The organism is Streptomyces sp. NPDC006326, assembly GCF_040612915.1.
Classification (GTDB): Bacteria; Actinomycetota; Actinomycetes; order Streptomycetales; family Streptomycetaceae; genus Streptomyces.
Map to the genome: position 1 here is coordinate 1 of NZ_JBEXRC010000001.1, position 57,671 is coordinate 57,671.

Annotated in this window: 48 protein-coding genes (1 of these 48 running past the window's edge); 28 read left to right on the forward strand and 20 right to left on the reverse strand. The window is 72.5% G+C overall.

The annotated features are described in order from the left end of the window. Positions 1-233 precede the first annotated feature (233 nt). The gene (locus ABZ128_RS00005) at positions 234-1,640 is read right to left on the reverse strand and encodes an FtsW/RodA/SpoVE family cell cycle protein (protein WP_356845013.1); all 1,407 of its coding nucleotides are present in this window, start codon (positions 1,638-1,640) and stop codon (positions 234-236) included. A gap of 396 nt (positions 1,641-2,036) precedes the next feature. Between ABZ128_RS00005 and groES the strand changes: the two genes are divergently transcribed. After that, positions 2,037-2,345, forward strand: coding sequence for a co-chaperone GroES (gene groES / locus ABZ128_RS00010; RefSeq protein ID WP_007265952.1), 309 nt, complete (start codon positions 2,037-2,039; stop codon positions 2,343-2,345). Positions 2,346-2,475: 130 nt separating this feature from the next. Further along, entirely contained in the window at positions 2,476-4,104 is a 1,629-nt protein-coding gene (groL, locus tag ABZ128_RS00015) for a chaperonin GroEL (RefSeq protein ID WP_356845015.1), read from the forward strand. 121 nt (positions 4,105-4,225) lie between these two features. Here the strand turns inward: groL and ABZ128_RS00020 are convergent, their stop codons facing one another. The 3 genes from ABZ128_RS00020 to ABZ128_RS00030 are packed head-to-tail and all read right to left on the reverse strand — an operon-like array spanning position 4,226 to position 6,554. Further along, entirely contained in the window at positions 4,226-4,921 is a 696-nt protein-coding gene (locus ABZ128_RS00020) for an ester cyclase (protein WP_356845017.1), read from the reverse strand. Between the two features lie 58 nt (positions 4,922-4,979). After that, positions 4,980-5,753, reverse strand: coding sequence for an SDR family oxidoreductase (locus tag ABZ128_RS00025; protein WP_356845019.1), 774 nt, complete (start codon positions 5,751-5,753; stop codon positions 4,980-4,982). Positions 5,754-5,762: 9 nt separating this feature from the next. Further along, on the reverse strand, positions 5,763-6,554 hold the full coding sequence (locus tag ABZ128_RS00030) for an MOSC domain-containing protein (protein ID WP_356845021.1): 792 nt from the start codon (positions 6,552-6,554) through the stop codon (positions 5,763-5,765). Between the two features lie 81 nt (positions 6,555-6,635). Between ABZ128_RS00030 and ABZ128_RS00035 the strand changes: the two genes are divergently transcribed. Beyond that, positions 6,636-7,535: a LysR family transcriptional regulator gene (locus ABZ128_RS00035; RefSeq protein ID WP_356845023.1), complete on the forward strand. Its 900-nt coding sequence runs from the start codon at positions 6,636-6,638 to the stop codon at positions 7,533-7,535. Positions 7,536-7,638: 103 nt separating this feature from the next. Here the strand turns inward: ABZ128_RS00035 and ABZ128_RS00040 are convergent, their stop codons facing one another. Continuing rightward, entirely contained in the window at positions 7,639-7,965 is a 327-nt protein-coding gene (locus ABZ128_RS00040) for a WhiB family transcriptional regulator (protein ID WP_356845024.1), read from the reverse strand. A 380-nt stretch (positions 7,966-8,345) separates the two neighbouring features. Between ABZ128_RS00040 and ABZ128_RS00045 the strand changes: the two genes are divergently transcribed. The 4 genes from ABZ128_RS00045 to ABZ128_RS00060 all read left to right on the forward strand — a co-directional run bounded on the left by ABZ128_RS00045 (position 8,346) and on the right by ABZ128_RS00060 (position 12,814). Then, positions 8,346-8,957 carry a response regulator transcription factor gene (locus ABZ128_RS00045; RefSeq protein WP_003948568.1) on the forward strand — a complete coding sequence of 204 codons (612 nt, stop codon included), beginning with the start codon at positions 8,346-8,348 and terminating at the stop codon, positions 8,955-8,957. A gap of 340 nt (positions 8,958-9,297) precedes the next feature. After that, complete coding sequence (locus ABZ128_RS00050) at positions 9,298-9,927, forward strand: sigma-70 family RNA polymerase sigma factor (RefSeq protein WP_266574431.1); 630 nt, start codon at positions 9,298-9,300, stop codon at positions 9,925-9,927. A gap of 113 nt (positions 9,928-10,040) precedes the next feature. Beyond that, positions 10,041-11,546: an IMP dehydrogenase gene (gene guaB, locus ABZ128_RS00055; RefSeq protein WP_356845026.1), complete on the forward strand. Its 1,506-nt coding sequence runs from the start codon at positions 10,041-10,043 to the stop codon at positions 11,544-11,546. A 143-nt stretch (positions 11,547-11,689) separates the two neighbouring features. Then, the gene (locus tag ABZ128_RS00060; RefSeq protein ID WP_356845028.1) at positions 11,690-12,814 is read left to right on the forward strand and encodes a GuaB3 family IMP dehydrogenase-related protein; all 1,125 of its coding nucleotides are present in this window, start codon (positions 11,690-11,692) and stop codon (positions 12,812-12,814) included. A gap of 84 nt (positions 12,815-12,898) precedes the next feature. Here ABZ128_RS00060 and ABZ128_RS00065 read toward each other — a convergent pair whose 3' ends face one another. The 4 genes from ABZ128_RS00065 to ABZ128_RS00080 form a co-directional block, all read right to left on the reverse strand. Further along, a complete protein-coding gene (locus ABZ128_RS00065) occupies positions 12,899-14,632 on the reverse strand; it encodes an insulinase family protein (protein ID WP_356845030.1) in 1,734 nt (577 codons plus the stop codon). Between the two features lie 11 nt (positions 14,633-14,643). Next, positions 14,644-15,609, reverse strand: coding sequence for a hypothetical protein (locus ABZ128_RS00070; RefSeq protein WP_356845032.1), 966 nt, complete (start codon positions 15,607-15,609; stop codon positions 14,644-14,646). A 75-nt stretch (positions 15,610-15,684) separates the two neighbouring features. Then, positions 15,685-16,155, reverse strand: a complete 471-nt coding sequence (locus ABZ128_RS00075) for a hypothetical protein (protein ID WP_356845034.1) — start codon at positions 16,153-16,155, stop codon at positions 15,685-15,687. Positions 16,156-16,266: 111 nt separating this feature from the next. Continuing rightward, positions 16,267-17,496 carry a nucleotide sugar dehydrogenase gene (locus ABZ128_RS00080; protein ID WP_356845035.1) on the reverse strand — a complete coding sequence of 410 codons (1,230 nt, stop codon included), beginning with the start codon at positions 17,494-17,496 and terminating at the stop codon, positions 16,267-16,269. A gap of 281 nt (positions 17,497-17,777) precedes the next feature. Between ABZ128_RS00080 and ABZ128_RS00085 the strand changes: the two genes are divergently transcribed. The 6 genes from ABZ128_RS00085 (at position 17,778) to ABZ128_RS00110 (ending at position 30,206) form a co-directional block, all read left to right on the forward strand. Next, positions 17,778-19,496 carry a glycerol-3-phosphate dehydrogenase/oxidase gene (locus ABZ128_RS00085; protein ID WP_356845037.1) on the forward strand — a complete coding sequence of 573 codons (1,719 nt, stop codon included), beginning with the start codon at positions 17,778-17,780 and terminating at the stop codon, positions 19,494-19,496. A 176-nt stretch (positions 19,497-19,672) separates the two neighbouring features. After that, positions 19,673-22,201 carry a protein kinase gene (locus tag ABZ128_RS00090; protein WP_356845039.1) on the forward strand — a complete coding sequence of 843 codons (2,529 nt, stop codon included), beginning with the start codon at positions 19,673-19,675 and terminating at the stop codon, positions 22,199-22,201. 97 nt (positions 22,202-22,298) lie between these two features. Next, positions 22,299-24,875: a serine/threonine protein kinase gene (locus ABZ128_RS00095; protein WP_356845040.1), complete on the forward strand. Its 2,577-nt coding sequence runs from the start codon at positions 22,299-22,301 to the stop codon at positions 24,873-24,875. 115 nt (positions 24,876-24,990) lie between these two features. Further along, positions 24,991-26,619 carry a protein kinase gene (locus ABZ128_RS00100; RefSeq protein ID WP_356845041.1) on the forward strand — a complete coding sequence of 543 codons (1,629 nt, stop codon included), beginning with the start codon at positions 24,991-24,993 and terminating at the stop codon, positions 26,617-26,619. A gap of 112 nt (positions 26,620-26,731) precedes the next feature. Beyond that, entirely contained in the window at positions 26,732-28,360 is a 1,629-nt protein-coding gene (locus ABZ128_RS00105; protein WP_356845043.1) for a succinic semialdehyde dehydrogenase, read from the forward strand. A gap of 25 nt (positions 28,361-28,385) precedes the next feature. Next, positions 28,386-30,206 carry a GMC family oxidoreductase gene (locus ABZ128_RS00110; protein ID WP_356845045.1) on the forward strand — a complete coding sequence of 607 codons (1,821 nt, stop codon included), beginning with the start codon at positions 28,386-28,388 and terminating at the stop codon, positions 30,204-30,206. A 328-nt stretch (positions 30,207-30,534) separates the two neighbouring features. Here ABZ128_RS00110 and ABZ128_RS00115 read toward each other — a convergent pair whose 3' ends face one another. The 3 genes from ABZ128_RS00115 to ABZ128_RS00125 all read right to left on the reverse strand — a co-directional run bounded on the left by ABZ128_RS00115 (position 30,535) and on the right by ABZ128_RS00125 (position 31,412). Next, positions 30,535-30,798, reverse strand: a complete 264-nt coding sequence (locus tag ABZ128_RS00115) for a chorismate mutase (RefSeq protein ID WP_356845047.1) — start codon at positions 30,796-30,798, stop codon at positions 30,535-30,537. A gap of 177 nt (positions 30,799-30,975) precedes the next feature. Continuing rightward, positions 30,976-31,224, reverse strand: a complete 249-nt coding sequence (locus tag ABZ128_RS00120; RefSeq protein ID WP_356845048.1) for a hypothetical protein — start codon at positions 31,222-31,224, stop codon at positions 30,976-30,978. After that, complete coding sequence (locus ABZ128_RS00125; RefSeq protein WP_356845049.1) at positions 31,218-31,412, reverse strand: hypothetical protein; 195 nt, start codon at positions 31,410-31,412, stop codon at positions 31,218-31,220. The genes ABZ128_RS00120 and ABZ128_RS00125 overlap by 7 nt, the downstream gene beginning before the upstream one ends. A gap of 172 nt (positions 31,413-31,584) precedes the next feature. Between ABZ128_RS00125 and ABZ128_RS00130 the strand changes: the two genes are divergently transcribed. The 6 genes from ABZ128_RS00130 to ABZ128_RS00155 all read left to right on the forward strand — a co-directional run bounded on the left by ABZ128_RS00130 (position 31,585) and on the right by ABZ128_RS00155 (position 37,745). Beyond that, positions 31,585-32,331, forward strand: a complete 747-nt coding sequence (locus ABZ128_RS00130; RefSeq protein WP_356845050.1) for a DUF6879 family protein — start codon at positions 31,585-31,587, stop codon at positions 32,329-32,331. Between the two features lie 25 nt (positions 32,332-32,356). Next, on the forward strand, positions 32,357-33,199 hold the full coding sequence (locus tag ABZ128_RS00135; RefSeq protein ID WP_356845052.1) for a helix-turn-helix transcriptional regulator: 843 nt from the start codon (positions 32,357-32,359) through the stop codon (positions 33,197-33,199). A 118-nt stretch (positions 33,200-33,317) separates the two neighbouring features. Next, complete coding sequence (gene guaA, locus ABZ128_RS00140) at positions 33,318-34,913, forward strand: glutamine-hydrolyzing GMP synthase (protein ID WP_356845053.1); 1,596 nt, start codon at positions 33,318-33,320, stop codon at positions 34,911-34,913. A gap of 119 nt (positions 34,914-35,032) precedes the next feature. Then, a complete protein-coding gene (locus ABZ128_RS00145; RefSeq protein WP_356845055.1) occupies positions 35,033-35,803 on the forward strand; it encodes a class II aldolase/adducin family protein in 771 nt (256 codons plus the stop codon). A gap of 102 nt (positions 35,804-35,905) precedes the next feature. Further along, the gene (locus ABZ128_RS00150) at positions 35,906-37,171 is read left to right on the forward strand and encodes a hypothetical protein (protein WP_356845056.1); all 1,266 of its coding nucleotides are present in this window, start codon (positions 35,906-35,908) and stop codon (positions 37,169-37,171) included. 73 nt (positions 37,172-37,244) lie between these two features. Continuing rightward, positions 37,245-37,745 carry a DoxX family protein gene (locus ABZ128_RS00155; RefSeq protein ID WP_356845446.1) on the forward strand — a complete coding sequence of 167 codons (501 nt, stop codon included), beginning with the start codon at positions 37,245-37,247 and terminating at the stop codon, positions 37,743-37,745. On the opposite strand, the gene ABZ128_RS00160 is transcribed toward ABZ128_RS00155, so the two are convergent. Both ABZ128_RS00160 and ABZ128_RS00165 read right to left on the reverse strand, forming a co-directional pair. Continuing rightward, the gene (locus ABZ128_RS00160; RefSeq protein ID WP_356845058.1) at positions 37,691-37,915 is read right to left on the reverse strand and encodes a hypothetical protein; all 225 of its coding nucleotides are present in this window, start codon (positions 37,913-37,915) and stop codon (positions 37,691-37,693) included. The genes ABZ128_RS00155 and ABZ128_RS00160 overlap by 55 nt on opposite strands. Further along, a complete protein-coding gene (locus ABZ128_RS00165) occupies positions 37,902-39,233 on the reverse strand; it encodes a PspC domain-containing protein (protein WP_356845059.1) in 1,332 nt (443 codons plus the stop codon). The genes ABZ128_RS00160 and ABZ128_RS00165 overlap by 14 nt, the downstream gene beginning before the upstream one ends. Positions 39,234-39,364: 131 nt before the next feature. Between ABZ128_RS00165 and ABZ128_RS00170 the strand changes: the two genes are divergently transcribed. From ABZ128_RS00170 to ABZ128_RS00190, 5 genes are all read left to right on the forward strand, one after another. After that, a complete protein-coding gene (locus ABZ128_RS00170; RefSeq protein WP_356845060.1) occupies positions 39,365-40,660 on the forward strand; it encodes a PspC domain-containing protein in 1,296 nt (431 codons plus the stop codon). After that, positions 40,657-41,346: a response regulator transcription factor gene (locus tag ABZ128_RS00175; RefSeq protein ID WP_356845061.1), complete on the forward strand. Its 690-nt coding sequence runs from the start codon at positions 40,657-40,659 to the stop codon at positions 41,344-41,346. The genes ABZ128_RS00170 and ABZ128_RS00175 overlap by 4 nt, the downstream gene beginning before the upstream one ends. Before the next feature lie 115 nt (positions 41,347-41,461). Beyond that, positions 41,462-42,574, forward strand: a complete 1,113-nt coding sequence (locus tag ABZ128_RS00180; RefSeq protein ID WP_356845063.1) for an alpha/beta hydrolase-fold protein — start codon at positions 41,462-41,464, stop codon at positions 42,572-42,574. Positions 42,575-42,689: 115 nt separating this feature from the next. Beyond that, entirely contained in the window at positions 42,690-43,958 is a 1,269-nt protein-coding gene (locus ABZ128_RS00185) for a hypothetical protein (RefSeq protein ID WP_356845065.1), read from the forward strand. Between the two features lies 1 nt (position 43,959). Further along, complete coding sequence (locus tag ABZ128_RS00190) at positions 43,960-44,736, forward strand: hypothetical protein (protein ID WP_356845066.1); 777 nt, start codon at positions 43,960-43,962, stop codon at positions 44,734-44,736. A 6-nt stretch (positions 44,737-44,742) separates the two neighbouring features. On the opposite strand, the gene ABZ128_RS00195 is transcribed toward ABZ128_RS00190, so the two are convergent. After that, positions 44,743-45,795, reverse strand: a complete 1,053-nt coding sequence (locus ABZ128_RS00195) for an NlpC/P60 family protein (protein ID WP_356845067.1) — start codon at positions 45,793-45,795, stop codon at positions 44,743-44,745. 136 nt (positions 45,796-45,931) lie between these two features. Then, positions 45,932-46,285 carry a hypothetical protein gene (locus ABZ128_RS00200; protein ID WP_356845068.1) on the reverse strand — a complete coding sequence of 118 codons (354 nt, stop codon included), beginning with the start codon at positions 46,283-46,285 and terminating at the stop codon, positions 45,932-45,934. A 74-nt stretch (positions 46,286-46,359) separates the two neighbouring features. Between ABZ128_RS00200 and pcrA the strand changes: the two genes are divergently transcribed. Next, positions 46,360-48,891 carry a DNA helicase PcrA gene (pcrA, locus tag ABZ128_RS00205; protein ID WP_356845069.1) on the forward strand — a complete coding sequence of 844 codons (2,532 nt, stop codon included), beginning with the start codon at positions 46,360-46,362 and terminating at the stop codon, positions 48,889-48,891. A 291-nt stretch (positions 48,892-49,182) separates the two neighbouring features. On the opposite strand, the gene ABZ128_RS00210 is transcribed toward pcrA, so the two are convergent. Together ABZ128_RS00210 and ABZ128_RS00215 are read right to left on the reverse strand one after the other, a co-directional pair. Beyond that, positions 49,183-50,727: a M23 family metallopeptidase gene (locus tag ABZ128_RS00210; RefSeq protein ID WP_356845071.1), complete on the reverse strand. Its 1,545-nt coding sequence runs from the start codon at positions 50,725-50,727 to the stop codon at positions 49,183-49,185. A gap of 220 nt (positions 50,728-50,947) precedes the next feature. Continuing rightward, positions 50,948-51,742, reverse strand: a complete 795-nt coding sequence (locus ABZ128_RS00215) for an alpha/beta fold hydrolase (protein WP_356845072.1) — start codon at positions 51,740-51,742, stop codon at positions 50,948-50,950. Between the two features lie 220 nt (positions 51,743-51,962). On the opposite strand from ABZ128_RS00215, the gene ABZ128_RS00220 reads away from it, so the two are divergent. Further along, positions 51,963-52,367: a cobalamin B12-binding domain-containing protein gene (locus ABZ128_RS00220; RefSeq protein WP_356845073.1), complete on the forward strand. Its 405-nt coding sequence runs from the start codon at positions 51,963-51,965 to the stop codon at positions 52,365-52,367. A gap of 137 nt (positions 52,368-52,504) precedes the next feature. Here ABZ128_RS00220 and ABZ128_RS00225 read toward each other — a convergent pair whose 3' ends face one another. After that, positions 52,505-54,094 carry a DUF5691 domain-containing protein gene (locus ABZ128_RS00225; protein WP_356845075.1) on the reverse strand — a complete coding sequence of 530 codons (1,590 nt, stop codon included), beginning with the start codon at positions 54,092-54,094 and terminating at the stop codon, positions 52,505-52,507. Between the two features lie 220 nt (positions 54,095-54,314). After that, positions 54,315-55,655 (reverse strand): SWIM zinc finger family protein, encoded by a 1,341-nt coding sequence (locus tag ABZ128_RS00230; RefSeq protein ID WP_356845077.1) that lies wholly within the window; start codon positions 55,653-55,655, stop codon positions 54,315-54,317. Positions 55,656-55,789: 134 nt separating this feature from the next. Between ABZ128_RS00230 and ABZ128_RS00235 the strand changes: the two genes are divergently transcribed. Then, positions 55,790-56,896, forward strand: a complete 1,107-nt coding sequence (locus ABZ128_RS00235; protein WP_356845078.1) for an AAA family ATPase — start codon at positions 55,790-55,792, stop codon at positions 56,894-56,896. Beyond that, positions 56,893-57,671, forward strand: the 5' end (the start) of a protein-coding gene (locus tag ABZ128_RS00240) for a DUF5682 family protein (protein ID WP_356845079.1). 1,507 nt of this gene lie beyond the right edge of the window; only the first 779 of its 2,286 coding nucleotides appear in the window; its start codon is at positions 56,893-56,895; its stop codon lies off the right edge, out of view. The genes ABZ128_RS00235 and ABZ128_RS00240 overlap by 4 nt, the downstream gene beginning before the upstream one ends.

A 57,671-nucleotide genomic window follows, 5' to 3' on the forward strand; every position in this document is an offset into this window, starting at 1 on the left:
AGTCTGTTGTCTTTCCGGGGCGGGCCGGGCGGTCAAGGGTGGCCGAAGGCCATCGCGAAGCGACGCGAACGAAGAGAGCGCCCTTGACGGCCCGGACCGACACGGAAGGACAGTGGACTGACGGGACGCCCCCGGAACTTCTCCGATGCCGGGTGCGGGAATCCCGCCCCCCGAAGCCACCGCCCCGCGCCTCCCACCCCCGCCCCCCGGGCCCCCCGCCCCCCGGAGCCCCCTCACCGCCCCGCCACCGCCGCCGCCGTCGGCGTGATCGTCGTTTCTGCCGGGCCGCGGCTGTCCGCCTCCCGTTGCCTCTCCGCGCTGTCGCTGATGCGCAGCAGCAGGGCGACCATCACCCAGTTGGCCAGGAGGGAGGAGCCGCCCTTCGCCAGGAAGGGCAGCGCCTTGCCCGTCAGGGGGATCAGGCCGGTCACGCCGCCGGCCACCACGAAGACCTGGAGAGCCAGCGCCGCCGACAGGCCCACCGCCAGCAGCTTGCCGAAGGGGTCGCGGGCGCCGAGGGCCATGCGCAGCCCCCGCTGCACCAGGAGCGCGTACAGGAGCAGCACCGCCATGACCCCCGCCAGGCCGAGTTCCTCGCCGACCGTGGTCAGGATGAAGTCGCTGCGGCCCGCGAACTTGATCAGCTCCGGGTGGCCCAGGCCGAGCCCCGTCCCCGACATCCCTCCGGTGCCGAAGCTGAACAGTGCCTGCGCGGACTGGTCCGAGGTCACCCCCGGCGGCCGGTCCTTCCAGTAGTACGACAGCGGGTTCAGCCAGGCGGCCACGCGCGCCTTCACGTGCGGCTCCGTCGAGCCCACCACGAACGCTCCGCCCGCGGCCATCAGCAGGCCGCACACGATCCAGCTGGTGCGCTCGGTGGCCACGTAGAGCATCACCACGAACACACCGAAGAAGATCAGCGACGTGCCGAGGTCGCGCTCGAAGACCAGTACCAGCAGCGAGACGATCCACACCGTGACGATGGGTCCGAGCTGGCGCATCGGGGGCAGCCGCATGCCGAGGAACCTGCGGCCCGTCAGGGCCAGCGAGTCGCGGTGGACCACGAGGTACCCGGCGAAGAAGACCGCGATCATGATCTTCACGAACTCGCCGGGCTGGAGCGAGAAGCCCCCGATGACGATCCAGCGCTTCGCGCCGTACGTGTCCGCGGGCGAGAAGGCCGGTGCGATCAGCAGCACCAGCGCGGCGGCCATGGTGAGGTAGATGAAGCGCTGCAGCAGCCGGTGGTCGCGCAGCAGGGCGACCACCGCGATGCAGGCGGCGACGCCGATGACCGTCCACACCAGCTGTCCCGGCGCGTTGGCGTCCGCGCCGTACTTCTCGATGTACGACTGGTCCAGCCGGTGCAGCAGCACCAGCCCCAGCCCCGTGAGCAGCATCGCGAGCGGGAGGACCAGCGGGTCCGCGTAGGCCGCGAAACGGCGTACGCCGAGGTGCCCGACCAGCGCGAGGAGGCTCATGCTGATGGTGAAGCCGGTGAGGTTGGCGGGGAGCACCCCGTTCATCGCCAGGCCCGCGCTCGCGTGCCCGGCGACGGCGATGGCGACGACGAAGACCAGCAGCAGCGCCTCGGTGCGGCGGCGCGCGCCGGCGGTCGTCAGCGGCCTCAGTCCGCGCACGGGGCGCCGCCGTCGTCGATGGACGCCGCGGTAGCGGAGGCCCTCGGTCCGATCTGCTCGGCAATGCGGCGCTTTATCTTCATATCGACTATGACGTCGGAGCCCCCGCCGTGGTTGCCTCGCGGGCGTTCGTACCCCCGCCCGGCACCCCCGCCCGGTACCCGCCCGCGGCCCCCGCCCACCCCGCCCCGACGCCCGGACTGACGCCACGCGGTGGACCGTATTGGCACTCCGCTTGACCGAGTGCTAATCGCCGGAATAGTCTCGCACCTGGCACTCGCCCCCGGTGAGTGCCAACACAGCGACGGGCAGGTCCGGCACCCGCGACGACGGATCCACCTGGTCGCCACCTCAGACAGTTAACCCCGTGAGATCTCCGAAGGGGGAGGTCGGATCGTGACGACCGCCAGCTCCAAGGTTGCCATCAAGCCGCTTGAGGACCGCATCGTGGTCCAGCCGCTCGACGCCGAGCAGACCACGGCCTCCGGCCTGGTCATCCCGGACACCGCGAAGGAGAAGCCCCAGGAGGGCGTCGTCCTTGCCGTGGGCCCGGGCCGCTTCGAGGACGGCCAGCGTCTCCCGCTGGACGTCAACGTCGGCGACATCGTGCTGTACAGCAAGTACGGCGGCACCGAAGTGAAGTACAGCGGCGAGGAGTACCTCGTCCTCTCGGCTCGCGACGTCCTCGCGATCGTCGAGAAGTAATCACTGAAGTCACCACTTCTGCACTTCAGCAGAATGCTTTGAGCTGCGCCCCTGGCCACCCCGCTGATCGCCGGGCGGCGAGGGGCGCAGTTCGTTAAACCCGAGTTTTCGAGAGGGCTGAACCGCTCCCATGGCGAAGATCCTGAAGTTCGACGAGGACGCCCGTCGCGCCCTCGAGCGCGGCGTCAACAAGCTTGCCGACACGGTCAAGGTGACGATCGGCCCCAAGGGCCGCAACGTCGTCATCGACAAGAAGTTCGGCGCCCCCACCATCACCAACGACGGTGTCACCATCGCCCGCGAGGTCGAGCTGGACGACCCGTACGAGAACCTGGGCGCCCAGCTCGTGAAGGAGGTGGCGACCAAGACCAACGACATCGCGGGTGACGGCACCACCACCGCCACCGTGCTGGCCCAGGCGCTGGTCCGCGAGGGCCTGCGCAACGTCGCCGCCGGCGCTTCCCCGGCCGCCCTGAAGAAGGGCATCGACGCCGCGGTCAAGGCCGTGTCCGAGGAGCTCCTCGCGACCGCCCGCCCGATCGACGACAAGTCCGACATCGCCGCCGTGGCTGCGCTCTCCGCGCAGGACCAGCAGGTCGGCGAGCTCATCGCCGAGGCGATGGACAAGGTCGGCAAGGACGGTGTCATCACCGTCGAGGAGTCCAACACCTTCGGCCTGGAGCTGGAGTTCACCGAGGGCATGGCCTTCGACAAGGGCTACCTCTCGCCGTACATGGTGACCGACCAGGAGCGTATGGAGGCCGTCCTCGACGACCCGTACATCCTGATCAACCAGGGCAAGATCTCGTCCATCCAGGACCTGCTGCCGCTCCTGGAGAAGGTCATCCAGGCGGGTGGCTCCAAGCCGCTGCTGATCATCGCCGAGGACGTCGAGGGCGAGGCCCTCTCCACCCTCGTCGTCAACAAGATCCGCGGCACCTTCAACGCGGTCGCCGTCAAGGCGCCCGGCTTCGGTGACCGCCGCAAGGCGATGCTCCAGGACATGGCCACCCTCACCGGTGCCACCGTCATCGCCGAGGAGGTCGGCCTCAAGCTCGACCAGGCCGGTCTCGACGTGCTGGGCTCCGCGCGCCGCGTGACCATCTCCAAGGACGACACCACCATCGTGGACGGCGGCGGCAACGCCGAGGACGTCCTGGGCCGTGTCAACCAGATCAAGGCCGAGATCGAGTCCACCGACTCGGACTGGGACCGCGAGAAGCTGCAGGAGCGCCTGGCGAAGCTCGCCGGCGGCGTCTGCGTCATCAAGGTCGGCGCCGCCACCGAGGTGGAGCTCAAGGAGAAGAAGCACCGCCTTGAGGACGCCATCTCGGCGACCCGCGCCGCGGTCGAGGAGGGCATCGTCTCCGGCGGTGGCTCCGCGCTCGTCCACGCCGTGAAGGTGCTGGAGGGGAACCTGGGCCTGTCCGGCGACGAGGGCACGGGTGTCGCGGTCGTCCGCCGCGCCGCCGTCGAGCCGCTGCGCTGGATCGCCGAGAACGCCGGCCTTGAGGGCTACGTCATCACCTCGAAGGTCGCCGAGCTCGACAAGGGCCAGGGCTTCAACGCCGCCACCGGTGAGTACGGCGACCTGGTCAAGGCCGGCGTCATCGACCCGGTCAAGGTCACCCGCTCCGCGCTGGAGAACGCCGCTTCCATCGCCTCCCTGCTGCTGACGACCGAGACCCTGGTCGTCGAGAAGCCGGCTGAGGAAGAGGCCGAGGCCGGCCACGGCCACGGTCACGGCCACAGCCACTGACGCAGGCCGAGCCGGGCTGAGCCGGGCTGAGCCGAGCTGAACCGGGAAGGGCCCCGGTCACCGCTTCCGAGCGGTGACCGGGGCCCTTCCCCGTGTCCGGCGCGGTCCTGCCGGTGCCCGGTCAGGTGTCCATCATCCCGAGCTGCCGCATCAGGCCCATGGCGTCGTAGTGCCACCAGCCTTCCTTGATCATTCCGTCCTCGCAGCGGAAGACCGTCGTGCCGGTCATTGTGCAGCTCTTGCCGGTCGGGGCGACTCCCATGAACTCGCCCTTGTGGGTGCCGGTCCAGGTCCACAACGTGGTGACGTAGTCGTCCTGGGCCATCTGTGCGTCGATCGTGAAGTTGAAATCGAAGCCATCGCGCCACATCCGGACGTCTTCGCGCATCCCCTCCGGGCCGATCTTGTCCTCGGGGTTGCCGATGTCGTGGTCACGGAAGTCCGCGGCGAAGATCTCGTCCGCCGCGGACATGTCGCCCTTCATCGCGAGGTCGTTGAACATTCGGTTCGCGAGCATGGTGTTGAGGTGCTCGTCGCGTACGACGTCCAGGTTGGTGAACCTGGGCATCCCGTCGCAGAGGGCCACCATCTCCTGGAACATCTGGTCCGTCTCCGGGAGATGAGAGTTCTTCATGGCCTCTTCGTACGACGGGAATTCGACGACGTCGACGTAGTGGGTGTCGGACTCGCGGTCCTTCGCGATGACGCTGTGGGTCACCGTGCGCTTGCCGTTCGTCTTCGCCAGGTACCGGTCGAGGACCTCGTTCAGGTCCTCGGGCCTGCTCGTCTCATAATCGACAATTTGTACGAATGTCATGGCGTCTCCCGGGCTGGATGAGGTATGTCCATTTTAGGGAGAATTCGCCCATAAGGGTCTACTGGGGGCCGTACTTGCGGCCCGTGCGCGAGCTCACCCCGCCCAGCAGCCCGCGCGGCGCCAGCTTCACCACGCCCATCAGCGCCTTGTACCGCGGATCGGGGATCGAGACCGTCTTGCCGCGCGCCAGGTCGGCCAGCGCCGAGGCCACCAACTTGTCGGCGTCGAGCCACATCCAGCCCGGGATGTTGTCCGTGCCCATGCCGGCGCGCTGGTGGAACTCGGTCCGTACAAAGCCGGGGCACAGCGCCATCAGCCGCACCCCGGAGCCCGCCAGGTCCTTCGCCGCGCCCTGGGTGAACTGGACGACCCAGGCCTTGCTCGCCCCGTACGTGCCGCGCGGTACGAAGGCCGCCACCGACGCCACGTTGACCACTCCGCCCCGGCCCCGCGAGCGCATCGACGCGGTGGCAGCCGAGGTGAGCCGCAGGACGGCCTCGACGTGCACCTTGAGCATGGCCAGCTCGTCGGCCATGGAGACTTCGAGGTAGCGGCCCTTGTTGCCGAAGCCGGCGTTGTTGACCAGCAGGTCCACCGGGTGCGTGCGGTCGTCGAGGCGCTGCTCCACCGCCGCGATGCCCTCGTCGGTGGCGAGGTCGGCGGTCAGCACCTCGGCCTCGATCCCGTGCCGGTCGTGCAGCTCGGTGGCCTGTTCGGCGAGCCGCTTGGTGTCGCGGGCCACCAGTACGAGGTTGTGGCCCTGGGCGGCGAGCCGCCGGGCGAAGGCGGCGCCGATGCCCGCCGTGGATCCCGTAATCAACGCAGTCGTCATAGGCGCAACCTAGCCGCCCCCGGTGACGGGTTCAGCAGCCTGTGCGTGCCGTGACTGCTTCTGCAGGTACGTGCGTACCGTCTCGTGGGCCTTCGGCTCCATCGCCCCGCCCGCCGCGAGCGTCCGGGGGAGCAGTGCGCGCTCCGTGGTGAAGGCGCGGAACCAGAGCCCGACCGTCACGTCGTGGTCCGGGCGGTGTACGAGCTCGACCGTGTCGCCGGCGCCGACCCGGCCCTCCCGGATCACCCGCAGGTAGGCGCCCGGACGTGCGGCCCGCGTGAACCGCTTGACCCAGGCCTTCTCCCCCAGGGCCCCCTGGAAGGTGCGGCAGGGGATGCGGGCCGAGGCCACCTCCAGGACGAGGTCCGCGCCGATCCGCCAGCGCTCGCCGAGCAGCGCGCCGGTCAGGTCGATGCCGGAGGTGGTGAGGTTCTCGCCGAAGATCCCGGCGGGCAGTTCGCGGCCCAGCTCGCGCTCCCACCAGTCCAGGTCCTCGCGTGCGTAGGCGTAGACGGCCTGGTGTTCGCCGCCGTGGTGGCGCAGGTCGCAGACGTCGTCGCCCTCGACGCCGCTGGCGCCGGTCCCGCGGGGGCCCGGCGCGAAGACGCGGACGCTGCCGGCGACCGGGCGCTTGCCGATCCCGGTCAGGCCGCCCTCGGCGTCGGTGTACTCGACGGCGGCGGCGCGGCCGGTGTTCACGGAGAGGATTCGCCTGCGGGGCGCGGGCGCGGAGGTGGCGGCCGCGGAGGTGGCGGTCCTGGTGGCGGGTGCGGCGCCGGCGGGTCCGGGGATCGGAAGCATGGCCGCTACGGTAGCCGAGCTCTCCCAAAGGTGGCACCGGGATATTCGCCGCGCGGTCAAAGCAGGGCTTATGCTCGAAGAATGATCGAGGCACGCCATCTCCGGGTCCTGCGCGCCGTGGCCGGTACGGGTTCCTTCTCCGCCGCCGCCCGCGAGCTCGGCTGCACCCAGCCCGCCGTCTCGCAGCAGATGAAGGCGCTGGAGCAGTCCGCCGGCACGCCGCTGCTCGTCCGTACCGGGCGGGAGATGCGCCTGACCCAGGCCGGGGACGCGCTGGTCCGGCATGCCGCCGGGATCCTCGCCGGGCTGACCGCCGCCGAGGAGGAGGTCGCGGCCATCGCGGGGCTGCGCGCCGGGCGGGTCCGCCTCGTGTCGTTCCCGAGCGGCAGTTCGACGCTGGTGCCGACCGCCCTCGCGGCGATGCGGGCCGAGCACCCGGGCACCCGTGTCTCGCTGGTCGAGGCGGAGCCGCCGCGCTCGGTGGAGATGCTGCGCGACGGCGACTGCGACGTGGCGCTGGCCTTCCGGTACGCGGGTGCCTCGGCATCGGCCGCCGAGTGGGAGGACCTGGTGGTGCGGCCGCTGCTGACGGACCGGCTCGTCGGGCTGGTGCCCGAGGGGCACCGGCTGGCCGGTGCGGAGCGGCTCGGCATGGCGGAGCTCGCCGACGAGCCGTGGATCGCGGGCTGCCCGCGCTGCCGCCGGCACCTGGTGGAGGTCTGCGAGGGTGCGGGCTTCACCCCGCGGATCGACTTTGCCACCGACGACTATCCGGCGGTGGTCGGCCTGGTGGGGGCGGGGCTGGGCGTCGCGGTGCTGCCGGAGCTCGCGGTGGAGTCCGTACGGGCCAAGGGGGTCGCCACCTTGGCCGTGGAGCCGGCCGTCGAGCGCGAGGTCGTGGCGCTGACGCTGCCGGACCTCGCCCGGGTGCCGGCCGTGGCCGCGACCCTGACCCAGCTGGAGCGCGCCGCCGCGCGCTGACCGAACCGCCCGTACGGCGGTACTGCGGTTCGGCCGAACGCGTGGCGTGCGGCGCGCTCCCGCGAAGGGAAACGTTCCTTCGTACTCTCCGGTCAGTTACCGGTCAATGGGGGGTGGACGGTCCGATCGTGGTCGATGCGGGGATCAGTCGATGGCGGGCGCGGCCCATCAGTTCCTCGCGCTCGTCCTCGGTGAGGCCGCCCCACACCCCGTAGGGCTCGCGGACGGCGAGTGCGTGCGCGGCGCATTCCGAACGCACCGGGCATCGCATGCAGACCTCTTTGGCCGAGGCTTCGCGCGCACTCCTGGCCGCGCCCCGCTCGCCTTCCGGGTGGAAGAAGAGGGAGCTGTCGACCCCGCGGCAGGCAGCGAGCAGCTGCCAGTCCCAGAGATCGGCGTTCGGTCCGGGGAGGCGGGAGAAATCTGCCATGGGTAGTCCTCTTGGTCGCCGGTACTGAGACGGTTACGGTCCAAGTCTCCACACCTACTGTCGTAGTAGATGTAAATATGACTCATTGGGAATCTAGCCTCAGACACATGCCAAACGGAAGGAAAGCCGCCAAATAGGGCATAGCTCCAGATGGAGGACGCGCGCCGAGTGGTTGCGGCGCGGTGATCGCTTCCTCACGTAGAGTGCCGAAGGTGTCCGTCCGACCCGTAACTCTTTCGAGTGACCATCGTTGAGAGAGCGAAGGCGGTTGAACCAAGAAGTTCCCGGACAGGTGTCCGAGAGCATCGACCGCACAGGTGACGATACGTACCAGCCTGGAGGCTCAAGGTGACGCGCATCAGCAGCTGCGGAGGGCGGTCATGACATCCGTCCTCGTCTGCGACGACTCCCCGCTTGCCCGAGAGGCGCTCCGTCGCGCGGTTGCCACCGTGCCCGGCGTCGAGCGTGTGACGACGGCTGCCAACGGCGAGGAAGTCCTCCGCCGCTGGGGTGCCGACCGCTCCGACCTGATTCTGATGGATGTACGGATGCCGGGGCTGGGCGGTGTGGAGACGGTGCGCCGACTGCTCTCGGCCGATCCGGGCGCCCGCATCATCATGCTGACGGTCGCCGAGGACCTGGACGGGGTGGCCCTGGCGGTCGCCGCCGGCGCCCGGGGCTATCTGCACAAGGACGCCTCGCGCGCCGAGCTGCGGGCCACGGTCACCCAGGCGCTCGCCGACCCCACCTGGCGCCTGGCCCCGCGCCGGCTGCGCTCGGCCGAGATGGGCGCCGCGCCCACGCTCACCGCGCGCGAGATCCAGGTGCTGGAGGGCATGAGCCACGGCCGGTCCAACGCGGAGATCGGGCGCGAGCTCTTCCTCTCCGAGGACACGGTCAAGACGCACGCCCGCCGGCTGTTCAAGAAGCTCGGCGCCTCGGACCGGGCACACGCGGTGGCCCTCGGCTTCCGCTGGGGCCTGGTCCGCTGAGCGTGCGCTCGCCCGCCGGCCGCTGACCAGCTGACGGAGAGCGGTCCCGTCCGCCACCGGCGGGCGGGGCGGCGCGTCCCGGGGCTCGGGGCGCCGGCCCCGGCAGGACGCCGGCCCGCCGGGGGATTGGCGGGGCTCGATCCGGGGGACGTGTCGCTTCGAGCGCGATGCCGCATCCTTGAGGTGTGGCGCATTTTCTGGGATGGGGCCTCAGGGAGTATTCGGGCGAGCGGGAGGGGAGGGCGCAGTGATGAGTTCAGGCGCACCCGCTCATAACGCTTCGATGCACAACACGGACCGTGGTGCCGCGGATGCTCCCGCGCCAAGGCACCATGGATTGATGCGCGACGACGAGGCCCTGGGGTCACCCGCGGCCACAGGCCCCACCGGCGCCGCCAAGGGCGGCAGCGCCGGGGCCGTCAGCGCGCTCGTACGCAGGGCGGTCGAGGGCGACGAGCAGGCCACGCACGATCTGCTGGCCTTCGTGCACCCCCTCGCCATCCGCTACTGCCGCACCCGGCTCTCGCGGCTGCCGGGTGATGCCCGCCACTTCGTGGAGGACCTGGCGCAGGAGGTCTGCGTCGCCGTCCTGATGGCACTGCCGCGCTACCGCGACACCGGGCGCCCCTTCGAGGCCTTCGTCTTCGCGATTGCCGCGCACAAGGTGGCGGACCTCCAGCGGGCCGCCATGCGCCACCCGGGCAGTACGGCCGTGCCCTCGGACGAGATGCCGGAGCGGCCGGACGACTCGCTGGGCCCGGAGGAGCGGGCGCTGCTCAGCAGTGACGCCGCCTGGGCCAAGAAGCTGCTCGCCAACCTTCCGGAGAACCAGCGCGAGCTCCTCGTCCTGCGCGTCGCGGTCGGCCTGACGGCCGAGGAGACGGGCCAGATGCTCGGCATGTCCCCGGGAGCGGTCCGCGTGGCACAGCACCGGGCGCTCAGTCGGCTGCGCGCCCTCGCCGAGCAATAGCAGATTCGTAGGAAAAGACGAAACTTCTGCTTGACCTTGCTCGTGGAATGAGACGCCTCGCGATCCCGTTAGCATGGACATCCGCGCTGAGCAAGACCATTTGGGAAGGTGTCATGACTGTGAACGCCGACGGAGTGCCCGACAAATTCGCCACCCTCGGGCTCACTTATGACGATGTCCTGCTGCTGCCGGGCGCGTCCGACATGGCACCGGACGCGATCGACACCTCCTCCCTCATCTCGCGCAACGTCCGGGTGAACGTTCCGCTGCTGTCCGCCGCCATGGACAAGGTCACCGAGGCCCGCATGGCCATCGCGATGGCCCGCCAGGGCGGCGTCGGCGTCCTGCACCGCAACCTCTCCATCGCCGACCAGGCCAACCAGGTCGACCTGGTCAAGCGCTCCGAGTCCGGCATGGTCACCGACCCGATCACCGTGCACCCGGACGCCACGCTCCGCGAGGCCGACGAGCTCTGCGCGAAGTTCCGGATCTCGGGCGTTCCGGTCACCGACCCCGCCGGCAAGCTGCTCGGCATCGTCACCAACCGCGACATGGCCTTCGAGTCGGACCGCAGCCGCCAGGTGCGCGAGGTCATGACCCCGATGCCGCTGGTCACCGGCAAGGTCGGCATCTCCGGCGTGGACGCCATGGAGCTGCTGCGCCGACACAAGATCGAGAAGCTGCCGCTGGTCGACGACGCGGGCGTCCTCAAGGGCCTCATCACCGTCAAGGACTTCGTCAAGGCGGAGAAGTACCCGAACGCCGCCAAGGACAAGGACGGCCGCCTCCTGGTCGGCGCCGCGGTCGGCGTCGCGGGCGACGCGTACGAGCGCGCCCAGGCCCTGATCGAGGCCGGTGCCGACTTCATCGTCGTCGATACCGCGCACGGCCACTCCCGCCTGGTCGGCGACATGGTCGCCAAGATCAAGTCCAACTCCTCCGTCGACGTGATCGGCGGCAACGTCGCCACCCGTGACGGCGCCCAGGCGCTCGTCGACGCCGGCTGCGACGGCATCAAGGTCGGCGTCGGCCCGGGCTCCATCTGCACCACCCGCGTCGTCGCCGGCATCGGCGTCCCGCAGGTCACCGCCATCTACGAGGCCTCGCTCGCCGCCAAGGCCGCGGGCGTCCCGGTCATCGGCGACGGCGGCCTGCAGTACTCGGGCGACATCGCCAAGGCGCTCGTCGCGGGCGCCGACACGGTGATGCTCGGCTCGCTGCTCGCCGGCTGCGAGGAGTCCCCGGGCGAGCTGCTCTTCATCAACGGCAAGCAGTTCAAGTCGTACCGCGGCATGGGCTCGCTCGGCGCGATGCAGTCCCGCGGCGACCGCAAGTCCTTCTCCAAGGACCGCTACTTCCAGGAGGGCGTGGGCGGCGACGACAAGCTCATCCCCGAGGGCATCGAGGGCCAGGTCCCCTACCGCGGCCCGCTCTCCGCGGTCGTGCACCAGCTCGTCGGCGGGCTGCGCCAGTCGATGTTCTACGTCGGCGGCCGTACGGTGCCCGAGCTCCAGGAGCGCGGCCGTTTCGTCCGCATCACCTCGGCGGGCCTCAAGGAGAGCCACCCGCACGACATCCAGATGACGGTCGAGGCGCCGAACTACAGCCGCAAGGGCTGACCGGCCGGCACGGTGACATCCCGCAGGGGCGGGTCCGCAGGGACCCGCCCCTGCGGCATGCGTCCGTACAGCGGTCAGCGGAACGCAGGCCCCCGGGGTTCGGGGATACTGGACGGGCAGACCCAGAGGAAAGGCCACCACACGTGACTGAGATCGAGATCGGGCGCGGCAAGCGCGGCCGCAGGGCGTACGCGTTCGACGACATCGCCATCGTCCCGAGCCGGCGTACGCGGGACCCGAAGGAGGTCTCCATCGCCTGGCAGATCGACGCCTACCGCTTCGAGCTCCCGTTCCTGGCCGCCCCCATGGACTCGGTCGTCTCCCCGCAGACCGCCATCCGCATCGGCGAGCTCGGCGGCCTCGGCGTGCTGAACCTCGAAGGCCTGTGGACCCGGTACGAGGACCCGCAGCCGCTGCTCGACGAGATCACGGAGCTGGACGAGGACGCCGCGACGCGCCGCCTCCAGGAGATCTACGCCGCGCCGATCCAGGCCGACCTGATCCGGCAGCGGATCAAGGAGGTGCGCGACTCGGGCGTCGTCACCGCCGCCGCGCTGTCCCCGCAGCGCACCGCCGAGTTCTCCAAGGCCGTCGTGGACGCGGGTGTGGACATCTTCGTGATCCGCGGTACCACCGTCTCCGCGGAGCACGTCTCGGGCGCCGCCGAGCCGCTGAACCTCAAGCAGTTCATCTACGAGCTCGACGTCCCGGTCATCGTCGGCGGGTGCGCCACCTACACCGCGGCCCTGCACCTGATGCGCACCGGCGCCGCGGGCGTCCTGGTCGGCTTCGGCGGCGGCGCCGCGCACACGACGCGCAACGTGCTCGGCATCCAGGTCCCGATGGCCACCGCCGTCGCGGACGTCGCCGCGGCCCGCCGCGACTACATGGACGAGTCCGGCGGCCGGTACGTGCACGTCATCGCGGACGGCGGCGTGGGCTGGTCGGGCGACCTGCCCAAGGCCATCGCCTGCGGTGCGGACGCCGTCATGATGGGCTCCCCGCTGGCCCGCGCCACGGACGCTCCCGGCAAGGGCAACCACTGGGGCATGGAGGCCGTCCACGAGGACGTGCCGCGCGGCAAGAAGGTGGACCTGGGCACGGTCGGCACCACCGAGGAGATCCTCACCGGCCCGTCGCACACCCCGGACGGCTCGATGAACCTCTTCGGCGCCCTGCGCCGCTCGATGGCCACCACGGGCTACAGCGAGCTCAAGGAGTTCCAGCGGGTCGAGGTCACGGTCGCGGACTCCCAGCACAGCCGCTGACGGACACGCGTGCGAAGGGCCGGCACCCCGCGGGGGCGCCGGCCCTTCGGCGTTGCGCCGTTCAGTCGTTCAGCCGTTCGGCGGTCAGTTCTTGCCCTTGACCCGGCGATCCAGGCAGACGGCCCACGGGATCAGGAAGGCGCCGGCGAGGAACAACCAGTTGAGCAGGTGCTGGGCGTTCTCCTGGGGTATGCGGTCGTGCGAGTCGCCCAGGGCCATGGCGAGCAAGAGCGCCGACCCGCCGATGATCAGCCCGGGGAGCCCGAGCACCCACAGCAGGACGGTGAACCAGATGGATCGCCGAGCGGGCGCGGCCGCCGGGGCGGGCCCGGCCGGCCGCGGGATCCGCGACGGGTCGCGGGGCGGCATCGCGACCACCGCCGAGGGCGGGACGGCCGCGTCGATCACCGCGAGTTCGGCAGGGGTGATCCGGTGGTAGAGGGTCGGCTCGACGGTGACGGTGAACCCGTCGTGGCCGACCAGGTGGCGGGCGCCGTCGGGATAGACCTGCATGAGGGAGCACGCGTCGTAGCGGACGGTGACCCGCTGGCCCGGCGAGACCCGGCTGACGCCGTCCTCGGCGAGGCGCAGGAAGACGCCCGGGTCCTCCACCGCCGGGTGGCGCCGGCCGTCGACCAGGTCCGGGGAGTCGGTGGGAGCCGGCTCCAGCCCCGCCCAGTCCACGCCCCGGCCGGGCACCTGCATCAGGGCGTCGGCCCACACGTCCTGTGCGACCCGCCGGAGGTCGGCGACGGTGACCGCCTCGATCTCGGCCTTCGCCTCGGCGACGGTGGGGGTGCGGTGGCGCAGCAGTACGTCCACGGCATGCCCGGGGAGCATGCGGGCGGCGAGCTCCGGGGTCTCGAACTGCGCCAGCGCGCCGGCTCGTACGGCGTCCAGGTCGCTCTGCTCGATCCGGCCGGCCCGAAGCTTCGCGAAGACGTCGACGAAGGCCCCGACCAGGGCGTCCTGTTTCTGCGGGAGCGCGTCGGCGTACGCGGTGAGGGTCGCGTGGTCCGCGTCGCGTGGGGAGTAGTCGGCGGTCGCGGTGTAGGAGTAGCCGCCCTTCTGGCGCAGCTCGCGGAACAGCTCCTTGCCCAGGACGTCGGCGAACAGACCTGCTTCGGTGGAGCGCGGCAGGACCGCCGTCAGGACGACGCCGCCCTCCTCGCCCCGGAAGTGGGCGGGGGTGGCGGGGAGCGCGGAGGTGGCCGCCGGGACCGGGTGCCACGCACCGGCCGGGAGCCTGAGGTCGAGGCCCTCGGGGACGGTGTCGCCGGTGATCCACAGGACGGCGTTCCCGGCGGTGAACCGGGTCTGCGCCCAGGCGCGGACCTGGTCCGCGGTCAGGTGGTGCAGGCCCACCTCGGCGTAGGAGGTGAGGCCGTACGAGCGGGAGCCGTAGCGCCACAGAGTGGCGGCGTGGCCCGGCCCGCGGCTCTTGCCGGCGGCCTCGGTGCGCAGGATCTCCTTCTCGGTCTCCAGGCGCTCCATGGGCAGGTCGCGCAGCGCCGCGCACACGCCGTTGAGGTACTCGACCACGTCGGCGGTGGTGCCGGTGACGTGGAAGTGGGTGTGGAGGGCGCCGGTGGTGCCGTTGTAGTGCAGGTCGCCGAGGCCGTGCCGGTGCAGCGCGAGGTGCTCGACCAGGTGGGTGATACCGCTGGTGGGAAGGGTCTCGTCGGCGCGGCCGACCCGGAAGAGGAGCCCGGCGGACAGGAGTCCCGAGCGGGGGGCGAGGACGGTGCGGATGCCGTCCACGGTGGTGGTGGTGATGCCGTCGGCGTCGGGTCCCGGCGCGGCGGTGTGCAGGTCCATGGTGTTGTTCCTCAGCCCTTCGCCAGGGCGGTCTTGCGGTGGCGGGCGAACTCGGCCTCGTGGTCGCCGCCGCCGATGTAGCCCCACGGGAACGCACTGGCGCGGTCGCCGAGGGCGCGGAAGTGCGGGGCCGCCTCGGCGTGCCGGCCGGCGGCGCAGTGCGCGGCGGCGAAGGCGCTGTGGGCGTTGACGGACTGGTACGCCCCGGCGCGGGCCGAGGGGTGCAGGACCGAGTGGGCGGCGGCCTCCACGAGGGCCTGGTGGGCGGCAGCCGTGCGCAGATACGTTTCTGCGACCCGGTCGCCCTCCTTTTCCCGCACGTCCAGGTACTGCTCCATCTGTGCGACGGCGATCAGGGCGCCGTTGGGGCTCCCCGGCGGCGACGCCTTCGTGCACTCCGCGGCGAAGCCGTGGGCGGCCTCCCAGGTACCGCCCCACTTGGGGCAGATCTGCTGGAGCAGCTGCTGCTGGCCGGCGTAGTGGTGCGGGTGGTGCTCCGCGAGCCGCTCGTGGCGGCGCCGCGTCTCGCCCAGGCCGAGTTGGAGGCCGCGGGAGGTGATCACGCGCAGGTACCAGCCGAGTGCGTACTGCGGGTGCTCGGCGCAGACGTCGATGAGCAGCAGCTCCGCGCGCCGCAGGTGGGCGTGGAAGTCCTCGAACTGCTCCTGGGAGACGTACTGGGCGGCGTACGCCGTCCGCCTGGCCCAGCCGGCCTGGATCAGCCGGTCGGCGAGCAGGCACCGGGCCAGCGGGCCGCGCGGGTCGTGGTCGACGGCCTGCCGGAGGAACCCCTCGTGGGGGAGGTCGGCGACGACCCGGCAGGCGACGGCGCGGTCGTCCTCGTCGGGGTGCGCGTCGAAGGCGGCGGACACGGCGTCCCAGTCGCGGCGCCGGACGGCATCGCGCAGGGCGCCGAGGGCGGGAATGCGGTCGGCGGGGTCGAAGACGGGCCGACCGGGCGGGGGGTGAGCAGACACGCGCGGATCATAGGGCCGCAGATCCGGCCTCCGACAGGGAATTCTTCCGGACGTGCCTGCTCAGGCGCCCTTCGGTCAGACGGCGGTCTTCTTCGCCGTGCCGAAGGCGGCGTAGCCGCCGATGGCGAGGAAGACGTACGTCAGCGGGTCGGAGTCTTCCTTCCAGGCGTCGACGAGGAGGTTCACGCCGAGGCCCAGCACGTCGAGGACGCCGGTGCCGAGCTCGTCGGCGCCGATGAGGGCGATGCCGAAGATCTGGCCCGCGAAGACGGCCGCCAGGGCGAGCACGGCGCTGACCACCGGCAGGACGGGATTGCGGCCGCCCAGCTTGCCGGCGGCGAAGCCGACCAGGATGCCGACGCCGACGGCGGCGTAGCCGATCTGGTACTTGCTGGCGCCGATGATCCCGCCGTAGACGGCGGCCGCGACCACGGCCGCGACGAGGGCCGCGGCGAGGCCGAGACCGATGTTGCCCGGGCGCACGGGGGCCGGAGCCGGGGCCGGGGTGGCGGAGTCGGGCGCGGGCGGCTGGAACGACTGGGTCATGCGGAGATCCCCCCTGGGATGTGGATGCACGTGTGTCCAGGGGACATAAGTGCGAGATAAGTCGCCGCAGGCTAGCAGTCGGCTGCGACATCCGCAGGGGGGATTTCCGGCTCAGAGGCGGTGGGCCGCGCCCGCCGGGCTGGCGCCGCGGGTGTCCAGGAGCAGCTGGGCCTTCACCGCCAGGCCCTGGAGGTCGTAGGTGCGGTGGTGCTGGAGCAGGACCGTCAGGTCGGCGTTGGCCGCGGCCTCGTACAGCGACTCGGCGCGGGGCACGGGCTGGTCCCGTACGCGCCAGCCCGCGATGTAGGGGTCGTGGTAGCTGATCAGGGCCCCCAGGTCGAGGAGGCGGCTGGCGATCTCGCCGGCCGGGGAGCCCTCCTGGTCCGCCAGGTCGGGCTTGTACGTGACCCCGAGCAGCAGGACCCGGGCCCCGCGAGCCGATTTCCCGTGCTCGTTCAGCAGGGTGGCGCAGCGCTGGATGACGTACTGGGGCATCCGGCTGTTGATCTCCTGCGCGAGGCCCACCATGCGCAGGGGGTGCCCCGGGGTTCGGGTGGTGTGAGGGAGGTAGTTGGGGTCCAGGGGGACGCTGTGCCCGCCGACGCCGGGGCCGGGGCGGAAGGCCTGGAACCCGTAGGGCTTGGTCTCGGCGCAGCGGATGACGTCCCACAGGTCGACGCCGAGGTCGTGGCACAGGACCGCCATCTCGTTCATGAGGGCGATGTTGACGTGCCGGTAGTTGGTCTCCAGGAGCTGCACGGTCTCGGCCTCGCGCAGGCCGCGGGCGCGGACCACCTTCTCGGTGAGGCGGGCGTAGAAGGCGTGTGCCGACTCGGTGCAGGCGGGGGTGAGGCCGCCGATCACCTTGGGGGTGTTGGCGATGCCGTACGTGCGGTTCCCCGGGTCGTGGCGGCTGGGGGAGTACGCCAGGTGGAAGTCGCGCCCGGCGCGCAGCCCGGAGCCGGCTTCGAGGACCGGGCGCAGGTAGTCCTCGGTGACACCCGGATGGGCCGCGGATTCGAGGATGACGGTGGTGTGAGGGCGCAGCCGGGCGGCGAGCGTGCGGCCCGCCTCGCCGACGGCCCCGAGGTCGAGCGCACGGTCGGCGCCGAGCTGGGTGGGGGCGCAGATGACGGCCGTGCGGACCCGGCCGAGCTCGGCGGGGTTGGTGGTGATCCGGAAGCCGGCGGCCGACATGCGGCGGACCTCGGCGGCGGTGAGGGTGGAGTCCGTGGCCGGACCGCTGTCGTAGCCGACCGTCTCGATTCCGGCGGCGACGGCCGCCTGGGCCAGTGGGAGGCCGAGGTGGCCGAGTCCGATGACGGCGAGGTCTGCGGGCATGGGGTGCCGTCCCTTCCCTGACATGCATGAGGGGGCTGGGTGCGCAAGTCCTGTGGACCGCAGGAGTGGCCGGAGGGAGTTGGCGCGATGTCAGACTAGGCGTATATATGACCGAAGTGTCGTATTACGGGGTAGTGGTCATCCTTGTGTTGTCCACAGGCGGTGGCTGATGTCGCACGGGCGGGTCAGAATCGAGGACGGGGGGTGTGAGCGGGATCACCCGCACCGAGCGGGAGACGTCCGCACCGAGCGGGAGACACCCGCACCGACGGGAGGCAGCCGTGAGGACAGCGACACTGGGGCCCGAGCAGCGCGCGAAGGCGCTCGCCGGCATGGCCGAGCGGGAACTGGACGTCCTGGTGGTGGGCGCGGGCGTGGTCGGCGCCGGCACCGCCCTCGACGCGGCGACCCGGGGGCTCACGACCGGGCTCGTGGAGGCGCGGGACTGGGCCTCGGGCACCTCCAGCCGGTCGAGCAAGCTGATCCACGGCGGCCTGCGCTATCTGGAGATGCTCGACTTCGCCCTCGTCCGGGAGGCCCTCAAGGAGCGCGGGCTGCTGCTGGAGCGGCTGGCTCCGCACCTGGTCAAGCCCGTGCCCTTCCTGTACCCGCTCCAGCACAAGGGCTGGGAGCGGCTGTACGCCGGCTCGGGCGTGGCGCTGTACGACGCGATGTCGGTCTCCAGCGGGCACGGCCGGGGCCTGCCCGTGCACCGCCACCTGACGCGCAAGCGCGCGCTGCGGGTCGCGCCGGCGCTGCGCAAGGACGCCCTGGTGGGCGCCCTGCAGTACTACGACGCCCAGATGGACGACGCCCGCTACGTCACCACGCTGGTGCGGACGGCGGCCGCGTACGGGGCGCTGTGCGCCAACCGGGCGAGGGTGGTCGGCTTCCTGCGCGAGGGCGAGCGGGTCGTCGGCGCGCGGGTGCGGGATGTGGAAGGGGGGCGGGGGCGTCCCGCGGAATACGAGATCCGCGCGAAGCAGGTCGTGAACGCGACCGGCGTGTGGACGGACGACACGCAGGCGATGATCGGGGAGCGCGGCCGGTTCCACGTCCGGGCGTCGAAGGGCATCCACCTGGTGGTGCCCAAGGACCGGATCAATTCGAGCACCGGGCTGATCCTGCGGACCGAGAAGTCGGTGCTGTTCGTCATCCCGTGGGGCCGGCACTGGATCGTGGGCACCACGGACACCGACTGGGACCTGGACAAGGCCCATCCGGCGGCCTCCAGCGCGGACATCGACTACCTCCTGGAGCACGTGAACGCGGTGCTGGCGGTGCCGCTGACGCGCGACGACGTGGAGGGCGTGTACGCGGGCCTGCGGCCCCTGCTGGCCGGTGAGTCGGACGCGACGAGCAAGCTTTCGCGCGAGCACACCGTGGCGCACCCGGTGCCCGGGCTGGTGATGGTGGCGGGCGGCAAGTACACGACGTACCGGGTCATGGCCAAGGATGCGGTGGACGAGGCGGTGCACGGGCTGGACCAGCGGGTCGCGGACTGCGTGACGGAGGAGGTGCCGCTGGTGGGGGCGGAGGGCTACCGGGCGCTGTGGAACGGCCGGGCCGGGATCGCCGCCCGGACGGGGCTTCATGTGGTGCGGGTGGAGCACCTGTTGAACCGGTACGGCTCGCTGACGGACGAACTGCTCGACCTGGTCCAGGCCGACGCGTCTTTGGGCGAACCCCTGACCGGCGCGGACGACTACCTGCGGGCCGAAGTGGTGTACGCGGCCTCGCACGAGGGGGCGCGGCACCTGGACGACGTGCTGACGCGGCGGACGCGGATCTCGATCGAGACCTTCGACCGCGGTACGCGGACGGCGAGGGAATGCGCGGAGCTGATGGCTCCGGTCCTGGGGTGGGACAAGCAGCAGATCGAGAAGGAAGTGGAGCACTACGAGAAGAGGGTGCAGGCGGAGCGCGAATCGCAGCGTCAGCCGGACGACCAGACGGCGGACGCGGCGCGGTTGGGGGCGCCCGACATCGTTCCGTTGTAACTCCGGGATGTGCCGGGGGGAACCGTGGACCCGGGGCTCCCGTCCGTTGCGGAGTGAGGAACAATGAGGGTTCTGCCGGGGCGGGTTACCGCGCGGGTTCTCCCGGGGCGGGCCACCGGACACCCCGGCGGCTCCCGGGGCAGCCGGAGCAGGCGGCACGATCGCAGAGGGGACGCATGTCGAAGCCGGAGCACACCGAGTCGTCTGCGCAGAAGCAGGACCGGGCGAAGCCGGCGGTCCCGCCTGCCACCTCGCCTGCGGCGGAGCCGGAGGACGCGAAGCCCGCGGCGGCGACGCCGGACCCGGCGAAGGCCGCGGCCATACCGCCCCAGGCGAAGCCGCAGGCCGCCGGGACCGCGGCGCCGAAGCCGGACCTGACCAAGCCCGGGGCCGCGAAGCCCGAGACCGCGAAGCCGGCTCCGGCCGCGGACGCGGAGCCGGAGGATGCGAAGCCCGCTCAGCCGAAGCCCGCTCAGCCGAAGCCGGATCCGGTGAAACCTGCCGCCGCAGCCGCGTCTGACGGGGCGAAGGCCGCCACCGCGCCTGCGGCGGAGCCGGGAGACGCCAAGCCCGTACCGGCGAAGCCGGACCTGGCCAAGGCCGCGGCGGAGCCCGCGGACGCGAAGCCCGGTTCCGAGGAGCCGGGCCCGGCGAAGCCCGCCGCGGAGCCCACGGACGCGAAGCCGGTGGTGGCGAAGGCCGGTTCGGGGGAGCCCGTCAGGAACCCCGTCGTCGAGAAGGCCGATGCCGTGGCCGCCGCCGTCAAGGCGGCCGCCGCGAAGGCCGCCGCGGACGGGCAGGACGAAGGGCGGCTGCTCGCCCGGCGCTACCGGCTGCGGTCGGTGCTCGGCAAGGGCGGCATGGGCACCGTCTGGCGCGCCGAGGACGAGACCCTCGGCCGTACCGTCGCCGTCAAGGAGCTCCGCTTCAGCACCGGCGTCGACGAGGACGAGAAGCGCAGGCTCATCACCCGTACCCTGCGCGAGGCCAAGGCGATCGCCCGGATCCGCAACGACGGCGCCGTCACCGTCTTCGACGTCGTCGACGAGGACGGCCGTCCGTGGATCGTCATGGAGCTCATCGAGGGCCCCTCGCTGGCCGAGTTCATCCGTGAGCAGGGCCCGCTGAGCCCCCGGCGCGCCGCCGAGGTCGGCCTCGCGGTGCTCGACGTGCTCCGCGCCGCGCACGGCCAGGGCATCCTGCACCGGGACGTGAAGCCGTCCAACGTGCTCATCGCCCGCACCGGCCGCGTCGTCCTCACCGACTTCGGCATCGCGCAGGTCGAGGGCGACCCCTCCATCACCTCCACTGGCATGCTCGTCGGCGCCCCCTCCTACATCTCCCCGGAGCGCGCCCGCGGCCAGAAGCCCGGGCCGCCCGCCGACCTGTGGTCCCTCGGCGGCCTGCTCTACGCCGCCGTCGAGGGCGTGCCCCCGTACGACAAGGGCTCCGCCCTCGCCACCCTCACCGCGGTCATGACCGAGCCGGTCGAGCCGCCCAAGAACGCCGGTCCGCTGACCGAGGTCATCTACGGCCTGCTGGTCAAGGACCCGGCCCGGCGGCTCGACGACCAGCGCGCGCGAGCCATGCTCACGGCCGTCGTCAACGCGCCGGAGGAGGTCGTGGCCCCGGTCCTCGCCCCCGCCGTCGAGGAGACCCGGCAGATCTCGCTGGCCGACGCCAAGGAGGCCGCGGCCAAGGCCGCCGCCGAGAAGGCGGCCGAGAAGGCCGAGAGGGCCGAGAAGAAGGAACGCGAGCGGCGCGAGCGCGAGCAGCGCGAGCGCGCCCGCGCGGCACTGAAGGCGGCCCGCAAGGCCGCCGCCACCACCGCCGCCACGACGACCGCCTCCGCCGCCGAGCCCCTGGTACCCCGCAAGCCCTCGCCGGTCCCGGCTCCGCTCACCGACGTCATGTCCCGCCGTACGATCGCGCTCGCGATAACCGGGGTGTTCCTCGCACTGGCCGTCATCGGCTCGCTGATCGCGTACGCGTTCAGCGGCGACGACGCGGCCGACAAGAAGGACCAGGGCAAGGGCGGCCCCGGGCCGGCCGTTTCCGGCAGCCCCAGCCCCGGCGGCTCCGCCAAGAGCGGCGAGCCCGGCTCCACCGCCGGCAAGGGCGCCACCGCGGGCAGCGGCAGCACCGCCCAGGGCCAGCCGCCCGGCACGAATCAGCAGGGGCAGAGCCAGGGGCAGGGTCAGAGCCAGGGGCAGGGCGCCACGCCCGGCGGCCCCGCGGCCGGCGGACTGCCCGCCGGGTACACGATGGTGACGGACCCCGGGTTCCACTTCTCGATGGCGATGCCGGAGGGCTTCCACCAGACCGGCATAGCCGGTGACAACTCCGGCGGCATATACAGCCGCGACGGCGGCTTCCCGCGCATCCAGGTCGACCACACCGCCAAGCCCGGCACCGACGCCCGCGCCGCTTGGCTCGGATCGGTCGCCGACGTGGCCGGCAGCAGCACGAACTACCGGACCGTCCGCATCGACACGGTGGACTACCGCGGCTACCCGACCGTCGCGGACTGGGAGTTCGAGCGGGAGCAGAAGGGCATCAAGGTCCGGGTGCTCAACCGCGGCTTCAGAATCGACGCGAAGAACGGTTACGCCATCATGATCAGCTGCGCCGCCGACCAGTGGGACGGCGCGGAGTGCACGCAGATGCGCAACACGGCGTTCCAGACCTTCCAGCCGCTCGCCTGACGAGCCTTCCCAGCCCCGGGACGCGGGCGCCCTGCGCGACGTATCGTGTCAGCGGGGCCACGGAGAGGCGTGACCCCGGGCACTCGGGGGAGGCGAAGTGGAGGACTACGCGGGCCGGATCCTGGCCGGCCGCTACCGCCTGCCGCTGCCGCCCTCGGACGCGTACGAACTGGTCGAGACCCGCGCCTTCGACACCCGCAGCGGGCAGGAAGTCCTGGTGCGGCAGGTGCCGTTGCCGGAGGTCGTGGACGCCGAACTGCTCGACGGGGACGGACCGAGCGCCCCCGCGGGGGCCGCGGGACGGCGCGCGGCGGGCGAACTGCCGGCCGTGCGGCGGGCCATCGCGGCCGCGCAGGCGGCGGCGTCCGTGCCGGACCATCCGCGGCTGGACCAGGTCTTCGACGTGTTCGCCGAGGACGGATCGCTCTGGATCGTGAGCGAGTTGGTGCCGGCCCGTCCGCTGGCGGCGCTGATCGCCGACGAACCGCTGACCCCGTACCGGGCGGCCGAGGTGGCCTCGGACGTGCTGACCGCGCTGCGGGTGCTGCACGCGCACGGCTGGACGCACCGCAACATCACGGTCCGGACCGTGTTGATATGCGATGACGGGCGGGTCGTCCTCACCGGGCTGGCGGCGGGGGCCGCGGAGGACGCACTGTGCGGGTACGAGCCGGTACCGGCCGAGACCGCCGCCCAGGGCTGGGGCACACCGGCGCCGGCCGTACGGACGCCCCCGCCCGACTCCGGTACGGGCGTTGCCGACGGGACCGGCCCAGACCCCGTGGACGGCCCCGGCCGCCGCGGTACGGCGACCGCCGGGCCGGAGGCGGGTGCCGAGCACGAGGCGCGGGCCGCTCAGGACGTGCGGTACGCGCCGCTCGTCGCGCCGGGGTACGACACCGGGCCGCGGTACTCCGATCACATCACTCCCGGCCGGTCCGAGGACCGGTCCGAGGACCGTCCCGAGGACCGCCCCGAGCTGCGCGCCGCCGCGCGGGCCGGGGCCATCGCCGCGTACCGGGCGGGTGCGCAGGCCGCGGCCGCCCGTGTCACCGGACAGCGCAACGGCGGGACCGAACCCGCGCCGGAGCGCCGCCCCGAGGGATCGACCCTGCCGCAGGGGTACTCCTACCCGTACGGCGACCCGGAGCCGGATTCCGGCAACGGCGCCCCCTGGCACGGCGCCACCCCGCGCCGCCAGGCCCTGGCCCGGACCGCGGAGGAGGCCGAGCCCCGCTCGCCGGAGGCGCCGACCCCGGGCGCGGAGCCCGCGCGTTCCGCGCTGCCCGCCCCGCTGGCCCTGCCCCAGGGCTACCGCCAGGCCGAGGCCGGGACCCGGGCCGCCGCCCCGGGAACGGCCCGCCCGGGCCTGCCCGAGAGCCGTCCCCAGCCGGGCGCACCCCTGCTCCCGCCCGCCACGCCCCGGCAGCGGCTGCCCGAGGCCACCCCGGCGCCGCAGGCCCCGCCGGCCGGGCCGGACCGGGCCGGGAGCCGGAGCGCAGGGCCCCGGAGCGGGCTGGGGGCCGAGCGGGCGCGGCAGACGCGGATGGCCGTCGTCGGGGCCGTCACCGAGCGCTGGGCCCCCGAGCAGGCCCGCTCCGCCACCGGCCCCTGGCAGCTCGCCGCCCCCGTCGGGCCCGCCACCGACCTGTGGGCGCTGGGCGCGCTGCTCTACCGGGCCGTGCAGGGCCACGCCCCGTACCCCGAGGACAGCGTCACCGAGCTCGTCGAGATGGTCTGCGCCGAGCCCCCCGCCTTCGCGGAGGAGTGCGGCCCGCTGCGCCCCGTCGTGGAGTCGCTGCTGCGCCAGGACCCCACCGAGCGCCCCGACTTCGAGGAGCTCCGCGGCTGGCTGCGCTCGCTCGTGCGCTCCGCGCCCGAGCCGGACGCCCGTTACGGCGTGCTCCCGCTGCCGGAGCCGGATCCCGCGCGGCTGCCCGTCGTACGCCGGCGCGGTGACCTGCACGGCCGCCACCGCAGCCCCGAACGCACCCGGGCGCCGCGCTCCCTCGGGCGGATCCTGCTGCTGGCGGTCCTCGCCCTGCTCGCGGGGGCCGTGGCGTACGCGGCGCTCTTCATGCCGAAGTCCGCACCGGACGGCGCCGCCGGCCCGGCCGGATCCGCGACCCCGGCCCCCTCGCAGCCCCAGGCGGGGCCGGCCCGTACCCCCACCGGCACTCCGGAGTCCAAGCCCGCCCCGCAGACGGCCGCGCCCGCGCCCGCTCCGCCCGGCTACACCACCCAGCAGGACCCCGAGCACTTCGAGATCGCCGTGCCCGCCGGCTGGGAGCGCCGCGGCATGAACGAGGCCGGCCAGGTCCGCTACACGGACGGGGAGTACGTCCTGACGGTGGTCCCCGGCCGGGACAAGGTCGAAGGCTCCCCGGACCCGGCGACGTACCAGAAGGACAAGGAGCCGGAGCTCGCCCCGTACCGCTCCTCCACCTGGGCGAGCGGCGGCGACGTGAAGACCACCAAGGTCGGGCAGCAACTGCGGGCCTCCGGCCGGTACACGTGGATCGACGGCAACGGCCGCAGCGTCGTCGCCCGCAACTTCGTCGTCGCGCTCGGCGGCAGCTACCACGTCGTCATGGTGACGGGACCCCAGGACGGGGAGGGCAAGGTCACCGAGGTCTTCGAGAAGGCCACGGGGAGTTACCGCGCGGGCGGGTGACGGGGAATCAGTACGGCAATTGCGTCACAGTGCTGCCGGAACCGCGCGTTCGCGGTTCCGGCAGCCCCACGGGCTCCGTAATCTGGCCCGAAGTGCACAACAGTGGCGGGGATTCGTGGAACAGCAGACAGGTGCGGGCGCGGTGCTCGCTGGCCGGTACCGGCTCGTGGAGCCCATCGGCAGCGGCGGCATGGGCAAGGTGTGGCGCGCGCATGATGAGCTGCTGCACCGGACCGTCGCGGTCAAGGAACTGACGGCGGGCCTGTACGTGGCGCAGGCCGACCGGGAGGTGCTGCACGCCCGGACGCAGAAGGAGGCCCGGGCCGCGGCCCGGATCCAGCACCCGGCGGTGGTCACCGTCCACGACGTGCTGGAACACGACGACCGGCCGTGGATCGTCATGGAGTACATCGACGGCCCGTCCCTCGCCGAGGCGGCCAAGGCGGCCGGCCGGATCGAGCCGCGCGAGGCGGCCAGGATCGGGCTGCACGTCCTCGGCGCGCTGCGCGCCGCGCACGCGGTGGGCGTACTGCACCGGGACGTGAAGCCGGGCAACGTGCTGCTCGCCAAGGACGGGCGCGTCCTGCTCACCGACTTCGGGATCGCGGCGATCGAGGGCGACTCCTCCATCACCCGCACCGGCGAACTCGTCGGCTCCATCGACTACCTGGCCCCGGAGCGGGTCACCGGCGGCGCCCCCGACCCGGCCTCCGACCTGTGGTCGCTCGGCGCGACGCTCTACACGGCGGTCGAGGCCCGCTCGCCGTTCCGCCGGACCTCGCCCATCTCCAGCCTGCAGGCCGTGGTCAACGACGAGCCGCCGGCCCTGAAGCAGTCCGGGGCGCTCGGCCCGGTCATCACGGCCCTGCTGCACAAGGATCCGGCCGGCCGGCCCTCGGCCCAGGAGGCCGAGCGGATGCTGATCGAGGCGATGGAGGGCCGCGAGCCGAAGGCGGCGCAGGCGTACGTGCCCACGCGCGCGGTCAGCTCGCAGGAACTGGCCTCCGCGCAGGAGCCCGACACCGCCGGGACGGCGGATCAGGCGCGTACGGCCGCGCTCCCGGAGCAGCCCGTACCGCCGTCGGCGCCCGCGCGTCCCACCGGCGGCCGGGTCAAGCGGGCCGCGGCCATCGCCCTGGTGGCGGCGCTGGTCGGTGGCGGAGCCGCCTTCGGGGTGCTGAAGTTCACCGGCGAGGCGGACGCGGACAAGGGCGGCGGCTCCGACAAGGACGCGAGCGCCCCCGACCAGCAGGACGGCGACGGTGACGGGCAGGCCGCGGTCACCCCGCCCGCGGGGTGGAAGGAGGTGACCGACCCGACGGGCTTCGCGCTGTTCGTGCCGGACGGCTGGAAGCGCCAGATGGACGGCAACCAGATCGACTACACCGCGGACAACGGCAAGCACTTCATCCGGATCGCCTCGGACCCGACCCCGGACTACGAGAACCCGTACATGCACGTGCTGGACCTGGAGAAGCAGGTGAAGCAGCGGACGGACTACAAGCGCCAGAAGCTGAACCAGAACACCTTCCGCGACAGCACCCGCGCCGCCATCTGGGAGTTCTCCTGGACCGAGAAGGGCACGCAGGCCGGTCCGCGCCGGGCCATCGAGCAGATGTACGTCGCCCCGGACGGCACCGAGTACGCGGTGTACATGTCCGGGCCGGCCGCCGACTGGGCGGTCACGCGCTCGCAGTTCGACACCGTGCTCAGCGGCTGGCAGCCCCCCGCGAAGAAGGGCTGAGGCGCCGCCCCGGGACGGACTCGGCCATCCTGCCAGCGATCGCTGGCAGAAATGGCAAAATCCGGTTACCGACGGGTACCCAAAGCGGCGCGCGCGCAATACGCTCACCGCCATGACGGACTCGCAGGCCCCGGCCCCCCTCCGCAGCGCACCGCAGCCCACCAACCCGGTCGCCCCCGCCCCGGCCGGTGCCCGCACCGCCGCCGACGTGGTGACCCCCGACCTGGTCACCCGGCTCACCCGCGGAGTGCTCGGCTCCGGCCGCACCGCCAACCACACCCCCTTCACCGGGGCCAAGCTGGCGGACCTGCCCGAGGCGACCCCCGAGGACGTGTCCGAGGCCTTCGACCGGGCCCGTGCCGCGCAGCCGGCCTGGGCCGCCGTCCCCGTACGCAAGCGGGCCGCCGTCCTGCTCCGCTTCCACGACCTGGTGCTGGCCCGCCAGGCCGAGGTGCTCGACCTGATCCAGCTGGAGACCGGCAAGGCCCGCCTGCACGCCCACGAGGAGGTGCAGGCCGTCGCCGTCGCCGCCCGCCACTACGGCCGCAAGGCCCCCGCGTACCTGCGCCCCAAGGGCCACACGGGCGCCATGCCCACCCTCACCAAGGTCACCGAGCTGCGCCAGCCGCGCGGGGTCGTCGGCCAGATCGCTCCCTGGAACTACCCGCTGGAACTGTCCGTCGGCGATGCGCTGCCCGCCTTCGTCGCCGGCAACGCCGTCGTCATGAAGCCCGACACGGAGACCGCGCTCACCGCCCTGTGGGCCCGTGACCTGCTGATCGAGGCCGGGCTGCCCGCCGAGGTCTTCCAGATCGTGCTCGGCGACGGCCCGGTCGTCGGCCCCGAAGTCGTCCGGCACGCCGACTACGTCTCCTTCACGGGCTCCACCCGTACGGGCCGCGAGGTGGCCCGGGGCGCGGCCGCCCGCCTGGTCGGGGTCTCGCTCGAACTCGGCGGCAAGAACGCCATGCTCGTCCTGCACGACGCCGACGTGGAGAAGGCCGCAGCCGGCGCCGTCCGCGCCTGCTTCTCCTCCGCGGGCCAGCTCTGCATCTCCATCGAGCGGCTGTACGTCCACGCCTCGATCGCCGACGCCTTCGTCGAGCGCTTCGCCGCCCGGACGAAGGCCATGCGGCTGGGTGCCTCCCTCGCCTACGGCGCGGACATGGGCTCGCTGGTCGGCGAGCGCCAGCTGGAGACCGTGCAGCGGCACGTCGACGAGGCCGTCGCCAAGGGCGCCACGCTGGTCGCGGGCGGCACCGCCCGTCCCGACATCGGCCCGCTGTTCTACGAGCCCACCATCCTCGACGGCGTCGAGGCGCCGATGGCGGTGTGCGGCGAGGAGACCTTCGGCCCGGTCGTCTCGATCTACCGGTTCACCGACGAGGACGAGGCCGTCGCCCAGGCCAACTCCACCGCCTACGGCCTCAACTCCAGCGTGTGGACCAAGGACGCCCGCCGCGGCCACGCCGTCGCCGCCCGCCTGCGCACCGGCACCGTCAACATCAACGAGGGCTACGCCCCCGCCTACGGCAGCGCGCAGGCGCCCATGGGCGGCATGAAGGACTCCGGCCTCGGCCGCCGCCACGGCTCCGAGGGCATCCTCAAGTACACCGAGGCGCAGACCGTCGCCCACCAGCGGCTGCTGCCGATGGCGCCCTCGCTCGGCATGGACGACGAGAAGTACGCGGCGTTCATGACCCGCAGCCTCAAGGTCATGAAGGCTCTCCGATTCCGTTAGGCACCACCGCCCGGGAGGCACCGCAGTGTCGTACGACTACGACGTCATCGTCATCGGATCGGGCTTCGGAGGGTCGGTCTCGGCGCTGCGGCTGACCGAGAAGGGCTACCGGGTGGGCGTCCTGGAGGCAGGGCGCCGCTTCACCCGCGAGAGCCTGCCGAAGAACAGCTGGGACCTGCGCAACTACCTGTGGGCCCCGGCCCTGGGGCTGTACGGGATCCAGCGGATCCACCTGCTCGGCAACGTGATGGTGCTCGCGGGCGCCGGCGTGGGCGGCGGCTCGCTCAACTACGCCAACACCCTGTACGTGCCGCCGACCGCGTTCTTCGAGGACCGCCAGTGGGCGTCCATCACCGACTGGCGCGAGGAACTCGCCCCGTACTACGACCAGGCCAAGCGGATGCTCGGCGTACGCCTCAACCCGACCATGACCCCGTCCGACGTCCACCTGAAGGCGGCCGCCGAGAAGATGGGCGTCGGGGACTCCTTCCACATGGCCCCGGTCGGCGTCTTCTTCGGCGACGGCGCCGACGCCGGGGGCGGGGCGCAGGCCCGGCCCGGCCAGGAGGTGCCCGACCCGTACTTCGGCGGCGCCGGACCCGCCCGGAGGGCCTGCACCGAGTGCGGGGAGTGCATGACGGGCTGCCGGCACGGCGCGAAGAACACCCTGAACGAGAACTACCTCCACCTCGCCGAGCGCGCGGGCGCCGTCATCCACCCGATGACCACCGTCACCGCCCTCGCCGAGCACCCGGAGGGCGGCTACCGGGTCCGCACCGTTCCCACCGACCAGCGCCGCAGGCGCGTCAAGGGCAGTGCCAAGGAGCTGCGCGCCCGGTACGTGGTGGTCGCGGCGGGCACGTACGGCACCCAGACGCTGCTGCACACCATGAAGGACAACGGGCTGCTCCCGCGGATCTCGGACCGGCTCGGCGAGCTGACCCGGACCAACTCCGAGGGGCTGGTCGGCGCGCAGACCGACGACCGCCGCTACCGCAGGCGGCACGGCGGCGACCGGCGGACACGGGCCGACTTCACCCGGGGCGTCGCGATCACCTCGTCCGTGCACCCCGACGCCGACACCCACATCGAGCCCGTCCGCTACGGCAAGGGCTCCAACGCGATGGGGTTCCTGACCGTCCTGCAGGTGCCGTACCACCCGCACCGGGTCCGGGCCTGGTTCGCGCGGACCGTGAAGCACCCGGTGCAGCTGATGCGCTCGCTGTCCAACCGGCGCTGGTCGGAGCGGACGATCATCGGGCTGGTCATGCAGTCGCTGGACAACTCCCTCACCACCTACCGCAAGGCGGGGGGCCTGGGGAAGGGCCTGCTCACGGCCCGGCAGGGGCACGGCGCCCCGAACCCGGTGCAGATCGAGGAGGCCACCCGGGCGGCGACCCTGCTCGCCGAGGAGATCAACGGCTTCCCCGGCAGCAACGTCGGCGAGCTGATGGGCACCCCGCTGACCGCGCACTTCCTGGGCGGCTGCCCGATCGGCGCCTCGCCCGAGCAGGGCGTCGTGGACCCGTACCACCGGCTCTACGGGCACCCCGGGATCTCGGTGGTGGACGGCTCCGCGGTCTCCGCGAACCTCGGGGTCAACCCGTCGCTGACGATCACGGCGCAGGCGGAGCGGGCGATGGCGTACTGGCCGAACAAGGGCGAACCGGACCCGCGGCCGCAGCAGGGGGAGTCCTACACGCGCCTCGCGGCGGTGGAGCCGGTGCGCCCGGCCGTTCCGAAGGAGGCGTTCGGCGCGCTGCGGCTGCCGTTCCTGGCCGTCCCGGACGTTCCGCCGCGGGTACCGCGCTCCCCCTCCGAGCGCGGTACCCGCCGCGATACATAAGTGACAGGTGCTCAACTCTGAAGGTTGTACCGGATTCCGGTTGAGGCGGCTGTGGTGTCCGTCACACAGCGAACCGCGGGCGCACACGGAACGGCCGACCCGGGGCGTTCCCTGGGCCGGCCGTCCTTGTGGGGTGACCGGGCTGCTGTCCCCTGCCGTCCGGTCACGCGAGGGAGCGAGGTCCCACGACGCACGTCCCACGGGCGTACGTCTCATCGCTCCGGTGGAGCCACGCGTGGTGTTGCGCCCCGCGCCTGGCTGGCGCGGACATCCACACCAACGAAGGCCTCCCGGGCCGGTCACGGTCCGGACGAGTGACGAACAGGCGTCAGACCCGGCCCCGGCACAGTTCCAGCAAGGTCATCGCGAGTGCGGTGCCGGACTTTCCGAGAGCATCGCTCCAATGTGAGAGCACCTCCATCTCGCGGGAGAGGTGCACCCGGCGTCCGCCGGAGGCGATCCGGGCCTCCTGGATGACCGTGGAGACGGCCATCCGCTCCTGGATCAGGCCGATGATCCGGTCGTCGATCGCGTCGATCCGCTCGCGGGAGTCGGCGATCAGCTGCTCGGGGGTGGTGGTGAGGGTGGTCATGGTTTCTCCTGAAGGGTTGTGCCGACAGGAGCGGGAAACGCGGAGCGCCCCGGTCCTGTCGGACCGGGGCGCTCTGGGAAGTCAGTGGCTCAGGCGAGCATCACGAGGACCCATGGCGACCGGACCGGCCGGTGCCATAGGTAAAGAGGAAGCTCAGCTGCTTGCGCACGAAACGGATTATTGCCGCCTGCCCCGCTCCGGGCCAACCCGGCCCGGATGCTGAGACGGATCGGCGGGGCGCGTGACGCGGGCGTGGTCGGTGTACACGCGGCGGAACAGCTCGTGTCCCGTTCGCTCCGCATGCCGCAGCGCCCAGTCCTGCGCCGCCTCGTGCTCGCCGTGCGGTCCGGACTCGGCATCGCAGCGGTAGGCGGCGCAGAACGCCTCGTAGACGACTCCGCCTTCGGGGGCGTGCCGGATCAGCACCCGTCCCGCCCGCGGTGCGCGGCGATCTCCACATTGCAGTCCGACACCGCCGAGCGGTCCCCCTGTCGGTACGCCTCGGAACGCTGCCTCACCAGCGCCGCGCACACATCGCAGCCGGGGGCGGGGCGGGGGGCTTCGGCGGGGAGGGTGAGGTGGACCGGGGGGCTCATGGTGGTCTGTGACGCCATGCATTGGACGCTAGGGGCGTTGAGTTGAGGCCGCGATGCCGTGTTCTCGATTGTTCTCGCACGCCGGGGAGATGTTCTCGGATGTTCCTTCGTGGTCTTGGGTATGAGCTACCGCGGCGTCCGGGATCCGTGAATGCTGGGTGTGGAAGTTCCCGACAGAAGGGGCGAGTTCATGGCGCGGCGACTGCGTTTCAACGGTACGGGCTCGGTCGGCGGTGGCTGTCCCGCCGTGCATCAGGATCTGGACAGCGGAGAGATCGTCGTCCAGGGAAGGCCACTCACCGACCCGGAGGACATCAAGCAGCTCCGGCACCTCGGTGAGGGCGAGGTCCCGGTGGTGGTCCCGAGGGAGCTGCTCGTGGACTTCGGGCCCAAGGAGGCGGAGCGGGTTCCGCGCATCATCGACCTCGACGCCTTCGGGAGGCTCTTCGAGAACTTCGAGCACACGGCCTGGCGGTTGGAGACGAGGCGGCGCTTCGCGTCCGACGAGGCCGACGAAACCTATGCGCAGTTCGTGGCCGGGGAGCCCGTGCAGTGGGACTACGACGACGCCTGGTCCCGTACCGTCCGGGGGCAGACGGGCCAGGGCAAGCGCTTCGAGCGGGTGCGGATCGTCGACAACCCGCCGTCAGTGGGGCAGCTCTACCTGCTCGACAACGCCAAGCGGAACTGCGCCGTGGGTGAGGACATCCGCAACCTCTGGCGGGAGGATGCGGATCGCCTGCAGCTGCCCGCCGAAGACTTCTGGATCTTCGACTCCCGGTTCGTGGCCCTGCTCAACTTCGATGACGCCGACAACCTGATCGACGTGGAGCTGATCACGGAGCCGGCGGCCGTCAACCGATACGCACAGGTCCGCGACGCGGCATGGCACTACGCGGTTCGCTACGAGGCCTTCGCGGCGGGCCTGGCCACCTAGGCGGGCCGTAAGTAGCGTGTGACCGGTGAGCACAGACTTTCAGAAGGCGCGGGCCGCGCTCGGAGCCAGGCTCCGGGACCTGCGGCTGTCGGGCCCTGCGGGTCGGCTCACCGGTACACAGCTGGCGGAGTTGCTCGGCTGGACGCACTCCAAGGTCTACAAGCTGGAAAACGGGCGGCAGACCGCGACGGCCGACGACCTGAGGGCCTGGGCGGAAGCGACTGGCAGCCCGGATGTCACCGATGAACTGCATGCGCGGCTCAAGGGCTTCGAATCCCACATCCGCTCGTGGCGCCGCCAACTGGCCTCCGGGCATCGCGCGGTGCAGGACGCGATCACCGCCGAGCACGCCCGTACCACCACCTTGCGCATCTGGGAGAACTGCCTCGTCGCAGGCATGCTTCAGACCGCCGACTACGCCCGGGCCGTTTTCACCCGGCACGCCGAACTCATGCAGTCGCCCCGGGACACCGAGGACGCGGTGCGCGCGCGGGTACGTCGCCAGGAAGCGCTGTACGACTCCGGTAAGCGGCACCAGATCATGATGTGGGAAGGGGCGCTGCACGCCCTGGTGTGTCCCCCGTCAGTCCTCGCGGCGCAGCTCGACAGGCTGCTGAGCGTCATCGGCCTCGACACGGTCGAACTGGGCATCATTCCGTTCTCGAACCCTTTGAAGATCCACCCGGGCAACGGTTTCTGGATCTACGACGAGCGGCTCGTGATCGTGGAGGACTGGCATGCGGAGCTGTGGCTCGATGACGCCGACAGCATCGCAACCTACGACCGGGCCTGGAACGCGCTCCGCGAGTCCGCCGTCTACGGGGCCGACGCCCAGAGGGTGATCAGCGAGGCGCGCCGGGCGCTGTGACAGGACCGTCGCCTCGGGTAACGGTGGCGTGGGTCTCGGATGGTGCGACAAAACGGCGTGCTCCGCCACCGGTAGAATCGACAAAACAGCCACCCTCTTCCGCCGGAAGGCCGCCCCCGTGCCAGAAGCACCCCACGCCGCCCACGACAGCGCCGCCCCGGACACGGTTCTCGTCGTCGACTTCGGCGCCCAGTACGCCCAGCTCATCGCCCGCCGCGTCCGCGAGGCACGGGTCTACAGCGAGATCGTGCCCAGCACGATGCCCGTGGCCGAGATGCTGGCCAAGGACCCCAAGGCGATCATCCTCTCCGGCGGCCCGTCCTCCGTCTACGAAGAGGGCGCCCCGCAGCTCGACCGCGAGATCTTCGAGGCCGGCGTCCCCGTCTTCGGCATGTGCTACGGCTTCCAGCTGATGGCGACGGCCCTCGGCGGCACCGTCGACAACACCGGCGCCCGCGAGTACGGCCGTACGCCGCTCGCCGTCTCCAAGTCGGGCTCCACCCTCTTCGAGGGCACCCCCGAGAACCAGTCGGTGTGGATGTCGCACGGCGACGCCTGCTCCGCCGCCCCGGAGGGCTTCACCGTCACCGCCTCGACGAACGTCGTCCCGGTCGCGGCCTTCGAGAACGACGAGAAGAAGCTGTACGGCGTGCAGTACCACCCCGAGGTGATGCACTCCACGCACGGCCAGCAGGTCCTGGAGCACTTCCTCTACCGCGGCGCCGGTCTGGCCCCGACCTGGACCACCGGCAACATCGTCGAGGAGCAGATCGAGGCCATCCGCCAGCAGGTCGGCGACAAGCGTGCCATCTGCGGCCTCTCCGGCGGCGTGGACTCCGCGGTCGCCGCGGCCCTCGTGCAGAAGGCCATCGGCCCGCAGCTGACCTGCGTCTACGTCGACCACGGCCTGATGCGCAAGGGCGAGACCGAGCAGGTCGAGAAGGACTTCGTCGCCGCGACCGGCGTGCAGCTGAAGGTCGTCGACGCGCAGGAGCGCTTCCTGAACGCGCTCGCCGGCGTCTCCGACCCGGAGACCAAGCGGAAGATCATCGGCCGCGAGTTCATCCGCGTCTTCGAGCAGGCCCAGGCCGAGATCATCGCCGAGGCCGAGGGCGGCCCGGACGTGGCCTTCCTGGTGCAGGGCACCCTCTACCCGGACGTCGTCGAGTCCGGTGGCGGCACCGGCACCGCGAACATCAAGTCCCACCACAACGTGGGCGGGCTCCCCGAGGACATCGAGTTCGAGCTCATCGAGCCGCTGCGCCAGCTGTTCAAGGACGAGGTCCGGATGGTCGGCCAGGAGCTCGGCCTCCCCGACGAGATCGTCCACCGCCAGCCCTTCCCGGGCCCCGGCCTCGGCATCCGCATCGTCGGCGAGGTCACCAAGGAGCGCCTGGACCTGCTGCGCGAGGCCGACGCCATCGCCCGCCACGAGCTCACCGCGGCCGGCCTGGACCGCGAGATCTGGCAGTGCCCGGTGGTCCTGCTCGCGGACGTCCGCAGCGTGGGCGTCCAGGGCGACGGCCGCACTTACGGCCACCCGATCGTGCTGCGTCCGGTGTCCTCCGAGGACGCGATGACCGCGGACTGGACGCGCATGCCGTACGAGGTGCTCGCGCGGATCTCCACCCGCATCACCAACGAGGTGCCGGACGTGAACCGCGTGGTCCTGGACTGCACGAGCAAGCCCCCGGGCACCATCGAGTGGGAGTAGGACCCCGCTCACCGCAACCGTCGAAGCCGCCGCTCCCGGGCAGGGGAGCGGCGGCTTCGCCGCGTGTATGGCCACTTCGGGCGCGCGCCGGTACCTTGCGCCGCGACCGAAGGAGGGCCATGGCCGCCGACCGACCCGCACCCGCACCCGTGCCCGAGGAGCGGCTGGGCTTCGAGCTGCCGCCGGTGCACGAGGACCCCGCCCGGGAGCGCGCGTACCGCAAGGAGCGCCTCGCGCTGGCCCTGCGGCTGCTGGGGCGGCTGGGGTACGAGGACGGCGTGGACGGGCACGTCAGCGCCCGCGACCCGGAGTTCGAGGACTGCTACTGGGTGAACCCCTTCGGGCGGCCCTTCGGCGCCCTGACCGCCGAGGACCTGCTCCTGGTCGACGGGGACGGGCGGGTGCGCCAGGGAGGGCGGCGGGTCAACGGGCTCGCCTTCGCCGTGCACGCGGCCGTGCACCGGGCCCGCCCCGAGACGGTGGCCGTGGTGCGCACGTACGGTCCGTACGGCCGGGCACTGGCCGCACTCGGCGAGCTGCTCGCCCCGATCAGCCCCCAGGCCTGCGCCTTCTACGAGGACCACGCGCTCCTGGACGGGTACGCCGGAACCGGGGACGCCGACCGGATCGCCCGGGCGCTCGGCCCGTACAAGGCACTGGTCCTGCGCCACCACGGGCTGCTGACCGTCGGGGACTCGGTGGACGCGGCCGCCTGGTGGTTCGTCGCGGCGGAGCGCGCCGCGCAGGTGCAGCTGATCGCGCGGGCCGCCGGCAAGCCGGCGGTGATCGACCACCGCGGGGCGGCCGCCGCGCGGGAGCGGTTCGGGACCGACCTCGCCGCGTGGGTGAACTACCAGCCGCTGTCCCGGCAGGTGGCGTCAACATCATGAACGGTTAATCACCTGCTCTGACATCGTGCGCAATCCGGAACACTGCCCCAGTGGTGCACAATTCGCTGGCATTGCACCGAAGTTCAGAGAGGCGGCACGCACGTGGCTGTCCAAGAGATGTCCCGAAGCACCCACGGCGGCTCCTGCACCTGCGACGACTGCCCGCACGGCGCCCAGGAGGGGCACCGGCGCGCGGTCGCCGCGTTCCTGGAGAAGCGGGACGAGTTCGCCGCCGGGCAGGGGCTGCCCGCCGCGGTGGCCCGCTCGGCCGGCGCGTCCCGGCAGTGGGTCTCCGACGAGCTGACCCTGTCGGCCCGGACGGTCGCCGACCGCGGCAGGGAGGCCGGGAACTCCTGGCTGTACCTGTTCTCGCGGCGGGCCGTCCTCGCCGTGTGGATCGCCGCCGGGGTGCTGCTGCTGGTGCAGGTGGGCACCGCGCTCGGCACCGGCTGGTCCACCACCCGCACCGCCGGGCTGCTGGCCGCGCTGGTGCTGGCCGCCCTGCTCACCGTCGCCGCCCGCGCCCAGTCGCTGCGGGGCGGGCTGCTGGCGCCGCTGGTGGGGGAGGACAACCGGCTGTCCACCTCGAAGGCGGTGCCGAGCGCCTGGGTGGTGCTGACCGCGTTCGCCGCGCTGCTGCCCGCGCTGCGGCTGGCCGCCTCCGCACCGGGCCCGCAGCGGCAGGCGCTGTACGCCGGGCTCTCGCTCGGCCGGGCGCTGCCGCTGCTGGCGGTGGTCGCGCTGACCTCGGCGGTGGCGGTCCTGGTGCGCCGGGTGGTCGCCGTACGGATCATGGCCCAGCGGTTGCAGAAGCTGCCCGCGGACCGGCCGCGCGGGGCGGACCTGCTGACCGACGACGCGGGCCGCGGGAGCTTCCCCGACGCGCAGTACGTGCTGGTCTCCGCCGTGGTGCTGGCCTTCGCGGTGGTCTCGCTGGCCCGCTACCCGGACCGGCTGCCGCGGCTGCCGTGGGCGCTGGCCCTGCTGGTGGCCCTGTCGGCGGCCGTGTACCTGGCGGCGAAGTTCGCCGAGGTGACCCGCCCGCTGGTGCTGTCGGTGGTCCGCAGACGGGAGCCCGGCGACCTGGACGCGGCGATCCGGCCCGGGGACGACATCGAGATCCGGGGCGTCGGGTTCGTGCCGCCGGGCGCGCACACGCCGGAGATGCTGGCCCGGCTCGTGGTGCGGATCGGGACGGTGCACGTGCACGTGCCGCTGGTCCCGGTCGCGGGCGGATTCACCAACCCCTCCGACGCCGTGCTGACGGTGCCGGTCCCGGCGGAAGTGGAACCCGGGCGCGTCGAGATCCAGGTGGTCACCGCTGCCGGAGTGGAATCCAACCGCTGCAGCATCGACGTGGCCGAGTGAACGGGGTACACATGGGGGCGTGAACCGAACTGATGTGTCCGCCGGCGACGTGGGCGACGTCCCTCCCGGCCATGTGCCCGCCGGTGACGCGCACGGCACGGCTCCCGGACTGCGGGAACGGGCCGCCCGGTACGCGCTGCTGCCGCTGCGGGTCTTCCTCGGCGTGACGTTCGTCTACGCGGGTCTGGACAAGCTGACCGACTCCGCGTTCCTGTCCGCCTCCGGCAACGGCTCGATCGGCGAGCTGATGCGCGGCGTGCGCGACACCTCCGCCGCCCCCTTCCTCGTGGACTGGGCCCTGCTCTCGCCCGTCGGCTTCGCCGTGCTGCTGGCCATCGGGGAGATCGCGGTGGGCCTGGGGGTGCTGGCCGGCCTGCTGACCCGGATCGCTGCCGTGGGAGGGGCGCTGATCTCGCTCAGCCTGTGGCTCACGGTGTCCTGGCAGGTGTCCCCGTACTACTACGGCAACGACCTCGCCTACCTGATGGCGTGGATCCCGCTGATCCTGGCCGGGGCGCCCTACCTGTCGCTGGACTCGCTGATCCGGTCGCGCCGGTCCCGGCGTACCGCATAGGTCACCATCCCCACCAGGGCCGCGAGGGCCAGCCCGCCCGCGGCCATCGGGAGGACCAGGAACCAGGGCAGGTCCGCCCCGCCGGTCGCGTCGAGCAGGTACAGCACGGCCGCGGCCAGCAGGACCAGCCCCGCCAGGAGCCGGCCCGGCTGGAACTCATGACGCCGCACGGGCCACCTCCACCTGTCCCACACCCGCACTCAGGTGCAGCTCGATCGTGCCGCCCGCCTCGGTGCCGGGCAGCGGCTTGAGGGTCTCTTCCTGCGTTTCGCCGCCGCTCTTGATGCGTACGTCCCGGCTGGTGTCCCCGGGCAGCCGGATGTCGCCCAGCTTGACCGAGACGTCGGCCTGCGCGGTGACCTCCCGCGGTACGACCACCTTGAGCCGGCCCGCCTCGATCGTCGCGCGGACCGTCAGCGTGGTGCCCTTGGGCACGTCGAGCCGGCTCAGGTCCAGCGTGGCGAGCCCGGTGCCCGAGGAGTACACGGGCCGTACGTCGGCCACCGCGGCCGGGCGCCAGCGCACGTCGTGCCAGTCGGTGCCGATCTCCCGGGGCAGCGCGGAGGCCCCCGCCAGCAGACCGGCGGTGGCCAGGGCCAGCAGGACGGTCCCGAAGCCGGTGCGGCCCTTGACCGAGCTGACCGCAAGACCGAGGCCGAAGACGGCCAGGGCTGTGGCCAGGGCGATCTGCAGCGCGTACGAGAGGGTGCTGCCCTCCCAGACCGAGGCGCAGGCGATGGCCCCGCCCAGCACGGCCAGTGCGAACACCCGGCCGCCGATGCCGCCGCGCGGCACCCGGGCCGCGGCGGCGGCCGGCGCCGCCCGGCCCGGGACGCCGCCGCCCGCGGTGCCGGCCGCGACGGCGTCGGCCGAGTCGTCCGGCCCCCACAGGTAGCCGCTGGACCCGACCGGGCCGGTGGTGCCGTCCTTGACCAGCGGATCACGCCACCACGACGGGCCGCCGACGGTGGGCGGAGCCTGGGTCTCCGGCGGGGCCGGGCGGTGCGCGGCCTGGGGCTCCGCCTCGGGGGGACCGGCGTGGCGGCGGCGCTGCGACCAGTACGCGGCCCCGCCGAGCGCCAGGACCGCCAGCACGGAGAACGCCGCGAGCCCGCCGTTGTCCAGCATCGACAGGAACAGCGCGCAGCCCACCAGGGCCGAGAAGACCGCGGCCAGGGTGGCGCCCTCGATCCGGCCGGTCAGCAGCTTCTTCGCCTCGCTGTCCTCCTCGCCGTCGACCGGCAGCAGCAGCCACGCGAACCCGTAGAAGATCAGGCCCACCCCGCCGGTGACCGCGAGGACACCGAGCACGATCCGGAAGATCACCGGGTCCAGGTCGAAGTACCGGCCGAGGCCGCCGCACACACCTGCGAGGACCTTGTCGCGCTTGCTGCGGCGCAGGGGCGGGCGCTCGGCGGGCCGCTCGCCGCCGGGCGCGGCGGCAGCCCCGGCAGCCGGTTCGCCCGGCGGGGAGTCGTGCGTGGTCATGGCTCCATGGTGACGGGCCGCCACGCCCCGCGGCACCGGGCCCGACCCTGGTGCAACCCTGATATCCCCCGGGCCGAACCGGGGGGATGCCCTGATGCCCCCGGGCTCCGCCACGTGTGACCATCGGTGCCATGCCCGCAGCCGCCGCCCTCCGCACCCCGCACCCCCCCGAGTCCGACGAGGCCCCCCTGCGCCGGCTCTACCGCAGCGCCGACGGCCGGATGCTCGGCGGAGTCGCCCGCGGACTCGCCGGGCACCTGGGGCTGCCGGTCGTCTGGGTCCGGCTCGCCTTCCTCGGCCTGTTCCTGTGGGGCGACGGGCTCGGCGTGCTGCTGTACGCCGCGTTCTGGGTGTTCGTACCGCTCGGGGTGGGCGGCCGCACCGCGCACCGCCCCTTCTTCGAGACCCTCCCCGACGGCAGCCGGCGCCTGCGCAAACCCGAGAAGGGGCAGATCACCGCACTCATCGCCCTGTGCATCGGCGCGGGGATCTTCATCTCCAAGGTCCAGGTCGGCGGCACCTCCGGCCGCTACGTGTGGCCGACGCTGCTGGTCGGCGCCGGTGTGGTCCTCGTCTGGCGGCAGGCCGACAACGCCCGCCGCGCCCACTGGGGCGAGGCCGCCGGGCGCAACCGGCGCCGGCTGCAACTGGCCCGGGGTCTCGCCGGCGTCGCACTGGTCGGCGTGGGCCTGACCGTCTTCCTCGTCGTACGCGGCTCGGCCGCGCAGCTCGGGAACGTGCTGACCGCCACCCTCGCCGTGCTCGTCGGCGTCGCCCTGCTCGCCGGACCGTGGCTGATCCGGATGACCCAGGACCTCTCCGAGGAACGCCTGATGCGCATCCGCGCCCAGGAGCGCGCCGAGGTCGCCGCCCACGTCCACGACTCGGTGCTGCACACCCTCACCCTGATCCAGCGCAACGCGGAGGACGTGGGCGAGGTGCGCCGGCTCGCGCGGGCCCAGGAGCGCGAGCTGCGCAACTGGCTCTACAAGCCGCAGGGCACCGGCAAGGACGAGGCCGAGGAACCGGCCACCCTCGCCGAGGCGGTGAAGAAGACCGCGGCCGAGGTGGAGGACCACCACGGCGTCCCGATCGAGGTCGTCGTCGTCGGCGACTGCCCGCTCGACGAGAAACTGGGCGCACAGGTGCAGGCCGCGCGCGAGGCAATGGTCAACGCCGCCAAGTACGGTGGCGAGGCAGGGGCGGTGCAGGTGTACGCCGAGGTGGAGGGACAGACGGTGTTCGTGTCCGTACGGGACCACGGGCCCGGCTTCGACATCGACGCGGTACCGGACGACCGCATGGGCGTACGAGAATCGATCATCGGCCGGATGCAGCGCAACGGCGGAACCGCACTGCTGCGGCCCGCCCCCGACGGCGGCACGGTAGTCGAGCTGGAGATGGAGAGGGCGGCGAGGACAGCATGACCGAAGAGAGCGGTACCGGGGCGGCGACCAGGCACGTGCGGGTGGTGCTCGTCGACGACCACCGGATGTTCCGCACGGGCGTCCAGGCCGAGATCGGCGACACCGCCCGGACCGGCGTCGAGGTCGTCGGCGAGGCCGCCGACGTCGACCAGGCCATCACCGTCATCACCGCCACCCGGCCCGAGGTGGTCCTCCTCGACGTGCACCTGCCCGGCGGCGGCGGGGTCGAGGTGCTGCGGCGCTGCGCCCCGCTGATGACGGGGGAGCAGCCCGTGCGCTTCCTGGCCCTGTCGGTGTCGGACGCCGCCGAGGACGTCATCGGCGTCATCCGCGGCGGCGCCCGCGGCTACGTCACCAAGACCATCACCGGGACCGACCTGGTGGACTCGGTCTTCCGCGTGCAGGACGGCGACGCGGTGTTCTCGCCGCGGCTGGCCGGCTTCGTGCTCGACGCGTTCGCCTCGACGGACGCGCCGCCGGTCGACGAGGACCTGGACCGCCTGACGCAGCGCGAGCGCGAGGTGCTGCGGCTGATCGCGCGCGGGTACGCGTACAAGGAGATCGCCAAGCAGCTGTTCATCTCGGTGAAGACCGTCGAGTCCCACGTCTCGGCCGTGCTGCGCAAGCTCCAGCTGTCGAACCGGCACGAGCTGACCCGCTGGGCGACGGCCCGCCGCCTGGTCTGAGCCGGGGCGATCCGGGCCCGGGGCGGCGGAGCCCGGGGCGCCGGAGCCCGTGTGATCCACGCCGCAGGGGGCGGGGGCAACCGGAGGGGGCCGCGCCGCCCTCTTGGGTGGCGTGATGAGCTTGACCGGGACCCCCCTCTTCGCGACGGTGATCGCCCTCACGGCGATCGCCGTCATCCTGCCGCTGGCCGTGTGGAGCAAGGTGCGCGGCCCCGCCGTCGTACGCGTCGCCACCCGCGCGTCGATGCTCGTCTTCGCCCAGGCCACCGCCATCGCCCTGGTCTTCCTCGGGCTCAACCGGGACATGAACTTCTACGCGAGCTGGGGCGACCTGTTCGGGACCGGCTCGTACGTCACGGCCGCCCCCGACCTCGGCCCGGACGGGCTCGGCGGGAAGAAGGCCGAGCAGGTCAAGGGGGCACCGAAGGTACCCCAGCACTTCGAGCCCGTGGACGGCCTCGGCGGCCGGGTCAAGAAGACCGAGCTCGACGGCAAGATCTCCGGGGTCAAGGGCGACGTCATGGTGTGGCTGCCGCCGCAGTACGACGACCCGGCCTACAAGGACAAGAAGTTCCCCGTCGTCGAGCTGATCCCGGGCATACCCGGAACGGGCAAGTCCTGGTTCCAGGGGCTCAAGGCGCACGAGGTGCTGGAGCCGCTGATGAAGAACGGCAAGGTGCAGCCGTTCATCCTGGTCTCGCCGCGCGCCATGCTCCTGGGCAACGCCGACACCGGCTGCGCCAACCTCCCCGGCAAGGTCAACGCCGACAGCTGGTTCAGCGTCGACGTCCGCAAGATGGTCACCGACAACTTCCGCACCTCCGGCGACGCCCGCACGTGGGGCGTGGCCGGGTACTCGGCCGGCGCCTACTGCGCCGCGAAGCTGGCGATCCTGCACCCCGACCGCTACAGCGCGGCCGTCTCGCTGTCGGGCTACAACGACCCGGGCCAGGAGCCCAGCTCGCTGGTGGCCCAGGATCCGGAGCTGCGCCGCACCCACAACCTGAAGGCCCTGCTCAAGGCGGCGCCCACGCCGCCGCCGGTCGCGCTGTGGATGTCGGGGGCCGAGCAGGACGGCTACTTGTCCGGCACGGACCTCAAGGCGCTCGCGCAGAGCCCGACGGTGGTGCACGCCGAGAAGGTCACCGGCGGGCACAACCTCGACTCGTGGTCGAAGCAGCTGCCGCAGACCTTCGGGTGGTTGAGCACGCAAGTGAAAATGCCGTAGCCGAAGGCGCCTTGCCCGACTGGCAGGGGTGGCGGCGAGCGGCGACGATGGAATTGTCCCGTGAAGTCATGCCGCTTGTATGGCGAGTCGTCGCCGGCCGCCGGGACGGAGAGACATGTCGCCGGGTGTTGTCATTCTCGTTGTCGTCATCGCCCTCGTGTGGATCATCTGGCTGTGGTGGGCTTCCCGCCGCCACACGTCGGAAAGCAGCCCCCTGGTCGTCGAGGAGAACATTCCGGCGTTCCAGGTCGTGGCCCTGGGGCTGCAGGGCTCGGGGAAGACGCTCCTGCTGGCCAGCATGTACCACCGGCTCCAGACACCGGCAGGCCAGAGCTACTTCCTCACCGCCTCGCACGAGGACGTCCTGCAACTCAACCAGTGGTTCAGTCAGATGGCAGACACGGAGTCGGCGAACAGCTGGCCGCCCGGAACGACCAAAGGCGAATCACGGCATTTTTCGTTCACCGCCAAAACACGTACCGCCGAAGGCTTCCGCCCCATTCTTGAGCTGAAGTACCTGGAGTACGCGGGAGAACTCCTCACCGAGCCGCAGGCGCCCGGATCGACGGTCCAGGAAGACCTGTTCGCGCACATCCGGCAGGCCGACGCACTGCTCGGGATCATCGACGGAAACCACATCCGACAGCATCTGGACGGTGTTCCCACGGGTCTGATGCGTCTGGAGCAGACCCTCGACGCCCTGGTGCCGGCCATGATCGAGGCGACCTGTCCCGTCAGCTTCGTCATCACGAAGTGGGACCTGCTCACGGGTCTGCACCCCGACGAGAGCACCCGGTTGGAACTCGTGCACGACCTTTTGACGTCCAACGACCATTTCCGGTCGCTGGTGAAGATCCACGGCTCCGGCCGGGTGGTCCGCCTCATCCCCGTCAGCGCGGTGGGCTCGGGCTTCGCGAGGGTCGACTCCACCGGAAGGATCGTCAAAGTGCCGCACGGAACGCTGCATCCCAGCCGTGTCGACGTTCCGCTGTCGGCCGTGGTGCCCGACCTGTTCGACCAGGTCGAAGCCCGACTCGACAAGGAGGCCCGCTCGGCCTTCTACGAGGAGGTGCGCCAACGCAGCCGGATGACCCCGATGGAGACGATCACCTCCATGGGCACCTTCGTCGGCAAGGCGGCAGGTCAGGCCGTGTTCGCGGCGTTCGGTACCTCGGTCACCCTGACGGGGAACGCCCTCGTCGGTCTCTTCCTCGACTCCCACCGGAGGGCGCGCCAGCAGTCGCAGGACCGGCTCGACCGGGAACTGACCGAGGCCGAGCAGCGCATCGAAGACCTTCGGGAAGCGCGGCGGCGGGTCATCGAGGACATGCGCCGCAAAGTCGCGGTCCTGGAGGACCAGTTGCCCCACTCCAGGCTGTCCTGACATGGCCGGCCCCTCGTCCCCGCAGCAGGGATGGCCGTTCCTCATCGCCCGTGGCCGGCACCACGGTTACCGGACCCTGCTCGCCCCCGAGGTCCTGCTCGCCCAGCGCGACTACGGAGTGCTGGACGATTCGGTGGCACCGAGCACGGTGGAGGACCAGGCACAGGTCATGCAGGTGGTCACCGCAGGCGGACGCCCGCTGACGGTCGTGCACGCCACGCACACGGCCACCGCGGCCGACCTCGCCGAGCCGGGAACCGAACCCGACGACCTGCCACCACGGGACGAGTACGGCCGCCCGCTCTCCCTGATGTACGGATTCGTCTGCGAGGGCGGCGCCGAGGTCCGACCGCAGCCGGCCGACCTGGCCTTCTGCCGTGAGGCCGCGCTCCGCGTGTACCGGCGGTTCCTCCGGGACGAGGAGGGCTTCGCGGTCGAGCCGGGGCGGGCCTTTCCCCTGCGCTCGGCCGTGGCCGTGGCCGTGACCCCGCGCGCCGTGGGGGAAGGCGCCCGGCGCGCCCCCTCCCTGACCAGCCGCTTCGGACCCCCTCCCGGCAGGAGGCTGATCGCCGCTGCGATTCTGGCGGCCGTCGTGATCCTGGTCTACGTGGTGTGGGGTCTCCTCTCGCCCCCGCCGCCGACGCCCACACCCCCCGGGAATCCGACTCCGCATCCGACGTGGACAGAGCCACGGCAGCCGACCCCGCCGGAGTCGCCGGAGTACTGCCCCCCGTTCAGCGACCAGCCCGGCTGTTCCGGCGAAGCGTACGAGGGCTGAACCCGGCTACGCCGGGCGGGCCGCGCCCGCCCAGGGCATGGAGTCGATCGGGGCCACGCGGACCGTCGAGCCGGGGCGGGGGGCGTGGATCATCTGGCCGTTGCCGACGTAGAGGCCGACGTGGGTGACCCCGGAATAGAAGAACACCAGGTCACCGGGGGCGAGCTGATCGCGGGAGACCCGGTGGCCCGCGTTGATCTGGGTGTAGGTGGTGCGGGGGAGTGAGACCCCCGCCGAGCGCCAGGCCGCCTGCGTCAGGCCCGAGCAGTCGAAGGAGCCCGGTCCCGTGGCGCCCCACACGTACGGCTTGCCGATCGCCCCGTACGCGAAGGCCACCGCGCGGGCGGCCCGGGAGCCGTCGCCGGGCGGGGCCGGGGTCGCGGCGTGCGGGCCCGCGGCAGTGGCGGCGGGGGCGGGCCCCGCGGCCTGGGCCTCGTACGCGGCGCGCTCCTCGGCCGTGAGCCGGGCCAGCAGCCGCTTGGCGGTGCTCAGCTTGCCCTCGATGACGGCCTTGGCCTCGGCGATCTCGCGCTCGCGGGTGCGGAGGTCGGCGAGCCGCCCGGCGGCCTTGTCGCGCAGCTGCCCGACCTCGTCGAGCCGGCGGCGTACGGCGGAGACCTCGGCGGCGTTGCGGTCCCCGGCCCGGGTGAGGAACGAGGCCCGGTCGAGGTAGTCCTGCGGATCGTCGGACATCGCCAGCTGTACCGCCGGTCCCAGGGCGCCGCTGCGGTACTGGGTCGCGGCCAGCGAGCCGAGGGCGCTGCGGGCGCTGTTGAGCTGGTCGGTCTTGCGGGCGGTCTCGTCGCGCAGGGCGTCCAGCGCGCGCTGCGCCTCGTCGGCCTTCTCCTTCGCCCCGTTGTACCGCTCGGTCGCGGCCTCGGCCTCCTCGTAGAGCCGGTCGACCTCCGCCTTGACCTGGGAGGGGGTCTGCTGCGGGTCGGCCTGCGAGGTGCCTTCGAACGCGGTGGCGGTGGCAGCGCCCGCGAGGGCGAGGGTGGCGGCGGTCCGTACGGTGCCGCCGGAGAGCGGGCGCTGCCTGGGCTTTCGGTGACTGGCCACGAGGGCCTCACGTCCTTCCTCGCTCGGGAGCTCGGTGCTTGGAGGAGGACGCTAGACCCGTAGGTAACGGGCAGATGACGGGATGATCGTAAGTGCTCTGATGCGACCGGATACGGCCGCGTGTGGCGGTTGTGGATCAGCGCCAGAGGACGGCGATGAAGATATTGATCACGGTCAGTCCGCCGACCGCGCCGAACAGCGCCTTCTCCACCCGCTCCTCGTCGCGCTTGACGTAGACCAGGGCGAGGATCACGAAGAGGACGGCGAGCTTCACGCCGATCTTGATGTTGTTGACGTGCCCGCCGTCCATCTCGCGGAAGCCGACCAGCAGCACGCCGGTGACCAGCATCGTCAGCGCGCCGTGCAGCATCGCGGGCACGAAGCGGGCGGTACCTGCGCCCATCGCCTTCATCTGGGTCAGGAAGCCGCCGAGGAGCGAGGCGATCCCGATGATGTGCAGGCCGACGAAGACGCTGATCAGTACGCTCATGGCCCCGAGCGTACGGGGCCGATTTTCCGGGGGCGGGGCCGGGTGTCGGTCCGGCCCCCTAAACTCGGAAGGCGATGAGCAGCCTCTTTGACGACAGTTTCCTGGCGGACCTCACCCCCTCCGACGAGGTCCCGCCGCCGCCCGAGGACCACGCCGCCCCGGAGCCGGGCGCCGACGACCTCTTCGGGGGCCGCTTCGACGTGCCCATGAGCGGCGACGCCTACTACCGGGACGGCTCCCCGAAGCCCGTCATCGACCCCGCGACCCTCCTGGACGGGCTGAACGAGCAGCAGCGCGCCGCCGTGGTCCACGCGGGCTCCCCCCTGCTCATCGTGGCCGGTGCGGGCTCCGGCAAGACCCGGGTACTGACCCACCGGATCGGCCACCTGCTGGCCGCGCGGAACGTCCACCCCGGCCAGATCCTGGCGATCACCTTCACCAACAAGGCCGCCGGCGAGATGAAGGAGCGCGTCGAAGGGCTGGTCGGCCCGCGGGCGAACGCCATGTGGGTCTCCACCTTCCACAGCGCGTGCGTGCGCATCCTGCGCCGCGAGTCGAAGCGGCTCGGCTTCACCTCCTCCTTCTCGATCTACGACGCGGCCGACTCCAAGCGCCTGATGGCGCTCGTCTGCCGCGACCTGGACCTGGACCCGAAGAAGTTCCCGCCCAAGTCCTTCAACGCCAAGATCTCCAACCTGAAGAACGAGCTGATCGACGAGGACGCCTTCGCCGCCCAGGCCGTCGACGGCTTCGAGAAGACCCTCGCCCAGGCGTACGCGATGTACCAGGGGCGGCTGCGCGAGGCCAACGCCCTCGACTTCGACGACATCATCATGACCACCGTCCACCTGCTCCAGGCGTTCCCGGACGTGGCCGAGCACTACCGGCGCCGCTTCCGGCACGTGCTGGTGGACGAGTACCAGGACACCAACCACGCTCAGTACACGCTCGTGCGCGAACTCGTGGGGACGGGCTACCCCGACCTGCCGCCCGCCGAGCTCTGCGTGGTCGGTGACGCCGACCAGTCGATCTACGCCTTCCGCGGCGCCACCATCCGCAACATCCTCCAGTTCGAGGAGGACTACAAGGACGCGACGACGATCCTGCTGGAGCAGAACTACCGTTCCACGCAGACGATCCTGTCCGCGGCCAACGCGGTCATCGAGCGCAATGAGAACCGCCGCGCGAAGAACCTGTGGACGCAGGCCGGGGCGGGCACCGTCATCACCGGCTACGTCGCCGACACCGAGCACGACGAGGCCCAGTTCGTCGCCGACGAGATCGACCGGCTGACGGACGCGGGCGAGGCCAAGGCGGGCGACGTCGCGATCTTCTACCGGACCAACGCGCAGTCGCGCGTGTTCGAGGAGATCTTCATCCGCGTCGGACTCCCGTACAAGGTCGTCGGCGGCGTCCGCTTCTACGAGCGCAAGGAGGTCCGCGACATCCTCGCCTACCTGCGCGTCCTCGCCAACCCCGAGGACAACGTCCCGCTGCGCCGCATCCTGAACGTGCCCAAGCGCGGCATCGGCGAGCGGGCGGAGGCGATGATCGACGCGCTCGCGCTGCGCGAGAAGATCACCTTCCCGCAGGCGCTGCGCCGCGTGGACGAGGCCTTCGGCATGGCCGCCCGCTCGACCAACGCGGTCAAGCGCTTCAACGTGCTGATGGAGGAGCTCCGTACCATCGTGGACTCCGGCGCCGGTCCGGCGGTGGTACTGGAAGCGGTCCTGGAGCGGACGGGCTACCTCGCCGAACTCCAGGCCTCGACCGACCCGCAGGACGAGACGCGGATCGAGAACCTCCAGGAACTCGCGGCGGTGGCACTCGAATTCGAGCAGGCCCGCGGAGAGGATACCGCGACACCAGCGGCTGCCGGCACGGGCGGCACGCTCGCCGAGTTCCTGGAGCAGGTCGCGCTCGTCGCCGACTCCGACCAGATCCCCGACGAGGACACCGAGGGCACGGGCGTCATCACGCTGATGACCCTGCACACCGCCAAGGGCCTCGAATTCCCGGTGGTCTTCCTCACCGGCATGGAGGACGGCGTCTTCCCGCACATGCGCGCCCTGGGGCAGACCAAGGAGCTGGAGGAGGAGCGCCGCCTCGCCTACGTCGGCATCACCCGCGCCCGGGAGCGGCTGTACCTGACGCGCTCCGCGATGCGCAGTGCGTGGGGCACCCCCTCGTACAACCCGCCGTCGCGGTTCCTGGAGGAGATCCCGGCCGAGTACCTGCAGTGGAAGCGCACCGGCGCGAAGCAGAAGCCGGCCGGACCGATGCGCGGTTCCGGCTCGGGCTACGGTTCGGGATCCGGCTACGGCGGGGGTTCCGGCGGGGGCAGGGCCTCCTTCGGCACCTCGCCCGAGGCGTTCCTGTCTTCCTCGCGTACGAAGTCGGGGCCCTCCGGATTCGCCACGCGCCGGGCCGCCGACAAGCCGGTCATCGCCCTGGCCGTCGGAGACCGGGTCACGCACGACCAGTTCGGGCTGGGCACGGTCATGGAGGTCAGGGGCGCCGGCGCGGACGCGCAGGCCACCATCGACTTCGGGGACGACAAGCCGAAGCGCCTGCTGCTGCGCTACGCGCCGGTGCAGAAGCTGTAACGGTCCTTCGGGCAAGGCCGTTGAGCGCATCGCCGAGGGGGAGCGGCTCGCGGCCTGGCTGCTCGTGCTGGAGGGCGGTGAACGGCCCGTCGTGGAGCGTGAGTTCCCCGCCGAGTTCCATCCGCTGGGCCGGGTGCACCACCAGGGCGGAGCCTGCTGCCGGGCTCGGGGCGCGCGACGGCGCCGGCCGGCACGCGGCGGTGGATGCGCTGCTGGTGCCGGCGGCGCGGGGCGACCTCGACGCCCCGCGAAGGCCCGGGTTCTTTCGACGGCCGGTGCGGGGCGGTTCTCTCAGGTCGGGTCCAGGCCGTGGCTGCGCAGCCAGGGCAGGGGGTCGATCGCGGACCCGCCGCCGGGCCGGACCTCGAAGTGGAGGTGCGGTCCGGTGGAGTTGCCGGAGTTGCCCGAGTAGGCGATGACATCGCCGGCCTTGACCTTGCCGGACCGGATCTTGGTGCTGCTGAGGTGGCAGTACCAGGTCTCGGTGCCGTCGGGCGAGGTCACTATGGCCATGTTGCCGTAGGCGCTGTTCCACTGGGTGCGCACGGTGCCGTCGGTGGCGGCCATGACGGGGGTTCCGTAACCGACCGGGAAGTCGATGCCGGTGTGCACGGACATCCACATGCCGCCGGCCTGGCCGAAGCTGGCGCTGAGGCCGTGCTGGGCGACGGGGATCGCGAACTTGGGGCGGGCCGCTTCCTTCGCGGCCTCCTCCTCCGCCTTCTTCTTGCGCTCCTCGTCCTGCCGCTGGCGCAGGTCGATGCGCTCCTGCGTGCGGCTCGCGCGGTCCGCGAAGTCACCGGCGTCGGCGCTGAGCGCGGCCAGCTGGGTGTCGAGCTTGCTGTTCGCCGCGACCGGCTTCACCGAGGCCGGGTCGGGGGCGGCCATCGTGGTGGTGTCCTCGGCGGGCTTCTCCGTGCCGGTGAGTCCGCCGACGGAGGCGGCCGCGACTCCGGCAACACCCATCACACAGGCGGACGGAACCGCGACGGTGAGGAGGGCGGAACGCTTCGCCGGGGTGCGGCGGCGGCTGCTGCCGACGGACCTGGCGCCGGATGCGGCTCCCGCCTTGGAGGCGGCCTTGGCGGAGCCCTTGGCGCCGGCGCGGCGCGAGGGGCGCGGGGCGGAGGGTGCGTCCGGCGCGGCGGGGGTGACGGGCATCGCCTGGGTCGGCAGGTCGTGCACGGGGGCCAAGTCCAGGTCCGGTTCAGGCTCCGCGTCGGGGGTCTCGTCGGCGAGGACCTCGAAGACGGCGGTCTCGCTGTACGCCTCGGCGGCCGCGTACGCGTACTCCGACGGGTACTCCGCCGTGTGCTCCGGCTGCTGTTCGTGCTGGTGCTGCTGGTACTGCGGCTGGTGCTGCTCGTCCTGGAACTCGCCCTGGAACTCGCCCTGGAACTCGCCTTGGTACTCGTAGGCGAAGGTCTGCGTCTGCTGCTCGTGCGCGACGGTGTTCCAGGCCGTGGCGTCGTACGCGCCCGTCTCGGTGCCGGTGGTGCCGTAGCCCGGCATCGCCCACTGCCCGGTCTGCTGCTCGTATCCGAAGGCGGTGGGCTGGTAGTCCGTGCTCGGTGTCTGCCAGCCGTGCCCGTCGGTCTGGGCGGGGATGCTCGACAGGTAGGTGTGGTCCTGCGGGTAACTCTCCTGCGGGGCCCAGGCCGTGGTGTCGTAGGCGCCGGTCTCGTAGGAGCCGTAGGAGGCGTAGTCGTACCCCTGAGTGCCCGCTCCGCCCTGCGTTTCATAGGAAACGTAGGCCGAGTCACCAGCGAAAGTGGTGGTGGAAAGGCCGTCGTACCCGGAATCGGGGTACAGGCCCGACGAGGGGCGGTCGTTCACCAACTTCTCTTTCGCCTCGGCAGTGGGGGCCTGGGTGGCCAGGGAACGTGAGGTTCCCTGGGGAGAGCAGTGGCGTGACTGTACCCGGCGGTTACTCGCAACGACAATCTTCGGAGGGTTTCCGGCTGAGCGGAACCGGGCATTCGGCCGTCTTTCGGTCGGCGAAAGGCAGAGCCTTGGCCTTGAGTTCGAAATCCGTTCGAGTGTGGGCCGGTCTTCGTCACGCGACGGAAGCGGCCCCGTCCGGTCGTCCGGCCCCGGTGGGAACCGGTCCGTCGAGGACCCGGCGGACCGCGGACGTCACCGCGGGATGCGCGGCCAGGGCCAGGTGTCCGATGCCGATGACCTGCACGTTCTCCACCTGGAGGTCCGGGTGCTCGATCCGCGCCGTCCCGGGCGGGTCCATCAGCTCGTCGAACTCGCTCCAGAAGGCAACGCACCGGGTCCGGCAGCCGGGCGCCGGTTCCCGCAACTCGGCCATCACCGCCGATTCCGGGCGCATCTGCCGGACCAGGGGGTGGGCGTTCATGAACGGGGCGACCCGCGTGCCGGAATGCGGGGTGCCGAGCGTGACGAGGGTGCGGACGCGCCGGTCGCCGCCGAGCCGCTGCACGTAGTACCGCCCGACCAGTCCGCCCAGGCTGTGCCCGACGAGATCCACCTCCTGGTGGCCGGTACGCGCGCACAGCTCCTCGACGTGCCGGGCGAGGTGGCGGGCGGTGACGCGCAGGTCGCGGGTGAACGGCGAGTAGTTGTACGTCTCCACGCGCCTGCGGCGACCCGCCGCGAGGGCGCGGCGCAGCAGGACGAAGACGGACCGGTTGTCGGTGAACCCGTGCAGCAGGAGCACGGGCGGCCGGCTGCCGGAGCCGGCGGTTCGGGTTGTTTCACGGCATGTGGAGCGCTTCTCCTGGTACACCCCGGTCGGGTAGAGCAGCAGGTGCCCGCCGAGCACGACCACTTCCAGTAATCCGGCGCGCAGTGCGGCACCGGACACGGGTATGCACAGCCCCATCGACGGCCTCCCCTGAGCCTCTTGGGACTGCAGCCTTCTGGCACTCGGGCCGCGCCACCGTGCCGTGCGGCTGTCGGTACGGTGGCGCGGCGACCCCGGTGCGGCTCTCCTGGCGGTGAATCAACGCCGTCCCACGTGTGATTTCCCCCTCGTGCTTGACCGTGAAACGGCGGTGTGCGCGATGCTGTACTTAACGTTCGTTCACTCGGGAGGCAGTGCGATGGGTGTGACCGGTCCGATCCGTGTGGTGGTGGCCAAGCCGGGTCTCGACGGCCACGACCGCGGCGCCAAGGTGATCGCGCGGGCGCTGCGGGACGCGGGCATGGAGGTCATCTACACCGGCCTCCACCAGACCCCCGAGCAGATCGTGGACACCGCCATCCAGGAGGACGCCGACGCGATCGGCCTGTCGATCCTCTCGGGAGCCCACAACACCCTGTTCGTCCGGGTGCTGGAGCTCCTCAAGGAGCGGGACGCGGAGGACATCAAGGTCTTCGGGGGCGGCATCATCCCGGAGGACGACATCGCCCCTCTGAAGGCGAAGGGCGTGGCCGAGATCTTCACCCCGGGCGCCACGACCACCTCGATCGTCGACTGGGTCCACGCCAACATCCGTCACCCCTGACGAGCACGGCCCGCTCCGACGCCGACGCGCCGCGCCGCGCCGGCCCCGCGCGTGGGCCGGCCGGGGCCGGCCCGGTCCGCTCCGGGCCGGCCGGTGCGGGAGGCGGCGGTCCGGGCCGGGCGGCGGTGCCGGGGCCGTCAGGCCGGCGGGGTGAGTTCCGCGAGCATCGACGCGCGGACTCCGAGGGTGGCCACCAGCCGCTCGAAGGCCTCCGCCCAGTAGGCCGCCGCGCCCGGCGAGGTGTCCGCGGCGCCCTGCGAAGAGGCGGTCAGCGACTCCAGCCGGTCCGCCTCGGCGGGGTCCAGGCAGCGCTCGGCCAGCCCCATCACCCCGCTGAAGCTCCACGGATAGCTGCCCGCCTCCCGCGCCGCGTCCAGTGCGTCGACCACGGCTCGCCCCAGCGCCCCCGCCCACGGCACCACGCACACGCCGAGCAGCTGGAACGCCTCCGACAGGCCGTGGGCCCGTATGAACTCGGCGACCCACGCGGCCCGTTCCCCCTCGGGCAGGACCGAGAGCAGCTTGGCCCGCTCCGCCAGCGACGCCGTGCCCGGGGCCGTCGCGGTCGGAGCGGCCGCCGAGCCGAGCAGGGCCTTGGACCACTCGGGGTCGCGCTGGCGCACCGCCGCCCGGCACCACGCCGCATGCAGCTCCTCCCTCCAGCCCTCGCCCTCGGCCACCGGCAGCGCGACGATCTGCTCGGGCCCGAGCCCCCCGAACCGCTCCCGCCAGCAGGACAGCGGCGCCGCCTCCACCAGCTGGCCCAGCCACCAGGCCCGCTCCCCGCGTCCGGCGGGCGGCCGCTCGACCACCCCGTCGCGCAGCATCCCGGCATCACACTCGGCCGGCGCGCTCACCCCCTCCGGCCCCACGCAGGCCAGCGCCCGCCGGGCCATCCGCCCGGCCAGCGCGGAGCCCGGCAGCGCCGACAGAAGCTCGGCGGCGGTCGCCCGGACATTGCGGCTCCGGTCACCCAGCGCCGCCTCCAGGAAGGGCTCGTCGCCCTCGGCGAGCCCCACCCGCAGGGAGTCCAGGAACATCAGCCGGTCCTCGGCCCGCTCGGTGGCCCAGGTGGTCGACAGCAGCCGTATCGCGGCCGCCGGCTCGTGCGCCCGTACCGCGCCGAGCAGGGCCACCCGCTCCGCGAACAAGCCCTCCTGCCACAGCCGTTCCACCGCGGCCCCGTCCGCGGGCGCGGGCAGCTCCCCGCTGCCGCCCGCCCCGCCGCGCAGCGCGAACCGCCAGTCCGGATTGAACCGGGCCAGCCACAGCCCGCGCGCCCCGGCCAGGGCCAGCGCCTGCGGACGCAGGTCCGTACGGGCCCGGGCCGCATCCAGCAGGGCGGGCACCAGCGCGGCCGGTGCGCGGTAGCCGTGCCGCGCGGCGGCGGCCAGCCACTGGGGCAGCAGCTCCGTCAGATCCGGGGCCGCTCCGCGCCGACCGCCGCCGCTGCCCGCGCCGCCCCGGCCGGCCAGCAGCTGCGCGAGCCGGCGCCGGGCAGCCTCCGGCGGAACCGGGCGGGGATCGTGCGGTGCGGGCTCCGGCCGCGGACCGGCCTCGGCCGGCCGCAGCCCGGCCCGGCGCCGCAGAGTGTGCACGGCGGCCGCGTCGAGCAGGGCCCGCGGGCTGCCCTGCCGTCGCTCGGTGCCCAGCAGCGCGGCGCCGACCAGCTCGTCCCAGTCCCCGTACTCCGTGTCCGCGGCGGTGGCGGTGGCGTTGGCGGTCATCGGTCCCTCCCTCTTCCCTGATGGTGTTCCGTGCTCCGGTCCCGCCCCCTCCGCGGGACCGGAGCGGTCCCTGGGCCCTTCCGCCCCGTTCGTCCTGCCCTTCAGCTGGCGTGGTTGTCGTCCACAGAAGCCCCCCGGCTCAGTCGTTTCGTGCACGACGACGCCCCCGCGCCGCCGTTCCCTGCGTATCCCCCTGTCGGCGGCGCCTCCGCGTCCCCGGTCAGACCAGGGCCACCGGCTCCGCCGTCTCCGGCTGCCAGGCCGTCAGCGGCGTGAAGCCGCGATGACCGCATTCGCCGAAGACCGTGACGGGCCTGCCGCCCGAGAGGGCGGCCAGCTGCCACAGCCCTGCGCGCGAGGCGCCCCCGGGCAGGTGTACGGGCAGCGCGGAGCCGCCCTCCGCATCCGCCAACTGCCAGCCCAGCTCTCCGGGTATCGGAATCACCGGACCCAGCACCACCGGCCAGGAGTCCAGCCACGGGTCCTCCCGCAGCGCCGCCCCGTACGCCTCCAGTGCCTCGGCCGTGCCGACCCCGGCAGGAGCCTGCGCGGCCGGGACAGCCGCCGCATGCCCGTCCCCGAGGTCGGCCCGCAGTCCCGCCGACCCGGGCCGGAAACGGGCCTCCGCCTCCAGCACCAGGCCCACGGGCAGCGCCAGGCCCGGTGGCCGCCCGGGCGGCCCGAAGTCCAGCACCAGGGCCGGGCGCCTGCTCCCCAGCCCGCGCAGCCATGTCCGGCGGGTGGTGAGCCGGCCGTCCGGCGCCACCGTGTCGTACTGGGACAGCACGAGCCAGCGGTCCCGTACGCCCTCCCCCTCCGCTGCGGCACCCGGCAGCCCCACCCTGCTGCGCACCGTCGCGGCGAGCGGCTGCGGCAACCCGGCCCTCCCCAGCCAGCCCCGGTTCAGCAGGTGCAGCAGCGCGCTCTCCTCCAGCATCCGGGCGGGCCAACCGGGACCGCAACTGGGTATCGTCCCCAACTCCCGGACCCTCGCGGCCAGTCCCGGCGCCTGGGCGTCGACCATCCGGGCGGCCGTCTCCTCCCAGGCCGCGTACCCGGTCTGCTCCTGGCCGGCGAGGCCCCCGCGCAGCAGGTCCACGAGCCGCTGCTCCAGCTCGGTGACGCCCGCGCCGATCCGGGCCGCCCGCCGCTCGGCGCGCCTGCGGGCCGCCTCCGGGTCCACCGGGCGGGCCGCCGCGGCGGCCGGGCGCGCCGCCTTCGCCGCCCGTTCCGCCAGCCACTCACCGGCCCAGTCCGGCGCTTCCCCGGGCTCGCCGAGTCCCTCGGCGGCCCAGAGCAGCAGCAGTCCCAGCGCGTGCTTGCACGGGAACTTCCGGCTCGGGCAGGAGCACTTGTACGCCGGACCCGCCAGGTCCACGACCGTCCGGTACGGCGCTTTGCCGCTGCCCTTGCACACACCCCACACCGCACCGGAAGCGGAACCTCCGGTCTGCGACCAAGGACCCGCCCCACCCAGCTTGCCCCCCGCCTTGCGTGACGCTTCGTCAGGAGCCAGAGCCAGTACCTGTTCCGCCGTCCAGCGGACCCCCTGCTCAGTCATGGGAACAACCGTAGAGACCCCCACTGACAATCGCCCTGACCTGCAACGACGTGATGAGCAGGGGGCGTTGTCAGTGCCGTGGTGCACCGTGGGAACAGCAGTCGGGAGCGGCTGCGGAGCATTGGAGGGGGACCATGAGCACGAACGGGATCGACACCGGAGCCGAGGCGCTGCGCCCGCACGCCGAGGAGGCCTTCGCGCACGAACTGAAAGCCCTGGCGGCCGCCGACGACCGGCCCCGCCCGGCCCGCTGGAAGCTCTCCCCGTGGGCCGTCGCCACCTACCTCCTGGGCGGCACCCTGGAGGACGGAAGCGTCATCACTCCCAAGTACGTGGGCCCGCGCCGCATCGTCGAGGTCGCCGTCACCACGCTCGCCACCGACCGCGCGCTGCTCCTCCTCGGCGTCCCCGGCACCGCCAAGACCTGGGTGTCCGAGCACCTCGCCGCAGCCGTCAGCGGGGACTCCACCCTCCTGGTCCAGGGCACCGCCGGCACCCCCGAGGAAGCGATCCGGTACGGGTGGAACTACGCCCGCCTCCTCGCCCACGGGCCGAGCCGCGAAGCCCTCGTACCCAGCCCGGTCATGCGGGCCATGGCCGACGGCATGACCGCCCGCGTCGAGGAGCTCACCCGCATCCCCGCCGACGTCCAGGACACCCTCATCACCGTCCTGTCCGAGAAGACGCTGCCGATACCGGAGCTCGGCGAGGAGGTGCAGGCCGTGCGCGGCTTCAACCTCATCGCCACCGCCAACGACCGCGACCGCGGGGTCAACGAGCTCTCCAGCGCCCTGCGCCGCCGCTTCAACACGGTCGTGCTGCCGCTGCCCGCCACCGCCGACGCCGAGGTCGACATCGTCGCCCGCCGCGTCGACCAGATGGGCCGCTCCCTCGAACTGCCCGCCGCACCGGAGGGGCTGGAGGAGATCCGCCGCGTCGTCACCGTCTTCCGCGAGCTGCGCGACGGAGTCACCGGCGACGGCCGGACGAAGGTGAAGACACCGAGCGGCACCCTGTCCACCGCCGAGGCGATCTCCGTCGTCACGGGCGGCCTCGCGCTGGCGGCCCACTTCGGCGACGGGGTCCTGCGCCCCTCCGACGTGGCCGCGGGGATCCTCGGCGCCGTGGTCCGCGACCCGGCCGCCGACAAGGTCGTCTGGCAGGAGTACCTGGAGACCGTGGTGCGCGAGCGGGACGGCTGGAAGGACTTCTACCGCGCCTGCCGGGAGGTGACGGTATGAGCCCGACGCGTCCGGGGCCGCTGCTGCTCGGGGTACGGCACCACGGGCCCGGCTCCGCCCGCGCGGTGCGGGCCGCCCTCGACGCGGCCCGGCCCGCGGCCGTGCTCGTCGAGGGCCCGCCCGAGGGCGACGCGCTGCTGGAGCTGGCCGCCGACCCCGGGATGCGGCCGCCCGTCGCCCTGCTCGCCCACGCCGCCGACGACCCGGCCAAGGCCGCCTTCTGGCCGCTGGCCGAGTTCTCGCCGGAGTGGGTCGCCATCCGCTGGGCGCAGGAGCAGGACGTGCCGGTGCGGTTCATCGACCTCCCGGCCGCGCACACGCTGGCCGGGCAGGAGGAGGCGGACGCGCCCGACTCCGTACGGCTGGACCCGCTGGGGGTGCTCGCGCAGACCGCCGGGTACGACGACCCCGAGCACTGGTGGGAGGACGTGGTCGAGCACCGGGGCGCCGGGGCGGCCGACCCGCTGGGCGCGTTCGAGGCGCTCGGGGAGGCCATGGGCGCCCTGCGCGAGGCGTACGGCGACGGCGGCCACACCCGCGACCTGGTGCGGGAGGCGTTCATGCGGCAGCGGATGCGGGCCGCCCGCCGCGAGTTCGGCGAGGACTACGCCGTGGTGTGCGGGGCCTGGCACGTCCCGGCGCTCCGCGCGAGGACCACGGTGGCCGCGGACAAGGCCCTGCTGACCGGGCTGCCCAGACTCAGGGTGGAGACCACCTGGGTCCCCTGGACCCACCGGCGCCTCGCCCGGGCCGGCGGGTACGGGGCGGGCATCAC

Excerpts from the sequence above, each read along its gene's own strand:
- groL (WP_356845015.1), top strand. The coding sequence starts at position 2,476 with ATGGCGAAGATCCTGAAGTTCGACGAGGACGCCCGTCGCGCCCTCGAG.
- ABZ128_RS00130 (WP_356845050.1), top strand. The coding sequence starts at position 31,585 with ATGGCGCGGCGACTGCGTTTCAACGGTACGGGCTCGGTCGGCGGTGGC.
- ABZ128_RS00185 (WP_356845065.1), top strand. The coding sequence starts at position 42,690 with ATGTCGCCGGGTGTTGTCATTCTCGTTGTCGTCATCGCCCTCGTGTGG.
- ABZ128_RS00215 (WP_356845072.1), bottom strand. The coding sequence starts at position 51,742 with ATGGGGCTGTGCATACCCGTGTCCGGTGCCGCACTGCGCGCCGGATTA.
- ABZ128_RS00170 (WP_356845060.1), top strand. The coding sequence starts at position 39,365 with ATGCCCGCAGCCGCCGCCCTCCGCACCCCGCACCCCCCCGAGTCCGAC.
- ABZ128_RS00235 (WP_356845078.1), top strand. The coding sequence starts at position 55,790 with ATGAGCACGAACGGGATCGACACCGGAGCCGAGGCGCTGCGCCCGCAC.
- ABZ128_RS00220 (WP_356845073.1), top strand. The coding sequence starts at position 51,963 with ATGGGTGTGACCGGTCCGATCCGTGTGGTGGTGGCCAAGCCGGGTCTC.
- ABZ128_RS00040 (WP_356845024.1), bottom strand. The coding sequence starts at position 7,965 with ATGGCAGATTTCTCCCGCCTCCCCGGACCGAACGCCGATCTCTGGGAC.
- ABZ128_RS00045 (WP_003948568.1), top strand. The coding sequence starts at position 8,346 with ATGACATCCGTCCTCGTCTGCGACGACTCCCCGCTTGCCCGAGAGGCG.
- ABZ128_RS00190 (WP_356845066.1), top strand. The coding sequence starts at position 43,960 with ATGGCCGGCCCCTCGTCCCCGCAGCAGGGATGGCCGTTCCTCATCGCC.
- ABZ128_RS00020 (WP_356845017.1), bottom strand. The coding sequence starts at position 4,921 with ATGACATTCGTACAAATTGTCGATTATGAGACGAGCAGGCCCGAGGAC.
- ABZ128_RS00050 (WP_266574431.1), top strand. The coding sequence starts at position 9,298 with ATGCGCGACGACGAGGCCCTGGGGTCACCCGCGGCCACAGGCCCCACC.
- ABZ128_RS00125 (WP_356845049.1), bottom strand. The coding sequence starts at position 31,412 with ATGGCGTCACAGACCACCATGAGCCCCCCGGTCCACCTCACCCTCCCC.
- ABZ128_RS00075 (WP_356845034.1), bottom strand. The coding sequence starts at position 16,155 with ATGACCCAGTCGTTCCAGCCGCCCGCGCCCGACTCCGCCACCCCGGCC.
- ABZ128_RS00225 (WP_356845075.1), bottom strand. The coding sequence starts at position 54,094 with ATGACCGCCAACGCCACCGCCACCGCCGCGGACACGGAGTACGGGGAC.
- ABZ128_RS00105 (WP_356845043.1), top strand. The coding sequence starts at position 26,732 with ATGACGGACTCGCAGGCCCCGGCCCCCCTCCGCAGCGCACCGCAGCCC.
- pcrA (WP_356845069.1), top strand. The coding sequence starts at position 46,360 with ATGAGCAGCCTCTTTGACGACAGTTTCCTGGCGGACCTCACCCCCTCC.
- ABZ128_RS00200 (WP_356845068.1), bottom strand. The coding sequence starts at position 46,285 with ATGAGCGTACTGATCAGCGTCTTCGTCGGCCTGCACATCATCGGGATC.
- ABZ128_RS00065 (WP_356845030.1), bottom strand. The coding sequence starts at position 14,632 with ATGGACCTGCACACCGCCGCGCCGGGACCCGACGCCGACGGCATCACC.
- ABZ128_RS00115 (WP_356845047.1), bottom strand. The coding sequence starts at position 30,798 with ATGACCACCCTCACCACCACCCCCGAGCAGCTGATCGCCGACTCCCGC.
- ABZ128_RS00025 (WP_356845019.1), bottom strand. The coding sequence starts at position 5,753 with ATGACGACTGCGTTGATTACGGGATCCACGGCGGGCATCGGCGCCGCC.
- ABZ128_RS00175 (WP_356845061.1), top strand. The coding sequence starts at position 40,657 with ATGACCGAAGAGAGCGGTACCGGGGCGGCGACCAGGCACGTGCGGGTG.
- ABZ128_RS00030 (WP_356845021.1), bottom strand. The coding sequence starts at position 6,554 with ATGCTTCCGATCCCCGGACCCGCCGGCGCCGCACCCGCCACCAGGACC.
- ABZ128_RS00035 (WP_356845023.1), top strand. The coding sequence starts at position 6,636 with ATGATCGAGGCACGCCATCTCCGGGTCCTGCGCGCCGTGGCCGGTACG.
- ABZ128_RS00230 (WP_356845077.1), bottom strand. The coding sequence starts at position 55,655 with ATGACTGAGCAGGGGGTCCGCTGGACGGCGGAACAGGTACTGGCTCTG.
- ABZ128_RS00080 (WP_356845035.1), bottom strand. The coding sequence starts at position 17,496 with ATGCCCGCAGACCTCGCCGTCATCGGACTCGGCCACCTCGGCCTCCCA.
- ABZ128_RS00180 (WP_356845063.1), top strand. The coding sequence starts at position 41,462 with ATGAGCTTGACCGGGACCCCCCTCTTCGCGACGGTGATCGCCCTCACG.
- ABZ128_RS00165 (WP_356845059.1), bottom strand. The coding sequence starts at position 39,233 with ATGACCACGCACGACTCCCCGCCGGGCGAACCGGCTGCCGGGGCTGCC.
- ABZ128_RS00090 (WP_356845039.1), top strand. The coding sequence starts at position 19,673 with ATGTCGAAGCCGGAGCACACCGAGTCGTCTGCGCAGAAGCAGGACCGG.
- guaB (WP_356845026.1), top strand. The coding sequence starts at position 10,041 with ATGACTGTGAACGCCGACGGAGTGCCCGACAAATTCGCCACCCTCGGG.
- ABZ128_RS00145 (WP_356845055.1), top strand. The coding sequence starts at position 35,033 with ATGGCCGCCGACCGACCCGCACCCGCACCCGTGCCCGAGGAGCGGCTG.